Raw genomic sequence first — 54,943 nt, forward strand, 5'->3', positions numbered from 1 at the left:
GGTCGGCCGACGCTGATGCTGCCGGTGGATTACACCTGCGGCAACGTCTGCGATCCGATGCTGGCGATGTCCGGGGCGGCGCTGGCCGCGACGAGGCTCGTCGCCGGCCGCGACTACAGCCTGATCCTCGTCGGCATAGACCCGCGGGACGACGCGGCCGCCGCCCGGCACATGCTCGGCACCGAACTGGGCGACCCGGCGCTCGCGGCAAAGGCGGCCGCCCTGGTCGGCGACGCCGGGGCGGTGGACAGGCTGACCCGGGCGCTTGGCTACGACTTCGTCTACGACGCGGGTACCGACAGCTTCGCCCACCCCGCCGCCGCGATCCTGCTGACCGGGGACGGCCGCGTCGCCCGCGTCCTTTCGCCTCTGGCGTTGAACGGCGGCGATTTGCGGCTCGCTCTCGTCGAAGCCGGCGAGGGTCGCACGGGCAGCCTCGCCGACCGGCTCGTCCTGCTCTGCTACGGCTACGATGCCGCCACCGGCATCTACACGCCTATGATCCGTCGCATCCTCAGCATCGCTGCGGCTGCGACGATCCTCGCGATGGCGGGCGGCATCGTGTTCCTCGCCCGTCGTCCGCGGCAGGCCTGAGCGTACTCAGCGCTTGGTGGACGGGCCGGGCTTCTCGTCACTCGGAGGATCGCGCTTCACGCTGGCGTTCGGCTGCGGCGAGTCGATCGGCTCCTCGTGGGTCGTCAGCGTCGCGCTGCCCTCGTCCGCGGGCATGGGCGGAAGCGCCGTCGTTTTCGGCTTCGGCGCGGCCTCCGCCGAAGCCCGGGCCGCGGCGGACACCATCTCGCGATTCGTCATGCTCGAAAACACCTTGTTCGAAGCGGGCGGAGAATGCTCGCGCCCCGCGCCTTCTGTGTTCCAACGCCATCGCACCGGCGTGGTTGCGGCTAAGCTTGTCGCAGAAGCGTGAGAGGAACCTTCGGATACTGGCGAAGGTTGTGAAAGGGTGAAGAGAAGCCTGAGGAGGAGCTGATGGCATCCGGTAATTCGACCTCCAAGCGAGGTTTTGCGTCGATGGATCTTGAGCGCCAGCGCGAGATCGCCAGCAAGGGTGGCCGCAGTGTGCCGGCCGAGAAGCGGTCCTTCTCGCAGGATCGCGAGCTGGCCTCGTCTGCCGGTCGCAAGGGCGGCCAGGCGACCGGCACCGGACGCGACGGCGCCGAATAATCGATCGTCGTCGGCGATAGGCGGCGCCTGCCCTCCGAGGGCAGGCGCCTTTTTTTGGTGCTCGGTTTCGGTGACGGAAAACGCAAAGGCCCGCCCCAGGTGTTGGGGCAGGCCTTTGCGTTGGTCGGTCTCAGTGAAACGTACTAGCACGACGTATCGATTAGGAAATGCAGCGGCCCGGGATCATGCGGCGGGCCTCGGGGCCAACGAGGGAACTCAGGGCCGCTTCGCAACCCTCGCGCATCCGCATGCGCGGCTTCAGCGGCGGCTTCGTCCCGATCTCCTGTGCCGTCTCCATTGCGGCCGGCACGGCACGGTTCGGCCCGGCCTGGAGGCTCGCCACGCGGCTCGGCCGGATCGCAAGCGACACGGGGCGCAGGCCGGGCAACGGACGCGCCTCGAACGAGGCCGGAGCCACGATAGGCGTTGCCGGAACCCACTGGTCGGCGCCGGCCTGCACCATCGGGTGGACGAGCAACGTCAGGATGGCGGCCGGTGCGCTAACGCCGAGAAGGAAGCCTGACCGAAGCATCGTCGTGATCTCCGAGTGGGAGCTTGACAGGATGATTCGAAAACGCGTCTTCCGCGATCCGGTTCCGTCACTGCCGCGCTTTCGCCGGAATCAGTATTGAGGTCGGATTTTTCGAATCGCTGCAGCGATCCGCGCATCTTATCCACAGGCGGCCGTCGTGGCGTTAACGCCACACACGTCGAAAAAGCGCAGCGTATCGGAACTCACCGGGGTGGCGCTCGTTGATGATGCACCCGGCCACCTGGTCCTCCCCGCATTCCCCTTGTGCATCGGCCGGAACCTTATCGACGGGTCGGAGATTTCTCCGGCCCGTTTTTTTGTGCCCGGTCACCATCCGGGCGTTCGGGCAACAAAAAACCCCGGCGCGAGCCGGGGTTTCGTCGTTTTGGGGACCGAAGCGCAGGCGGCCGGGTCGCCGCCCGGATCTCAGGGGGACTTGGCTTCCCGCCGACGCGCCGTCTGCTGGAAGAACAGCGCCTGGCTGATGACGGCCGAGACGTTGGCGGGCTGGAACGGCTTGGCGATGAGGAAGGCCGGCTCGGGCCGCTCGCCGGTGAGGAAGCGCTCGGGATAGGCGGTGATGAAGATCACCGGAACCTCGAAGGTTTTCAGCAGGTCGTTCACCGCGTCGAGGCCGGACGAGCCGTCGGCGAGTTGGATGTCGGCGAGTATCAGGCCGGGGCGCTTGCTGTCGGAGGCGATCTTGACCGCCTCGGTGCGGGTGCGGGCGACGCCGATGACGTTGTGACCCAGCCCTTCGACCAACGCCTCGAGGTCCATGGCGATCAGCGGCTCGTCCTCGATGATGAGGATGTCGGTCGCCATGTCGGCGGCGAGCTCGCGGCCCGCCTCATCGACGAGGTCGCGGACTTGGCTGACATCGACGTCGAGGATGATCGCCGCGTCCTCCTCCGAGAATCCCTCGAGGCAGGAGAGCAGGAAGGCCTGGCGCGGCAGCGGCGTGATTTGACCGAGCCGGACCTCGGCGGGGAGGTCGTGCTGCACCTGCTCGCTGCGGCCGTTGACCGACAGGGAGTTCCAGATACGCGTGAACACGCGGAACAGGTCGGCCTTCACGTTCGTGCTGCGGCCGAGCGTATCCGGCTCGTTGACCAGCGTCTCCAAGGTCGCGGCGACGTAGGCGTCGCCCGCCACCTGGCTGCCCGTCAGCGCGCGCGCATAGCGCCGCAGGTAGGGCAGGTGCTGCACCACGAGTTGCGATGTCGACATACGATCCCCTGTGCCTTGTCGGCCTGCTATTCAACCTGCCGCCCCAACGCGGGGCATCCGACTCCGTTCCGGGCGGGTGCGGAACCGCCTCCGCCCGTCGGCGTTGCTGATGCAGCCATGGCGTATGTCGCGCTTCAAGACAATGCGGGCATGGCTCGTGACGAGATGCCGTGAACGGCACCAGGGGGCGCGAGGATGACCGACGCTGCGAAAGCCGAGAGGCCGATCGGCCGTGGCCGTGCGGGCGATGGCATCGCCGACGGCGGCGGGGTCTCTCAGACGATCGTTCCCGACTCTGCGGGTCGGCACCGCGGATCGTCCCGCCTCAGCGATCATGCCCAGGCTCGTATCGGAAGCACGCTGCGTTCCCTCTACGACGGCCTCGTCCAGCAACCCGTCCCGGATCGCTTCCGCGACCTCATCGAGCGCCTCGACGCGAAGGAACCGAAGTCACCCTGAGGCGCTCCGGCTCCTTCCTAGAAGATCCCGCGGCGCGTTGAGCGCCTGCGGGATCTTGTATCAGTCTTCGTCACCCAGCGCGTGTCAGAGCGTCGGCGAACGGCCGCGCATCAAGCCGATCACGGCGGAGATGGCGAACAGGACGATCGCGACGAAGAACACCAGCTTCGCGGCTTCCATCGCCGTTCCGGCGATGCCGCCGAAACCGAGCAGAGCGGCCACGAGGGCCACGACGAGGAACGTAACGGCCCATCCGAGCATCTGCGTTGTCCTTGAAAACATGGACGCGGGCTTGGCCGCGACCTTCTGACATCCCAAACGTCAAGTCGTTGTTTCGGTTCCGCGACTTCGAATGCCTGCACACACGAAAAATGAGAGTTGCGGTCCGGGTGCCGGTGATTCGCCGAATTCCTCGATCGACCCCTCGCGCCAGCGCGCATGTCACGCCATATTGTTGGAGTGGGCACGAGGCCGCAGCCGGAACGGATCGATCCGGCCCGGCGTTCCTCATCCCAGGTCCGAAACCAGAGAACAGCGATGAGAAACGCCTCCGCCCTCGTCCAGCGCCTCACGGATATCGTCAACTCCGCCGCCGGAGCCGCCGCACGCGGCGTCGAGGAAGTGTTGGGCGTCCTGGTCCCGCAGCCGGAGGCGCGCCTCGTTCCGGTGCGCGTTCGGAGCAACGGACCGGTGCGCCGGCCCTGATCGCACCCGAGCTCATCCTGCGTCTTTCTGCGAGCCGCCCTCCGGGGCGGCTTTTTCATGCGCTGTCCACCGGTTTTCCGTGACGGAGAAAGTTCGAGAGCCGTGCCATCCACCGCGCCGATCCCGCAAGGGTCGAGGACGACGATCTGGGTCCAGCAAGTCGAAACGGCTGTAACCTTAACGCCGATCGCTGGTTCGACCGGCCTATTCCTGCTCCTGATCGCAGCGATGTTGTGATCAACTCGGTTGTCTTACGCACTTGCCGCTCGGCTTAACCGGTCTTTAAGTCGGCGCCGACCGCCCCGCCCTCGCCGGGCCGGCGTGCCGGACTGATTGGGATCTGACGAAGCATGGCGTTCTTGGCGCGGTGGAGTGCGTTTTACGGCTCCGGAGGAACGCGGCGACAGATGATCGGCACTGCGGTTGCGGGTCTGATCCTCGGGCTCGGCAGCGTCACGATCGGCTCGAGCCTCGTGCAGGCGTCCGAGCGCGGCGGCTTGATCGACTTCTTCCAAGAGCTGTTCGCGCCGGCCCTGCCGCAGCCCGCGCCTCAGGTGCACCGGCCCGGACGCTACGCCAACCTGCCCGATGGCCGCCGCCTCGGCGTTCCGCGTCCGCTCTACCACACGCCGCGTCCCGTGGCCGACCTTGCGCTCGGCCGGTCGCGCCGGGCGCGGGCACGGGCTCGCTCGGAACGTGCGGCACCGGTCGCCGTGGCCGTCGCCTCCACCGGGCGGCGCACGGTCTGCGTGCGGATGTGCGACGGCTACCTCTTTCCCCTCGGCACCCTCGGAGCGCGGGCGGACATGCCGGTCCACGAGGCGGCCTGCGCCGCCGCCTGTCCTGGTGCGCCGACGAACGTCTACACCCTCGGCGCACGCGAAACCGAACTCGACCGCGCGATCAGCCCGCAGGGTTTGCCGTACCGTGCCTCGGCACTCGCCAACATCTACCGCCAGCGCCGCGTGGAGAACTGCTCCTGCCAGGCCGCGCCCGGCACTACCCCGCTGCCGGTCGCCAACGACTTGACGCTGCGCAAGGGCGACGTCGTCGCCACCCATGACAGCGCCGACGTGGTGACGCGCAGCCGTTCGGGCTCGGTTGCCCTCGTCGACTTTCGGCAAGCCGCGATCACGCGCGGCCAGAGCCGGCGGATCGAGGCCAAGGTCGGCGCGATCCGGCGTGACGCCGAAGCGCGCGTCTTCCGCAGGACGCTGCGCACCGCCGAGCGGGCGAGCCTCGTGCAGGTCGCCTCCGTCGGCGATGGCTTCCGTATCCCGGCCCGCGCCGTCGGCGGCCAGAACGAGATCCGCGTGGTCACGCCCTCCCCGTTCCGGTGACGGCGCGCCGCGATCGCGTACCGTCCCGCGCTCGATTGTCCACGATGCCGCGATCGCGTAGCCCCGGGTCGTTCGGGAGCGACAGGGGCCTACGATGGCGGAGACGAATGCGGGCGGTGACGCGCCGGACTTCGAGACGGCGATGCCTGCGAATGGCCGCCTTGAGACGCTGAGCCCTCTGGTCCGCCGTCGCGTTGCGCCCAATGGCGGTCCGTTCACGGCGAGCGGCACCTGCACCTACGTCGTCGGGCACGGGCAGGTCGCGGTGATCGATCCGGGGCCCGAGGATGCCGGCCACGTCGATGCGCTGCTGGCCGACCTCGGGTCCGAGACGGTCGCCGCAATCGTCGTTACCCATACCCATCGCGACCACTCGCCGGGCGCACGCCTGCTTCAGGCGCGCACCGGCGCGCCGATCGCCGGCTGCCTGCCGCATCGGGCGGCGCGCCCGCTCGCCGTCGGCGAGGTCGGCCATCTCGACGCCGCCGCCGACCGCGACCACGTCCCCGACCGGCCGATGCACGAGGGCGACACGCTCGACGGGTCGGGCTGGACGCTGGTCGCCGTCGAGACGCCGGGGCACACCATGAACCACCTCGCCTTCGCCCTGCCGGAGGAGGTGGCTCTGTTCTCCGGCGACCACGTGATGGCGTGGTCGACCAGCATCGTCGCGCCGCCCGACGGCTCGATGCGCGCCTACATGGATTCCCTCGACAAGCTCCGGGGCCGCGACGAAACCGTGTACTGGCCGGGACACGGGGGGCCGGTGCGCAACCCCCGTCGGTTCGTCCGGGGGCTCGCCAACCACCGCCGCCACCGCGAGGCCTCGATCCGTGCGCGGATCACTGCTGGCGACGACACGATCCCGGCGATCGTCACCGCTACCTACCAGAGCCTCGATCCGCGCCTGCGCGGCGCGGCGGCGCTGTCGGTTTTCGCCCACCTCGAGGACCTCGTCGCGCGCGGGCTCGTGGCCACGGACGGCCCGCCGCGGCTCGACGGCGTCTTCCGGCCGGTCACTCCGGCAGTCGGCTGAGGCGCCGGGCCGCAGGCCACTACTTCACCGCGAGCGCGAGGTTTGCGACCTCGTCGAGATAGGCTCGGATGCGGTCGGCGTTGACGCCGAGGTCGCGGGTGCCGAGCCGTGAGGCGGAGCGGACGTCGATGCGAGCGCCGTCGGCGCGCGGCCGGACGCGGATGGTGACGTCGTCGGGTAGGTTGAGGATGAGGCTGCGCGAGACGGCCTCGATCCGGCCGTTTCCGACCCGCCCGCCGGGGCGTATCGCCTCGACGATCTGCCACTTGCGGTTCACGGCGGCTTTGCGCGCCAGCTCGAACGCCTCGTCGGCGCCGATGTCTAGGGTCAGCGGCGCGATCTGCGGGTAGGCGGCGCGCTGCTTCTCGCGGGCCTGCGGACCGGGATCGGGCGGATAGCCTCCGTTGCGGGCGGCGAAGGCGGCGCGCGAGCGCGAGAAGGCTGGCGGGTTGTCGATGTCGGTGGTCACATCGGTCAGCGCGGGCAGCCGGAATCCGCGGAGCGCCGCGTAGGCCGGGTAGGCCAGGACCAGCATGGCGAGGACGAGGCCGGCGATCGCGGCGCCGAGGCCGCGGGCGCCCTCCCGCCAGACCCGGACGAAGGCGTACGCGGCGAGCGCCACGGCCACCAGCGCCACGCAAAGGCCGGCGGCGAGGGTCGCCAGCGCCGGCCCGGCCTCGGTACGGGGATCGCGCACCAGCACGATCGCGATCCCGGAGACCACGAGCGAGAACAGGGCGGTCCACCGTGCGAGCGGGCCGGCGCGGGTGACGGGTTCCTCGACGAGTAGGCGGCGCATGGCTCGTGTGGGGCTGCAGGGGATGCGAAGGCTATACCGGCCGCAGCGCAGCCGCGCCACTCGCGGGGACCGCCCGGTCTGCTATAGCCTCGTCCCCAATGCCGCGTTCCCTCCCAGCCCCCGATCCGGACCCCGCAGACGCCGCGGACCCCCTGCGCGTCTGGTTCCGCTTCATCCGTCTGAACCGGCGCGTGACCGCGGCGATGAGCGCGCGGCTGCGCGGCCTCGGCCTGTCGATCCCACAATTCGATGTGCTCTCCACATTGACCGAGCGCGAGGGCCTGACCCAGCAGGATCTCGCGGCCCGGCTCTACGTGACGAAGGGCAACGTCTCCGGCCTGATCGACCGCCTGGTCGAAGCTGGGCTCGTCGAGCGGCGGCCGATCCCCGGCGACCGGCGCTCGCACGCGCTCCACCTCACGCCGGTCGGGGCCGACCTCGCCGCGCAGGGGCTGGCGGCGCAGGCGGCCTATGTCGGGCAGACGCTGGGACGGCTCGGCGATGACGACCTCGCGGCTTTCGAGGCCTTGGTGCTGCGCTGGCGGGCGCTGGCCCGGGCGGAAGCCGAAAACCCTACCGACTGATACGGCTTCCGCTTGATCAAAGCGGAGGCCGTATCAGGCAAGCCCGCGCGGCGCCTGAGCGAAGCCTAAATCCGCCATCCCGAAGGGATCAACCGGATTTGGTATGACTGGGCCGGGCTCGGCGGATCAGGGTGCGTAGGCGCGCGCGGTGCCCGGGATCACGACCGAGGTCGGCACGTGCAGCGACGCCGGCCCTTCGTCGCGCCGCTCCGGCTCGGCCGCCTTCTGCGCGGCCCGGACGCGCACGGCATCCCACGGGCCGACGATCTCGAAGGCGAGCCCTGGGCGGCCGGGGTCGCCGCCGGCCTTCGGGCCGAGCTCCGCCCGAGCGCTGACGCTGCGCGCCGGCAGCGAGATCTGCCCGCGCAGGATGCCCGTGAGGCTCGCGGTCTTCAAAGTGCCCTCGCCGATCTCTCCGATGCCGTCGGCGAAGCGCAGGGCGATCGCGGCGCGCTCGAACGGCGTGCGGCCGTTGCGGCGGGCGAGCGCTCCGGGCGCGATCGCCCCGTTGCGGTGCAGGACGTCGACGAGGTCGATCCCGGCCAGCACGCCGCCGTCGATGGTGAAGCCCGCCCGCCCGGCGACGTGCGCCGCGAGGTCCGCGGTGTCGCGCCCGCTGCTCTCCAGGGTGAACTGGCCTTGCGTGCCGCCGAGCACCCAGCGCGCCTCCCCGAGGTCGAGGAGGAGCGATCCGAGGTCGAGCCGGTCGAACGCGCCCTGCGCTTTCACCTCGGTCTCGCCGCCGTCTGCGCCGGCGGCCGAGAGGGCGACCCGGCCCTTCAGGGTCGCGCCCTGCAGCCCGGCGCGGTTGAGCGCGACCTCGATCGAGCCCGGCCGCACCAGCACGCTCGCGGCGAGGTCGCTGAGGAGGACCGGGCCGATTCGGCTCTCGGCGGCCGAGATGCGCAGGTCGAGGTCGCCGCCGGTGAGCGGCGCCAGGGCCACCGGCCGGGCCGGCTCCGCGGTGCCGTCATCCGCCGGAGCGGTGCCGAAGACCTGCATCAGCCCGCCAAGCAGGGGCGCGAGGTTGAGGCTGTCGGCGGCGAGCGTTGCCTGGACCGCGGTGCGGGCCTCGCCGAAGCTCATCGAGCCCGCGCCTTCGAGCACGTCGTCGCCGAGGGTTGCGCGCAGGCTCGAGAACGACAGGGTCCGGCCGGCGGTCTCGAAGCGGCCGTCGAGCACGAGGGTCCGGATGAAGGGCGCCAGCGCCACGTCGCCGCCGATCCAGGCCATCGTCTCGGACAACGAGCGCGTCTCGACCCGTCCCCGCCCCTGCATCGCGAAGCCGCCCGCGGTGGTGGCGGTGCCGTCGGCCGACAGGCTCCCCGTGGGCCACGCGGCGTTCAGGGCGAAGGGCGACGCGGCTCCGGCCAGGAGGTCGCCCGCGCGCAGGCCGACGACCGCCACGCTGGTGCGCGCGCCGCGCCAGGTCAGGGTCGCGGCCGCGTCGAGGCTGGCGCTCCAGATCGGCCAGGCGAGGGTCAGGTCGACCGCCTGCGCGCCGGCTCCCGGATTCGCGGAATCGAGGGTGGTGCCACTCAAGGTGATCCGGCGCGGATGGTTGGTGCCGCCTTGGGCTAGGCGCGCGCCGATGCGGCGGGCGGGCTCGGCCCAGCGCGGGTCGTCGGCGCCGTCGGGCATGTGGATGGTAGCGCCGCCCAGCGCGACCGAGCCGAGGTCGGCCTGGCCCGAGAGCAGGGCGAGCGGATTGAGGTCGAGGTCGAGGCTGCCGCCCTCGATCAGGGCAGGTCCGCCGGCCTGCGCCCCGGTGATCCGGGTGCGGGTGAAGCTCAGGCGCGGAAGCGGGAGTAGCGTCATCGTCGTCGCGCCCTCCGCGGTGAGCGCGAGGCCGAACTCGCGCAGGCCGCGGCTGACGAAAGCCGCCGCTGTCGGGGTGCCGACCGGCCAGGGCAGGGTCGCCAAGCCCGCCACGAGGGCGGCCATCGACGCGAGGCCGACGGCGATGAGGGGGCGGCGCGGCGACATTGCACTCCGGGCGGGCACGTCGCGGGAGCGCCGAGGAGCGGCGTAGGCGCGACGGGGGACGACGAACGCGTCCGCGATGTCTCAGGCTCCCCCCAGCCGTCATGCATCGGACCGTTCGGGTGATTCCCTTAAAGCCTTCGATCGGCTTTGTCTGCCCGCGGCGCCCGGCCGTCCCCGCCGCCTTCGAACGCATGCCGGCGCTTTGATTCCCGGCACCGGGCGCCTTTACCGGCGCGTCGGAATCGGAGACAGCTTTCGCGGAAACGATTGTCGGCGCCGTCGCGCGCGGGCCTTGATAGGGTTCAACGTCCATGAAGAAGGTCTATGCGGATCCGACGACGGCGCTCGCGGGGCTGCTGAAGAACGACATGATGGTGATGTGCGGCGGCTTCGGCCTCTGCGGCATCCCCGACGAACTGATCGAGGCTGTGCGCGAATCGGGCGTGAAGGGCCTGACCATCGTCTCGAACAACGCCGGCATCGACGGCGTTGGTCTCGGCAAGCTGCTCGACACGCGGCAGGTCTCCAAGATGATCTCGTCCTATGTCGGCGAGAACAAGGAGTTCGCCCGGCAGTATCTCGGCGGCGAACTCGAGATCGAGTTCAACCCGCAGGGGACGCTCGCCGAGCGCATCCGCGCGGGCGGAGCCGGCATCCCGGCCTTCTTCACCAAGACCGGCGTCGGCACCAAGGTCGCCGAGGGCAAGGAGGTGCGTGAGTTCGACGGCGAGCACTTCGTGATGGAGCGCGGCCTGTTCGCGGACCTCGCGCTCATCCACGCCCACACCGGCGACACCGAGGGCAACCTCCGCTACCGGAAGACCGCCCGGAACTTCAACCCGATGATGGCCACCGCCGCGACCATGACGGTGGCGCAGGTCGAGCACCTGGTGAAGCCCGGCGAGATCGACGCCGACGACATCCACACGCCCGGCATCTTCGTGAAGCGCATCATCCACGTGCCGGGACGCGAGAAGCGGATCGAGCAGCGCACGGTGCGCAAGCGCGCCGAAGCCGCGCCCGCGGCGGCCGGCGGCGGCCAGATCTGATCAGGCAAGAGGGAACACGAAAATGGCCTGGACCCGCGAACAGATGGCGGCACGTGCCGCGAAGGAGCTGGAGGACGGCTTCTACGTCAACCTCGGGATCGGCATCCCGACCCTGGTTTCCAACTACATCCCCGACGGGATGTCGGTTCAGCTCCAGTCGGAGAACGGCATGCTCGGCATGGGCCCGTTCCCGCTCGAAGGCGAGGAGGACGCCGACCTGATCAACGCCGGCAAGCAGACGATCACGGCGCTGCCGACGACGAGCTACTTCTCCTCGTCCGATTCTTTCGGGATGATCCGCGGCGGGCACATCAACCTGTCGATCCTCGGCGCCATGCAGGTGGCCGGGAACGGCGACCTCGCCAACTGGATGATCCCCGGCAAGATGGTGAAGGGCATGGGCGGCGCCATGGACCTCGTGGCCGGCGTCAAGCGCGTCGTCGTCGTCATGGAGCACGTGGCGAAGAACAAGGACGGCACCGAGAGCCCCAAGCTGCTCAAGGAATGCGACCTGCCGCTCACCGGCACGCACGTGGTCGACCTCGTCATCACCGATCTCGGCGTGTTCACGATCGACAAGCACGGCGACGGCGGGATGCGGCTGATCGAGCTCGCGGACGGCGTCACCGAGGACGAGATCCGCGGCAAGACCGAGGCGGCCTACACGGTGGGGCTCGCCTGAGGTTCTACGACGTGGCTCGGCCGCCCCGCCGGGCGCCGAGCCACGTCGCGGCGCCGACCGCGAGGCCGACCGCGGCGATCAGGAGCGTCGAGGCGGCGTTGATCTCCGGATTCACCCCGAGGCGGACCTGGCTGTAGAGCCGCATCGGCAGGGTGGTCGCGCCCGGCCCGGAGACGAAGCTCGCGACCACGAGGTCGTCGAGCGACAGGGTGAAGGCCAGCAGGAACCCGGCGGCGATGCCGGGGGCCAGGAGCGGCAGCGTCACCGTGGCGAAGACCCGGAACGGCCCGGCCCCGAGGTCGGCCGCGGCCTCCTCCAGGTCGCGGTCGAGCCCGCGCAGGCGCGCGGCGACGACCACCGCGACGAAGCCGGTGCCCAGCGTCGCGTGGGCGACGACGATCGCCCCCATCCCGCGGTCGAGCCCGATCCCGACGAAGAGCAGCAGCAGCGACAGGCCGGTGATCACCTCCGGCATCACCATCGGCGCGGTGACGAGGCCGGTGAACAGCGTCCGCCCACTGAAGCGGCCGTGGCGGGCGAGCGCGAGGGCGGCGAGCGTGCCGAGCGCGGTGGCGATTGCGGCCGACAGGGTCGCGACCCGCAGCGACATCCAGGCGGATTCGAGCAACGGCCCGTCGGCCAGCAGCACGCCGTACCACCGGGTCGAGAACCCGCCCCACACCGTGACCAGCGCCGACGCGTTGAACGAGTAGGCGACGAGCACCAGGATCGGCGCGTAGAGGAAGCCGAACCCTGAGATCAGCACGGCACGGATCAGGACGGATCGGGTCAGCACGCTCATGGTGCGCCCTCTCTGCCCGGGATCTCTCTGCCCGAGCCCTCGCCGCTCGCGGCCTCGGCGGCGGCGTCGCGGAACAGCACCACCGGGCCGACCACGAGGACGACCAGCAGGATCGCCACCGCCGAGGCGAGCGGCCAATCGCGGTTGGAGAAGAACTCGCTCCACAGCACGCGCCCGAGCATCAGCGTCTCGGAGCCGCCGAGCAGGTCCGGGATCACGAACTCGCCGACCATGGGGATGAAGCAGAGCGCTGCGCCGGCCAGCAGGCCGGGGAGCGCGAGGGGCAGCGTCACCGTCCGGAACACCCGGGCCGGCGAGGCGCCGAGGTCGGCGGCCGCCTCGCGCAAAGCCGGATCGAGGCGGCTCAGCACGGCGTAGAGCGGCAGCACCATGAACGGCAGGTAGGCGTAGACGAGGCCGATGAGCACTGCGACGGGGGTATTCAGGATTTCTAGCGGCTGTCCGATCAGCCCCAGGCGCATCAGCCCGAGGTTGAGCAGGCCTTCCGGCTTCAGGATCGCGATCCAGGCGTAGACCCGGATCAGGAAGCTCGTCCAGAACGGCACCACGACGAGGGCGACGAGCAGCGGCTGACGCCCCGCCGGGCTCCGGGCGATGGCGTAGGCGAGCGGGGTGGCGATGCCCGCCAGGATGATCGTCGCCGCCAGCGCGTAGGCCACCGAGGCCAGGGCCGCGTCGCGATAGAGCGCGTCGGTGGCAAGCGTGACGTAGTTCTCGACGTTCAAGGCCTGGAGGAAGTCCGACCAATCCCCCGCCCCGCCCCGCCAGTCGAGCACCGGCAGGTACGGCGGCATCGCGGTGGCCGGCTCCGACAGGCTGATCTTCAAGGTGATGACGAACGGCACCAGGAAGAACGCGCCGAGCCAGAGCCAGACCGGCAGGCGAAGCAGGGCCTGTAGGCTTCGCGCGCGCGACAGGGGGATCATTTCGAGAACCTCACCCGAACCACAATCTCCGGGGCGACGACGTTCATACATTGCACATGCGAAGCCGCCACGCGTTCCCTCCCCACGCAAAGAAGGGAGGAAGATGCGCGTCGTGGTCGCGACACACCAAAACCACCCCGCGCGAACAAAAGTCCGCCGGCGGCATGGCCCGAACATCACGAAACAGGAGACGCGGGACGCCGCGGAACCCTGTGATGATGCGCGATTAGTCGGTTCCCCGGCGTCCCGCGGTGCCGGGCCCGGAACGCGGGCGTCGGCGCCGATTTGGCGTCGCGACTGGTTCGATCGTAGCTACACAACGCGGGGCAGGAGGCGTAAAACCTCGAACGCCTGTCACGCTTCCGCGTCCGCGTGAGCGGTCGGTCGCGCCTAAGCCTTCCCGCGCGAGCACGAGCCCAGCCCCGCGTTGCGGGTCCGGTCACTCCGGGCAACGGCACGCGGGTGAACCCGCCGCTCTGTGTCCCTGCCCCACGATGCCCGCGCCGCCGGCTGACCGACCGACGACCCGGGAGCCGCCACGCTGCCGACCGCCCCGTCGATCACCGGGCCGGCTCCTGACGGCGGCACCGGGACGAAACGCAGCCCCGGCGCCGTGCAGCGCGTGATGGGGTTATAGGCAGGTTGTAGGAATTTTGTCAAGATTGCCCCGAGCCCACCCCGATTTGGGCCGTTCCTGCATGCGATGATGAGCGACCGTCCGTTGGGTCAAGCAGCGACGGGGCGGTTTTGTCGGATGTCTCGGACTTGTGCGTCGAGCCGAGGTCGTCGTCCTTTCATCCGGCCAGTCGTCGCTTGGTGTGCACAGAGGCCTTCTTCTCGTCCCGGCCGACGATGTCGAGGGCGAGACGGCGCAGGAGGGCGAGGTCCCGAGCCGTCGGGGACAAGTCCTGCACTGCACGCATCGACCCCCTCCCGGCTTCTAATAGGCGTCGACGCACCACCCTCACCGCAGCGAGGGCTGGAAAAGCCATGTGCGATCGCTCTGCCCGCTTCAGGGGGAAGGCGGGTCGTCGTCGGAGATAGGCATGACGACGATCGTAGGGATCGCCGGTCCTCTCATGCCGGCAGGATCGTCGCGGCGTCGGGGGCGAAGCGGATCGCGACCGCTTCGCCCACGGCCGGTGCCCCCTCGCCCGGCGCGGCGGTCGCGCGCAGCAGGGTGCCGTCGGCGAGGCGGAGGACGCGGCGGATGCGGTCGCCGAGAAAGGTCTCCTCGATCAGCGTCGCGGGCGCGCCCTCCCCGCCGAGGCGCAGATCTTCGGGGCGCAGATCTTCGGGGCGGACTGCCAGGACGACGGCGGCGCCGGCCGCGACCGGCGCCTCGGGTGCGCGCCCGAGCCAGGTCCCGAATGCGGTCTCGACGGCGCGGTGCGGGCCGGGCGCGTCCGCCCCGAGGCGGCCGGGGATGAGGTTCACGTCGCCGAGCAGGCCCGCGACGAAGCGCGTGGCCGGCCGGCGGTAGAGGTCGGCGGGGCGTCCCACCTGAACCAGCCGGCCGCGATCCATCACGCCGACGCGGTCGGCGAGGGTCATCGCCTCGGCGGGGTCGTGGGTGACGACGACGAAGGCGGTGCCGAGCCGGCGCTGCAGGGCGCGCAGCTCCCCTTGCGTCTCCTCGCGCAAGCTCCGGTCGAGGGCCGCCATCGGCTCGTCCAGGAGCAGCACCCGCGGCTCGCGGGCGAGGGCGCGGGCGAGCGCCACGCGCTGGCGCTGGCCGCCCGAGAGCGTCGCCGGGGCGCGGTCGGCATAGCCGTCGAGGCGTACGAGGCGAAGCAGCGCCGCGACCCGCTCGGTCGTCGCCGCGCGGCCCGTGACGAGGCCCTTCAGCCCGTAGGCGACGTTGCGCCCGACGCTCATGTGCGGGAACAGCGCATAGGACTGGAACATCATGTTCACCGGCCGTCGGTGCGCCGGCAGCGCGGTAAGGTCCTCGTCCCCGAGGCGGATCGCGCCCGAATCGGGTGCCTCGAACCCGGCGACGAGGCGGAGCAACGTGCTCTTGCCGCAGCCCGAGGGGCCGAGCAGGCAGAAGAACTCGGACGCCGCCAGGTCGAGGGACACGGCGTCGACCGCGATCCCGCTTCCGAACCGCTTGGTCAGGGTCTCCAGTCGCAGCAGCGGCGCGGACAAGGCCTCAGCTGTCCTCGCGCAGGGCCTCGGCGACCCGGGCCTCCAGCAGGTCCGGCCGGCGGATCACCAGGGCGCCGCGGGTGCGGTCGACGAGGCCTTCGGCGGCCATCACCGTGAACTCGCGGGTCACCTGCTCGCGGCGGCAGCCGATGCGGGCTGCGAGCACGTGGTGGTAGGGCGGCGGCGTCACCACCCGTTCGTCGCCCCCGCCCGCCCGCGGCACCGAGAGCCGCAGCAGCTCGGCGTAGAGCCGGTGGCGCAGGTCGAGCAGCGCGTGCTCCATCAGGCGGGTGTTCAGCTCGCGCACGCGCTTGGTCAGCAGGCGGAACAGCCGGTCTGCGATGGGCTCGGAGGCGAACACCATCTGGCGGAACACCGAGGCCGGGACGACGCAGAGCTCGCCGCGGGTGAGCGCCGTGACGTTGGCCGAGCGGCCGACGCCGTCCAGCGCCGACAGCTCGCCGAAGAACGCGCCGCCGCGCATCTCGCCCAGGATCACTTCCTTGCCGGATTGCGTGCGGTTGAGGATCCGGACCTCGCCGGTGGCCAGGAAGTACACGTCGGTAGACACGTCGTCGAAGTCGACCAACACCTCGTTCTCGTCGAAGCGGCGCCAGTGGCAGCGCGTCTCGAAGGGCGCGAGCTCGATGCCCGGCTCCTTGAAGAACGGAATGGTGGAGAGCCGCGCCATCGAAAACCGGTCCCTTCGCGATGCGCCGGGACCGTCGCGCCGCGGACCGTCTAGAAGTCCGCGCAGCCGACCCGGAGCGTCGCGTCGTCGAATGTGTTGCAAGATCGTGACGACCGGGTCGTCACCGGTCAAGCCGACGGCGGCCGATGAGGGTGGATGGTGCCGCCCGAGACGGCACGAGGCCGTGATTTCCTGACCCTGCCGGATGACTTTAGGTATAAAGCCCGCATTCGGCCTGCGAGGGTGCCCGGAACCCGGAATGCAGCGTCAGCCGCCCCCCGACCCGATGCCTCCAGCCTTTCCCTCCGAACGATCCGCGCCGGACCTCGTCTCGACGCCGGGCGGCCCCTTCCGCGCGACGCTCGGCGCCGCGTTCTCCCTGTCGGGACGTGGGCTCCACACCGGGCGCCGCGCCACCGTCCGCGTCGGCCCTGCGCCGCCCGGCCACGGCGTCGTCTTCCGCCGAACGCTGCGCGACGGCCGCACGGTCGACGTGCCGGCTTCGTGGTCGCTGCGCGAGCGCCAGCCGCTGTGCACCGCGTTGCGGTCCCCGGAGGGACCGCTGATCCGCACCGTCGAGCACCTGCTCGCCGCGCTCTCGGCCGAGGGCGTCGACGAGGCGCTCGTCGAGATCGACGCCGAGGAGCTGCCGATCTTCGACGGCAGCGCCGTGCCCTGGTGCCGCGCGATCCGTGCCGCAGGGCGGATCGAGAACGGCGCGCCGCGCCGGACGATCCGGATGCTGCGCACGGTCCAGGTGGAGGATGGCCGGCGCACCTTGCGGATCGAGCCGCATGACGGGCTCCACGTCTCAGCCCACCTCGCGCTGGCGCATTTCGGCCCGCTCGACTGGTCCGGGACGATCACGCCGGACGTGTTCCTGTCCGAGATCGCGCCGGCGCGGAGCTTCGGCCGCTATTGGCGCGCCATGCTCGGGCGCGCCTACGGCTTCGTCACGCGAAAACCCTTCCTGCAGGGCTGCGGCGTCCGCTCGGCGGCGATGATCGTGCGCGGGCGCATCCTCGGCGGGATGCGGGTGGCCGACGAGCCTGTCCGCCACCGCGTCCTCGACCTCGTCGGCGACCTCGCGCTCGCCGGTCACCCGATCCGCGGGCGGCTGATCGCGGCCCATACCGGGCACGAGCTCAACCACGCCCTGGTGGCCCGGCTGTTGGCCGAGCCCGACGCCTGGGAGCTGGTCTGAGCGTTCGCCGCCGTCCGGCGCTTGCCACGGGGCGCCGGCCTCGCCAGAACGCCCCATGCTCCGCGTCAACGACCTCACCCTCCGCATCGGCGAGCGCCTGATCCTCGACGGCGCGAGCTTCTCCATCCCCGACCGCGCCCGCGTCGGCCTCGTCGGCCGCAACGGCGCCGGCAAGACCACGCTGTTCAAGGCGATCCTCGGCGAGTGGCCGGTGGATGCGAGCGCGGTCTCGATGCCCAGGGGCATGCGCATCGGCGCGGTGGCGCAGGAGGCGCCGGCCGGCCCCGAGACCCTGCACGCCGTCGTCCTCGCCGCCGACACCGAGCGGGCGCGGCTGATGGCCGAGGCGGAAGGCGCCGACGGCCTGCGCCGCGCCGAGATCGAGACGCGGCTCGTGGACATCGGCGCGCATTCGGCGCCGGCCCGCGCGGCGGCGATCCTGCACGGCCTCGGATTCGACGCGGCCGCGCAGGGGCGCCCGTGCTCGGACTTCTCCGGCGGCTGGCGGATGCGCGTGGCTTTGGCCGCGGTGCTGTTCTCCGAGCCCGACCTGCTGCTGCTCGACGAGCCGACCAACTACCTCGACATCGAGGGCACGATCTGGCTCTACGACTACCTCGAGCGCTATCCGCGCACCGCGATCATCATCTCCCACGACCGAGACCTGCTCGATGAGAGCGTCGACCACATCCTGCATCTCGACCGCGGCAAGCTGACGATCTACCGCGGCGGCTACACCTCCTTCGCCAAGCAGCTCTCCGAGAAGCGCATGCTGCAGGCCAAGGCCAAGGTGAAGCAGGATGCCGAGCGGGCGCACCTGCAGAGCTTCATCGACCGGTTCAAGGCCAAGGCGACCAAGGCGCGCCAGGCCCAGTCGCGCGTGAAGAAGCTCGCCAAGATGGTGCCGATCGCCGGGCTGATCGAGGACGACGTGCCGGTCATCCACCTGCCGAGCCCGGAAAAGCCGCTCTCGCCGCCGATCGTCGCGATGGAGCGGGTCGCCGCCGGCTACCCCGACCGCATCGTGCTCTCCGGGCTGAACCTCAGCCTCGCCCCGGACGACCGCGTCGCGCTGCTCGGCGCCAACGGCAACGGCAAGTCGACCTTCTGCAAGCTGATCGGCGGCCGGCTCGACGCGCTCTCGGGCGAGCTTCGCCGCTCCTCGAAGATGAAGGTCGCGTACTTCGCGCAGCACCAGCTCGACGAGCTGCGCCCGGCCGAGAACGCGGTGGCGCACCTGCGCACGCTGATGCCGGACGCGCCCGAGGCGCGGGTGCGCGCCGCCACCGCCCGGCTCGGGTTTCCCGCCAACAAGGCGGACACGCCGGTCTCGCAGCTCTCGGGCGGCGAGAAGGCCCGCCTGCTGATGGGGCTCGCGGCCTTCGAGGGGCCGCACCTGCTGATCCTCGACGAGCCGACCAACCACCTCGACATCGAGAGCCGGCAGGCGCTGGTCGAGGCGATCAACGACTACGAGGGCGCCGTCATCCTGGTCAGCCACGACCGCTTCCTGGTCGAGGCCTGCGCCGACCGCCTCTGGCTCGTCGCCGACGGCTCGGTGAAGGCCTTCGACGGCGACATGGACGACTATCGCCGCCTGGTGCTCGCCGGCCCCGAGCGCGACACCGCCCGCGACGAGGACGCGTCCGGCGGCAAGCAGGCCGAGGCCCGCCGCTCGGCGGTCGAGCGCCGCGCCGCCCTCGCCCCCTTGCGCAAGCGCCTCGAAGGCCTCGAGGCGCGCATGGAGAAGCTCACCGCCGCCATCGCCAAGATCGACGCGGCCTTGGGCGACGGCACCGCCTTCCTCCAGAACGCCGCCAAGGCCGGCGAGATCGCGAAGATGCGGGCGGATGCCGTGGCCGCGCTCGGGGTCGCCGAGGAAGAGTGGCTGACGGTGAGCGGGGAGATCGAGGCGGCGTGAGACACCACCGCGCTAGAATTCGGCTCGGCCCGCGATCGATCCCGCTCCCGCCGAGGCGCTTTCAGCCTGCGTACAGGCGCGGGCGGCGATGGAACCGCGACGCTCCGAGACACGAACCATCGCCATCCGGGAGCGCGTCGGCGATCGAGGATTGATGATGGCCGACACGGTCCAGCGCGATGCCACCCGGCCGACGTCGACCGCGGCTAGGTCACCCGATACCATCGTTGCCATCCCCGTGCGCAACGAGGCCGAGCGCATCGGCTTCTGCCTCGACGCGCTCGACGCTCAGGAAGGCCTCGCACCGGGCCGCCTCGGCCTGGTGCTGTTCCTCAACAACTGCACCGACGACACCGCCCGGATCGTGGCCGCGCGCGTGCCGGCCCTGTCCATGCCGGTCCGGGTGATCGAGGCGGAGTTCGCCGGCGCCCATGCCGGCTGGGCCCGGCGCAAGGCGATGGACGCGGCCGCCGAGTGGCTGGCCGAGGCCGGCACGATCCTCTCCACCGACGCCGACAGCCGCGTGCCGCCGGACTGGGTCTTCGCGAACCTGCGCGCGCTGGCGGCCGGCGCCGACGCGGTCGCGGGCCGCGTCGAGCTGATCGCCGAGGAGGCGGCCCTGCTGCCGCCCTCGCTTCCGGCCCGCGGGCGGCTGGAAGACGCCTACAGCGCGCTCTTGACCGAGGCCGAGGCGCGGATCGACCCCGATCCGAACGACCCCTGGCCGTGCCACCGCACCACCATCGGCGCGACGCTCGCGGTCAGCCGCGACGCCTACCTCCGGGTCGGCGGCATGCCGGAGATCGCGCTCGGCGAGGACGGCGCCTTCGTCGCCCGCCTTCTCGCCCATGGGTTCCGCGTTCGCCACGACCCGGCTGTGATGGTGTTCATCTCCGCCCGCCTCACCGGCCGGGCGCCGGGCGGGGTCGCCGACACCATCCGCTCCCGCTGCGAGGATCCGGGCGCGCTCTGCGACGCGCGCCTCGAGCCGGTGCCGAGGGCGCTGCACCGCTACCTCTGGCGCCGGCGACTCCGTCGCCTTCACGCCTCCGGCCGCCTCGGCACCTCGACGGCCTGGGCGCACCGCCTCGGCATCCAATCTCACGAGGCGGCGCGGATCGCCGCCCTGCCCCTCGTCGGGCAGGTCGTGGAGGAGGCCGAGCGGGCGAGCCCGAAGCTTCGTCACGCCCCGCTGAGCGTGCCGCAGCTGCCGGGCCAGATCAGGCTCGCGAAGGCGGTGCTGCCGCTCGTGCGGGCGTTCGCCTCGGTTCGGGATCGCTGGAAGGGGTCTGCCGCGGCCGCCACGCCGTCGCCGACGCCGTCGGTCACGCGGGCCATGCCTTGACCGGATCGGGAGCGGCTCCCCTCTCGTAGGACTCGGGATTTCTCGAAACGCGTTTTCGGACCCGCACCGTCATCCCGGGGCGGCGTAGGCGAGCCCGGGATCCAGAACCGCAGGTCGACCTTCAGGTCGGCTCCGTCGACGGCTCTGGATGCCGGGCTCTGCTGCGCAGCCCCGGGATGACGAGGTGGAGCGGGACCGACCGCGATCCATTCGGGGGGGCGTCAGGCCCGCGCCGCCGCGGTTGCCGGCGGTTTCGGCTTTCCCAGGCCGAGCACCAGCGCGCAGCCGGCGGCGGAGAGGATGGCCAGGGGGAGGAGGCCGAGCGGGTAGCTGCCGGTCGCGTCCTTGATCACGCCGAGCAGGTAGGTGCCCAGGAACCCGCCGATGTTGCCGATGGCGTTGATCTGGGCGATGCCGGCGGCGGCTGCGCCCGCCGAGAGCCACTCGGTCGAGAGCGCCCAGAACGGGCCCTTCACCATGTAGGTGCCGGTGACGGCCAGGCACAGGATCAGCATCGTCGGCCAGAGTTGGGTCGTCAGCACCGCGGCGCCGAGGCTGAGCGCAAGCAGCCCGAGCGGCAGCGCCGTATGCCAGGTGCGCTCGCGGCGCCGGTCGGACGAGCGTCCCCACAGGATCATCAGCACCGAGGCGATGCCGAAGGGCACCGCGTTCAGGAGCCCGGTCTCCAGGTTGGTGAGGCCGAAGGACTTGATGATCTGCGGCTGCCAGAGCGACAGGCACTGGCTCGCCCCCGAGGCGCCGGCATAGATCAGCGAGGCGGCAAGCACGTAGCGGTTGGTCATCACCTGCCGCAGCGAGAGGTGGCCGGCGGGCCGGGCCGCGCCCTCGACCACCGAGGCCCGCTCGTCGGCCAGGCGCCCCGTGAGCCAGGCGCGCTGCTGCGGCGTCAGCCAGTTGGCGCGGGCCGGGCCGTCCGGCAGCAGGAGGAAGGCGAGGATGCCGAGCACCACCGCCGGCACCGCCTCGATCAGGAACAGCCACTGCCAGCCGCGAAAGCCCAGCATCCCGTCGGTGCCGAGCAGCCACGCCGAGAGCGGCGAGCCGAGGAAGCTCGAGATCGGGATCGCGACCATGAAGATCGCCACGATCCGCCCGCGATAGGCGCGCGGGTACCAGTAGGTCAGGTAGAGGATCACGCCGGGGAAGAACCCGGCCTCGGCGGCTCCGAGCAGCAGCCGCACCGCGTAGAACGAGAACGGCCCGACGACGAAGGCCATCCCCGCCGAGACCAGCCCCCAGGTGATCATGATCCGCGCGATCCAGATCCGGGCGCCGAACCGCTCCATCGCGACGTTGCTCGGCACCTCGCAGAGCACGTAGGACACGTAGAACAACCCGCCGCCGAGGCCGAATTGCGCCGCCGACAGGCCGATGTCCTGGTTCATCTGCAGGGCGGCGAAGCCCGCGTTCACCCGGTCGACGAAGGCGACGAAGTAGGCGAGCATCAGGAACGGCAGGATGCGCCACGTCACCGTGCGCAGTGTGGCGCGCTCGATCGCGCCGATCTCCGTCTGAACCATGGCTTATCGTCCCCGCGCCGTCGGCGCACGCAGCGTTCGGCCATCCCGATCGCCCTTGGCCAGAGCCGATCACGACACCGCCGTCCATCCGTCGGCCGCCGCCCGACGCATGGCAACGTTCCGCCCGCCACCTCGTTGTCGCGACGACCGCTCAGCTCCAAGGACGCGCAAGGCGATGGCGACGAGCCTCGACGCATTAACCCCTGCCCTCCCCGGGCGCCGGGAGGTGATCGACACGGCGGCCGGCCGGGTCGGCTTCTACGCTTCGTCCGAGGCCGAGGGCGTGCCGCTGCTGCTGATCCACTCGATCAACGCCGCCGCCAACGCCTACGAGGTCCGCCCGCTCTACCTGCACGCGCAAGGCGCCCGCCCGGTCTACGCCCTCGACCTCCCGGGCTTCGGCTTCTCCGAGCGGTCGCGCCGCCTCTACGATCCGCGCCTGATGGTGGACGCGATCCACGCCGTCGCCGCCGAGATCGCCGGGCGGCACGGCGGCGTCCGCGTCGACGCGATCGCGGTGTCGCTCTCGGCCACCTACCTCGCCCGCGCCGTGGTCGAGCGGCCCGAGGTCTACCGCGCGATCGGCCTGATCAGCCCGACCGGGTTCGACCGGCGACTCGCCGGGCGCGGGCCGGCGGGCGGCGACCGCGGCAGCCCGCGCGTCCGCAGGATCGTCGACTCGGCCGTCCTCGGGCCGGCGTTGTTCGCCCTCCTCGTCAGCCGCCCGAGCATGCGCTTCTTCCTGCGCAAGACCTTCGGCTCGAAGCGGATCGACGAAGGGCTGTTCGCCTACGATCACCTGTCGGCCCACCAGCCGGGCGCGCGGCACGCACCGTACTGCTTCGTGGCCGGCTACCTGTTCCCCACCGACGCCACCACGCTCTACGAGGCGCTGACGCTCCCGGTGCTGATGCTGCACGGCAGCCGCGGCGACTTCGTCGACTTCCGCGACGCGCCGCGTTTCGCCGGCCGGCCGAACTGGACGATCCGCGCCCTGCCCACCGGCGCCTTCCCGCATTTCGAGGACCCGGCGACGGTGACGGGCGCCTTCGATGCGTTCTTCGCCGGCCTCGCTTGACCGGGCGCCTCGCTCAGCTGACCCGCCATCGCGATTCGAAGCCGGCGAGCCGCGCAGCACCGAGGGTGGCGCGCTCCACGCACTCGGCCGGGACCCGGCGCCACGCCGGGGGCCTGCGGAAGTCGAAACGGCACATGGTCTCGCGCATCAGGAGCGCGATCTGCGCTTCGGTCTCCGCCGGGATCGGCCGGCCGGCCCACTCATTCGGCGCCCGCGCGGGCGCCGCAGCGACGACCCGATCCCATGGCAGGCCCCAGGCCAGCTCGGCGAAGCGCGCGCAGGTGGCGGCGAAGCGGTCGGCGAGTTCCTCGGCAAGTTCCGGCGCGCCGCCGCGGAACGGCTCGGGATCGAGGCCGCGCGACCACGCCGCCTGATCGAGGACGTGACCAATGCGGCGCGGGTGGCCGTCCACCTGCCGGTGGACCCTGAGGCTCCGCAGCCGGCGCGAAGCCTCGACGGCGAGCGGCCCGGAACTGCGGTTGGTCACGGTGCCCAGGACCGCGGCGTCCATCATCGGCCCGAGCCGCCCGGCGAGGCCGAGGGCGGCGACGAACCGCTCGACCAGCGTCGCGTCGGAGCGCGCGTCGCGAAGCGGCACGGCGGTGACGGCGCCATCCGTCGCCCGCGCCCACGGGGCGATGAGCGCGCGGTAGTCGAGGCGCCCGGAGCGGCGATGCGCGCGGGCGTATTCGCGGAAGGTCCGCGGCTCCTTCACCAGCTGCGCGCGGTGGGCGTAGGCGGAGTTCAGGAACTCGAACGGCGGCTTCACCGCCATCACGACCTCCATCGCGAAGCCGCGCCGGGCGAACACCTCGGACAGCGTCCGCGGAACGCCGAAGCTCGGCCGCTGCACCGAGAAGTCCTCGTAGGAGAGGATCACGGTGTCGGCGTCGGTGTCGGCGAGCGCCCGATCGAGGCGCGCCAGCATCGTGCGGCGCTCCGCCTTCGGCCGCCGGCCGTCGAGCGCCTCGCCCAACACCTGGTGGTTGACGTCGGCCCCAGACCGGGCTCCCTCGGGCGCGAGGTTTGGGTAGAGCAGCCCGGCCTCCGCCAGCCTCGGACGCAGAGTGGCCAGCACCAGCTGCAGCGATGTGGACCCCGTCCGGGGCATTCCGATATGGATGATCGCGCGACGCATCGTCGATCGCCTCCTTGTCCTGATCCCTGGCCGTCGCGGACCGTCCGCCCCGGCTGTCCGTCCCCCCAATCCCCCGGTTCCGATGATCGACCTGACGCTCGAGTCCGCCCGCATCATCGTCGCGACCGCCTTGGAGACGGCCCGAACGCGCGGCCTGAAGCCGCTCGCCGTGGTCGTCTATGACGATCGAGGGTCTCTGAAATGTGTCCAGGTGGAGGACGGCGCCTCGCTCCGCCGCGCCGAGATCGCGATGGGCAAGGCCAACGGCGCCCTGGCGCTCGGCCTCGGCTCGCGGGCGATCCATGCCCGGGCGGAGGCCCAGCCCTACTTCGTCGCGGCGGTGAGCCACGTGGTCGGAGCCGCGGCCCTGGTGCCGGTGCCGGGCGGCGTGCTGATCCGCGCGGCGGACGGCCGTCTGCTCGGCGCCGTCGGCATCTCGGGCGACACGTCGGACAACGACGAGATCTGCGCGCTCGCCGGCATCGAGGCCGCCGGGCTGGTGCCAGAGACCGGCGCCTGAGCCGATGCGCCTGCCGCGCCGTGGCTGGCTTTCCGGCGCGGGCGCCATGCTGCTCGCGGGTACTGCCGGAGCGCGGGCGGCGCCGGACGGCACGTATCGGCGCGGCAACGACGCCGACCCCGAGACCCTCGACCCGCACCGGTCGTCGACCGTGGCCGAGGCGCACATCCTGCGCGACCTCTATGACGGGCTGCTCACCTACGACAACCGCGGCGCCATCATCCCCGGCGCCGCGCAATCCTGGCGCGTGTCGGACGACGGGCTGACCTACACCTTCACCCTGCGCGAGGGCGGGCGTTGGTCGAACGGCGACCCGGTCGAGGCGGAGGCCTTCGTCTACTCCCTGCGCCGCATCCTCGCGCCGGAGACTTCGGCAAAGTACGCCGAGGTGCTGTTCCCGATCCGCAACGCGGCGGCGATCAACCGCGGCGCGATGCCGGCGACGGCGCTCGGCGTCGCCGCGCCCGACCCCCGCACGGTGACGATCGCGCTGGAGGCGCCGACTCCCTACCTCCTCGAACTCCTGACGCACCAGACCGCGCTGCCGGTGCACCGTCCGTCCGTCGAACGCTTCGGCGAGAGCTTCACCCGGCCGGGCAACCTCGTCTCGAACGGACCCTACGCTCTGGTCGACTCGGTGCCGAACGACCGCATCGTGCTCAGGCGCAACCCGCATTTCCACGCGGCGGCCGAGATCGCGATCCCGCAGGTCGCCTTCGTGCCGACGCCGGACCTGTCGAGCGCGGTGCGGCGCTACGATGCGGGCGAGCTGGATTCGCTGGCCGACCTGCCCGGCGACCAGATGGCGTCGCTGCGCCGCCGCTTCGGCGACCAGGTCGTGCTCGGGCCTTCGCTCGGCCTCTACGCGCTGGCGGTGAACACGCGGAAGCCGCCCTTCGACGACGTCCGCGTTCGGCGCGCCCTGTCGTTGGCGCTCGACCGCGAATACCTCGCCGAGGCGTTGTGGGGCGGCACCATGAGCCCGGCCTACTCGCTCTGCCCGCCCGGGCTCGACAACTACCGGACGCCCCCGGAGACGGAGGGGCGCACCCGCCTCCCGATCGACAACGAGGAGACGGCCGCCCGCCTGCTCGCGGAGGCGGGCTTCGGGCCGGACCGGCCGCTGCGGGTCGAGTACCGTTTCAACACCAGCGACAACAACCGCAACACCGCCGTCGCGGTCGCCGAGATGTGGCGCGGCCTCGGGATCGAGACCCGGTTCGTCTACACCGACGCCAAGACCCACTTCGCGTATCTGCGCGACGGCGGCGACTTCGACGTCGCGCGGATGTCCTGGATCGCCGACTACTCCGACCCGCAGAACTTCCTGTTCCTGCTCACCACCGGCAACGACGGGATGAACCCCGGCCATTGGTCGAACGCCGAGTACGACGCCCTCCTGGCGAAGGCCGCGGCCGAACGCGACCTCACCGCACGCGCCGACCTTCTCTACCGCGCCGAGGCGCTGGTGATGCGCGACCCGCCGTGGATCCCGGTGATGCACACCCGCTCCAAGGCGCTGATCGCGCCGCGCCTGCACGGCTACGTGCCGAACCTGCGCAACGCCGCGCCGACGCGGTTCCTGCGGCTCGTCGGATGAGCGGGCGCTTGTCTCGCCTCGGCGCGCGACGGATACACTTCGGCACGACCGGCGGGGCATTTTATGAACGATGGAGTACGGCCGGCCTCGCCCGGGATGGGCATCCGGGCCGGATGTCCCGAGGCGCGGCCGGCGTGATCGCACCAGCAAGGCTCCATCGCCTTTACGTATCCCGTAGCGGGTCGGGAGAGGGGAGCGACGATGCCGGATACGGCGCTCCCCTCTCCCGACCCTCGCTGACGCGAGGCCCACCCTCCCCCGCAGAGGAGGGAGGGAGACGCGCCTTTTACGAATGCGGCGAGCCGTGTGCCAGGTGGGTTGCCCCAGCGTCCAAGCATCGGTCGTTTTGCGCATGACCGGCTACGTGCTGCGCCGGCTGCTGCAGGCGATCCCGACGCTGTTCGTGGTGATTGCGCTGAGCTTCTTCCTGATGCGGCTCGCGCCCGGCGGGCCGTTCGACCTGGAGCGGCCGTTGGCGCCTGCGGCCATGGACAACCTGCGCCGGGTCTACGGGCTCGACCAGCCGCTGGCGGTGCAGTTCGGGCGCTACCTCGCGGCCCTGGTCCGGGGCGATCTCGGGCCGTCCTTCTCCTTCCGCGACATGAGCGTCGCCGACCTGTTCGCCCGCGGCCTGCCGGTGTCGATGATCCTCGGCGGCTTGGCGCTTGCCGTCTCGCTCGCGCTCGGCGTCGGCCTCGGCGCGTGGGCGGCGTACCGTCGCGGCGGATGGGTCGACCGTTTGGTCGGGGCGGCCGCCTCGCTCGGCCTGTCGGTGCCGGGCTTCGTCGTCGCGCCGCTGCTGCAGATCGCCTTCGGCCTCTCGCTGCGCTGGCTGCCGGTGAGCGGCTGGGAGGGGGGCGCGCCCTCGCACCTGATCCTGCCGGTGATCACCCTGGCGCTGCCGCAGGCCGGAGGCATCGCCCGGCTCACCCGGGCGTCGATGGCGGAGGCGTTGCGCGCCCAGCACGTGCGGACCATGCGCAGCCTCGGCCTGCCGCCCTGGCGCATCGCCCGGCACGCCCTGCGCGGCGCGCTGCTGCCCGTCGTCGCGATCCTCGGGCCGCTCTCGGCCAGCCTGCTCACCGGCTCGGTGGTGGTCGAGACCATCTTCGGCCTGCCCGGGATCGGCCGCTACTTCGTCGAGGGGGCCTTGAACCGCGACTACACCCTGGTGATGGGGACGGTGGTGCTGGTGGCGGTGCTCGTCGTCGTCCTGAACCTCGTCGCCGACCTCGTCTCGGCGTGGCTCGACCCGCGCCTGCGGCTGCACGCGTGAGCGCGCCGCCCAAGTCGCCGACGCGCCGCGCGATCCTGCGCCTGTCGCGCGACCGTGGCGCGATGACGGCGCTCGCCGTGCTCGCTCTGATGACGCTCGCCTGCCTGGTCGGCCCGCTGCTCACCGGCCATGCGCCCGCGCGGACCTACCCGGACCTGCGCCAGCTTCCCCCCGGCCTCGCGGCCCAACCCGACGCGGATCGTCTGCGGCCCACGCTCGATCGCCTCGCCTTCCGTATCCGCGCGACGGTGGCGGAGGCCGAGAGGACGGGCGACACGCTCCGCCTCGTCCTGGCCTCGGACGCAACGATCGACCCGCGCGGCCTCGTCTACCTGCCGCGCTCAGACCTGTTCGGCGCCCCCCGCGTCGTCGCCAGCGAGGACGACGGGCGGCGCCTCACCGTCGCGGTGCCAGTGCGGAGGCTCCACTTCCTCCTCGGCACCGACGTGCATGGGCGCGACCTCCTCAGCCGCAGCCTCGTGGCCGGCCGCGTCTCGCTGCTGATCGGGCTCACCGCGACGCTGGTCGCGCTTGGCGTCGGCATCCTCTACGGCGCCGTCTCGGGGTTCGCCGGAGGGGCCGTCGACGCCGCGATGATGCGGGTGGTCGACATCCTCTACGCCCTGCCGTTCGTGTTCTTCGTGATCGTGCTGGTGGTGTTCTTCCGCGCGAGCCTCGCCCTGATCCTGGTGGCGATCGGCGCCGTGGAATGGCTCGACATGGCCCGCATCGTCCGCGCCCAGACCCTGGCGCTGCGCCGCCGCGACTTCGTCCGCGCCGCCGAGGCGCTCGGCCTGTCGTCCGCCGCGATCCTGCGGCGGCACATCGTGCCGAACACCCTCGGGCCGGTGACGGTCGCCGCCACCTTGCTGGTGCCGCGGGTGATCCTCCTGGAGAGCTTCCTGTCGTTCCTCGGCCTCGGCGTGCAGGAGCCGGCGACGAGCTGGGGCGTGCTGATCGCGGAAGGCGCGCGCAGCCTCGAATCCGCGCCGCACATGCTCGCCGGGCCGGCGGCGTTCCTGGTTGCGACCCTCGTGGCCCTCAACGTGCTCGGCGACGGGCTGGCCGCCGCGCTCGATCCGCGGGCGGAGGCCTGATCGCGCGGCCTGATTGCGAGGCGTGGCCTCACCGTATCTCGGTATAGGCCGGGTAGACCTGCCGAACCCGGCGCCGCTCCTCAGGGATCGGCATCGCCGGGCGCACCCGCGCCTGCGCCGCCGCCGGCAGGACGATGTTGGTCTCGGCCGGGCGCAGGCGCCAGCGGTCGGAGCCCGACATCGTCACCGGCTGCCGGTCCCGGGCCAGCGTCGCGTCGGCCCCGTGGGTCGGCACGACGGCGAGGCCGGCGAGCGCCGCCGTCGCCAGGATGCCCAGCCGCAGGCAGGGCCCGAGGCGGCGGGCCTGGGAGCGTGCATGAGAGCGGGGGTGGGACGGAGCACGGAACCGCGACGGGGAGCGGACTGTCTTGCGAACGTCGAGGCGAGGCTTCATGGGAGGCATCCACGGTGATGCCGTCATCAAAGCCCGCAACGATGAAAGCTCAGCCGAACCTTTCGCTGGTCTCCGCCGTTCTGAACAGGCGTCTCGAGTCAAGGTAAACACAGTCATGGCGACCAAAGTCGAGACCGCGTCGGGCAAGACGACGCCCGAGCGCGCCCCCATGGGCACGATCGTCGACACCGACATCTCCGCACGACTGGACCGCCTGCCCTGGGGCCGGTTCCACGTCCTCGTCATCGCGGCGCTCGGCATCACCTGGGTGCTCGACGGGCTGGAGGTGACGCTGGCCGGCGCGCTCGTCGGCGCGTTGCGCAAGGCGCCGATGAGCTTCACCGAGTTCGATGTGGGGCTGGCCGCCTCCTCCTACCTGGTCGGCGCGGTTACGGGGGCGCTCGGCTTCGGCTGGCTGACCGACCGCATCGGCCGCAAGAAGCTGTTCTTCATCACGCTGGCCCTCTACCTCGCGGCGACCGCGGCCACGGGCCTGTCGTGGAACGTCTACTCGTTCTGCATCTTCCGCTTCCTCACCGGCGCCGGCATCGGCGGCGAGTACACCGCGATCAACTCGACGATCCAGGAGCTCGTGCCGGCACGCGTCCGCGGCTGGACCGACCTCGTGATCAACGGGTCGTTCTGGATCGGCGCCGCGCTCGGCTCCTTCCTCTCGATCGTGCTCCTGAAGCCCGAGGTGATCGACCCGGCCTGGGGCTGGCGCGTCGCGTTCTTCACCGGCGGCGCCATCGGCCTCGTGATCCTGCTGCTCCGCACCTGGATCCCCGAGAGCCCGCGCTGGCTCGCGACCCACGGCTACACCGCCGAGGCCGACCGGGTGGTCTCCGGCATCGAGAAGCGCTTCACCGACGAGGGCCACACCCTGCCGCCGGTGGACGAGGGCAAGCGGATGAAGCTGCGCACCCGCGACCACACCCCGCTCTCGGAGGTGTTCGGGACGATGTTCGGCACCTCGCGCAAGCAGACCGTCGTCGGGCTCGCGCTGATGATCGCGCAGGCGTTCTTCTACAACGCGTTGTTCTTCACCTACGCCCTGGTGCTGGAGCGGTTCTACGGCGTGCCCGGCGGCAGCGTCGGCTGGTACCTGCTGCCGTTCGCCCTCGGCTCCTTCCTCGGGCCGCTGCTCCTCGGGCGCCTTTTCGACACGGTCGGCCGCCGGCCGATGATCGCCTTCACCTACGGCATCTCGGCGGTGCTGCTCGCGGGCGCCGGATACCTGTTCAAGATCGAGGTGTTCGGGGCCTGGGCGCAGACCGGCGTGTGGATGGTGGTGTTCTTCTTCGCCTCCGCCGCGGCGAGCGCCGCCTACCTCACCGTCGCCGAGACCTTCCCTCTGGAGATCCGGGCCCTGGCCATCGCCGGCTTCTACGCCATCGGCACCGGCATCGGCGGCGTCTCGGGGCCGCTCCTGTTCGGCTCGCTCGTGGAGACCGGCTCCCGCGAGGCGGTCTTCGGCGGCTATCTCGTCGGGGCCGCGCTGATGGCGGTCGCGGCCATCGTCGGCGGCCTCTTCGGCACGGCAGCCGAGGGACGCTCGCTGGAGGACGTGTCGAAGCCGCTCGCGGCGGCCTGACGGTCCTGTTGCGATGCCATCGCGCGTGGCGCTGGGGTCAGGCCCCCCGGCGCCACACCTGGCCGTGATAGACGAAGGTCTCGCCCTCGCTCGCCAAGGCCGCGAGGCCGGTGAAGGCGGGGTCGTGGACGGTGATGACGCTGGTCGGGATCGCCCGCATCATCGCGGAGAACGGCGCCTTGCGCTCGAACGCCGCGCGGAAGCCGCCTTGCTGCAGGAGCTTGACGATCCGCGGGGCGATGCCGCCGCCGACGTAGACGCCGCCGGTGGCCAGGAAGGTCAACGCGAGGTCGCCGCAGACCCGGCCGAGCAGGCGCCCGAACAGCTCCAACGCTTCCGCCGCATGCGGGTCGGAGGCGTCGAGGCCCGCCTGGGTCACCGCCGCCGGCTCGATCTTCTCCGCCGGCACGCCTGTCCGGACGTGGCGCACGGCGGCGTGCAGGCGGGCGAGGCCAGGGCCTGAGAGCACCGTCTCGACGGTGACCCGGTCCTCGACCCGCTCCAGGGCGTGCCAGACCTTCTCCTCGAAGGCGTCCGAGGGGCCGAGGTCGGTGTGGCCGGCCTCCGTGGAGACGATCGCGAGGCGGTCCGAATACGGGACCAGGGCCGCGGCGCCGAAGCCGGTGCCCGGCCCGAGCACCACGCGGGCGCCGCCCGGCTCGTGCCCGACCGGCCCCACCAGAGTGAGGTCGTGCGGCGCGATGCCCGCTGCGCCGGCCGCGACCGGCACGTAGTCGTTGACCACCACGGAGGTCTCGAGGTCGAAGTCGGCGCCGATCTTGGCGCCCTCGATCACCCAGTGGGCGTTGGTGAGCTGCACCTTCGGGCCGTCGACCCGGCCGGCGATGGCGAGGATCGCCGAGCGCGGCGCCGGCCCGCCCGCGTGCTTGCCCCCTTGCCCGTCCTTGGCCAGGGCCGCGCGGATGGCGCTCGACGGATCGGGGTGGCCCGCCGTCGCCTCGTGCGAGAGCAGGCGCGGCGCCGCGCCCTTCGACTCGACCACCCCGAAGCGGGCGTTCGTGCCGCCGATGTCGCCGACGAGGACCGGAAACGCGAACATGCGGTACCCTTTCCCGATCGACGCGGGGCCGTCCCGGCCGACGCGTCGCTGCCTATCCGAGGGAGTCGCCGGCGCGGCTCAGGCCGCCGGCAGCGCGTCCAGATCGATGGTCCCGCCCGCCGCCCAGCCGCCTAGCAAGGCCCGCACCGCGTCCGGGCCGGGCAGGCGCCGTTCTGCCGCGGTCTCGCCCGGTCCGATCCGGATGCCGAGGCCGCCATACGCCGCGACGCTGGCGAAGGCGATCTCGTCGGTGCGGTCGTCGCCGAGGAACACCGCGCGGCGGCCGGCATAGGGGGCGTTCTCGAGGAAGGCGCGGATCGCGTGCGCCTTGGTGGCCGAGGCCGGCACGATCTCGCCGACCGCCTTGCCGAGCTGGAGCCGGTAGCCGCCCGCCAGCTCGGCGGCGATCGCGGTGACCGCCTCCTCCGCCCGCTCGGCGTCCGCCGGCGTCGCCAGACGCCAGTGCACGGCGACCGAGGCGCCCTTGTCCTCGATCAGCACCGCGTCGAGGTCGGCGACCATGGCCCGGAGCCGGGGCATCCGCGCACGCAGCTCCGGATGGTCGTCCGGGCTGCCGCCGGTGAGGACGCCGTCGACCCGGCGCTCGACCCCGTGCAGGCCGGCGACGTCGAAGGCGGCGGGCGCGAGGAAGGCGTCGATCACCGAGACCGGGCGACCGGTGACGATCGCCAGCGCCCCGTCCAGCCGCGCATGGAGCGCCTGCAGCATCGGCACCAGGTCCGGCTCGACGCGAACGAGGTCGGGCCGTGGCGCGATCTCGACCAGCGTGCCGTCGAAATCGAGGAAGAGGGCGATCGGTGTGTCCAACGTCGGCGCTCCAATGTCCGTTCGGGGCTAGCATGTCGCGCGCCTGCGGCAAACGCATTGTCGCGCCGCCCTATCTCTCGGGGACGACGAACGGAGGACGACGCGATGCATCCGACCCCAGCCCCGACGAAGCCCGGCGAGGAGAGCGTTTGGGATTATCCCCGCCCGCCCCGGCTCGAACCGGTCGCCGCGACCCTGAAGGTCGTGCTGGCCGGCCGTACCATCGCCGAGACGCGGGCGGGCTTCCGCGTGCTGGAGACCAGCCATCCGCCGACCTACTACTTCCCGCCGGGCGACGTCGCCGCGGGCGTGCTCGGGCCGGCGCGCCGGGCCGGGATCTGCGAGTGGAAGGGACGCGCCGTGCTGTTCGACGTTCTGGCAGGCGGCGCGACGACCCCTGGCGCGACGACCCCTGGCGCGACGATCCCGGGAGCAGCTTGGGCCTATCCCGATCCGACGCCGGGCTTCCGTGCGATCGCGGGCTACGTCGCCTTCTATGCCGGCCCGATGGAGGCCTGCTTCGTCGGCGGCGTCCGCGCGGAGCCGCAGCCGGGCGGGTTCTACGGCGGTTGGATCACCCCCGGCGTCGTCGGCCCGTTCAAGGGCGGCCCGGGAAGCATGGGTTGGTGAGCCGTTGCAGCGGTCCTGAGAGCTGTACCGCCGCGCGGCGACCGCTACATCGGGCGTCGGGAGCCGAGGGGCGCATAAGGATTATGACATGAGCGATGCGATCGACGGCAGGCCGCATGAGGTGGGCGTGGACCCCGGCCGCCTGGAGCGGATCGACGGCTGGATGCGAGACCTCGTCGCGCAGGGCAAGCTCGCCGGGCTGTCGGTGAGCGTGGCGCGGCGCGGGCGCACGGTGTTCCGGCGCGCCCACGGCTTCGCCGACCTCGCCCGCAAGACGCCGTTCACCACGGATACTGTGACGCGCATCTACTCGATGACGAAGCCGCTGACCTCGGTCGCGGTGATGCAGCTCTACGAGGAGGGCCGCTTCCAGCTCGACGACCCGGTCTCGCGCTTCCTGCCGGAATTCTCCGAGATGCGGGTCGCGACCGGCGGCAACCGCGCCAAGCTCGAGACCGAGCCGGCCCGCCGCCCGATCACCATCCGCGACCTGCTCACCCATACCGGCGGCCTGACCTACGGCTTCATGGAATCGACCCTGGTCGACGCACTCTACCGCCAGCAGGGCGCCGACTTCCTGCGGCCGGATGCGAGCCTCGCCGAGGTGGTGGCCACCGTGGCGAAGCTCCCACTGCTGTCGCAGCCGGGGGAAGCCTGGAACTACAGCGTCTCGACGGACGTGCTCGGCCACCTCGTGGCCGTCGTCTCGGGGCGCGACTTCGCGGATTACCTGCGCGAGGCCGTGATCGCGCCGCTCGGCATGGTCGACACCGACTTCTTCGTGCGTCCCGAGAACCTCGGTCGGTTCGCGGCGAACTACGTCTACGATCGCAGCCGCACGCTCACGCTCTACGACGACGCGGTCGAGACCACCTTCGCCAAGCCGCCGGCGATCGCGGGCGGCGGCGGCGGCCTCGTCTCGACGGCGTCGGACTACATGCGCTTCTGCCGGTTCATCTTGAACAGGGGCGAACTCGACGGCGTGCGCCTGCTCGGACGCAAGACGGTCGAGCTGATGACCATGAACCACCTGCCCGGCGACCTCGCGGCAATCGGTACGCCGCGGTTCGCCGAATCGTCCTACCACGGTATCGGCTTCGGGCTCGGCTTCTCGGTGATGCTCGATCCGGCCAAGGCCCAGATCGTCGGCACGCCCGGCGAGGTCGCCTGGGGCGGCATGGCCTCGACCGCGTTCTGGATCGACCCGGCCGAGGACCTCGCCGTGGTGCTGCTGACGCAGCTCGTCCCGTCCTCGGCGCTGCCGATCCGCAAGGAACTGCGGGTGCTGACCTACGCCGCTTTGGTCGATTGAGACCTGATCACGTGATCCGCGGTCGCCTTCTATCCGATCGCGCCGCCGAGGCGCGATCGGTTTAGGCCATGGACTATTCGGCGGCGGGGGCGGCCGTGGTGCCGGCCGGGGCCGGCTTCGCGCCGGGCTTCGGCGCGGGGGGCTTGGCCGCGTTCGCGCCGGTCGCGGCGGGCTTGCCGGCCATGTATTCCGGATCGGTGCGCGGGCCGCCCGGGCCGTTGGTCGGCCCGGTCATCTGGCCGGCGACCACGTCGGTCACGCGGTTCCAGGTTTGCGACTTGCACAGGAACGCGATCAGGCAGCCGCGGACGGTGAGTTCCTCCGGCGTGTCGGACCAGATCGTCACGTCGTAGGACTTGCCGTCCTCGGAATTGTAGATCTTGCCCTCGTAGTGGGCGTCGGCGTTCGGCTTCAGCCCCATGATGAGCTGGTGGCCGAGCGAGGCGCGGGCCTGCTTGCTCGCGTCGGGGTTCTTGAAGTCGACCCGCGGCTGGCCCTTGTCGTTGAGCGGCACCTTCAGCCACACGACGTAGCCGCACAGGCTCTTGTTGCTCGGGCCGCACTTCTCCACCCGGATGCGGGCGCGCCCGTCCTCGGTGAGCCACGTGCCGCTCGGGTCCGCAGGCGTCGCCGCATGGGCGACGCCAGTCAGCATCGCCAGCGCCATCGCACGTCCGGCCCAGGCGCCGATTCCCGCGCCGATCCGTCGAACCGTCATACCCATTACTCCTTGCCGCGCGCCGGCTGCGTGGCCTTGGCCCGTCGGCGTGCACGATCTCTCAGGCCCGCCAATCCGCTCCGAACATGACGGGATCATGGCCGTGCGGCGGCTCGCAGGGGACGCGCGGCCGATGACGGGGGCGGCCCGGACGGCTAAGCCTGCCGTCCATGATCGTTCGCCCGCGCCCCAACCTCTTCGCCATCCTGTTCACCCTGCGTGGCTCGATCCTGCCGCGGGTGGCGCTGAAGGTCCTCGGGCTGACGGCCTTCGCCGCCCTGGTGGTCGCCGTCGAGCAGCGCGTCCCGGAGAAATTCCCGGTGACGGCGGGGATCGGGCCCTTCACCCTGATCGGGCTGGCGCTGTCGATCTTCCTGAGCTTCCGCAACAACGCCTGCTACGAGCGCTGGTGGGAGGCCCGGAAGGCCTGGGGGGCGCTCATCGTCGAGGTGCGCGGCTTGAGCCGGACCCTGGTCGCGCTGCTGCCCGGCGACGCGCGCGCCGGCCTTCGCCGGTCGAGCCTGCGCCGGGTCGTCGGCTTCGGCCACGGCCTGCACGCGCGGCTGCGCGGCCTCGACGAGGCGGCGGCCGTCGCGCCCTGGCTGCCGCCGGCCGAGGCTGCGCGGCTGCGCGCCTGCCCGAGCCCGACCGATGCGGTGCTGGCCGGCCTGACCCGCGACCTCGCGGACGCGTATCGCGACGGGCACCTCACCGACGTGCTGTTCGGCCTCCTCGAGCGCAAGGTCTCGGACCTGTCGGCGATCCACACCGCCTGCGAGCGCATCCACGGCACGCCCCTGCCCTTCGCCTACACGCTGCTGCTCTACCGCACGGCGTGGCTCTACTGCCTGCTGCTGCCGTTCGGCCTGTCGGCCTCGCTCGGCTGGGCGACGCCAGTCGCGACCATGCTGGTGGCCTACACCTTCTTCGGCCTCGACGCGCTCGGCGACGAACTCGAGGAGCCCTTCGGCCTCGAGGCGAACGACCTGCCCCTCGACGCGATGCTGCGCACGGCCGAGCGCACGGTGCTCGACGCCCTCGGCGAGCCGCTGCCGCCCGCGATGGAGCCGGTGCGCTACCGGCTGGACTGAGCGGGCGGGACCTTCGCACGCGGCGTTCGGCGTCCATTTTTTCGCGAAGTTGCGCGGTCACGCCCGCGTCGGGGCCGTGTCCGGTCCGGGGCCGAGCCGCCGCTGCATCAGCACGGTGCCGAGCCAGCGCCCGTGCTTGTGGCCGACGTTGTCCAGCACGCCGACATGCGCGAAGCCCAGGGCCACATGGAGGGCGGCCGACGTCTCCGAGCCCGGATCGGTGATCACCGCCACCATCGCCCGCGCGTCGATCGCCTCGCAGGCCGCGATCAGGGCCGTCAGGAGGGCGCGGCCGATCCCGAGCCCGCGCGCGGCCTCGGCGACGTAGACCGAATCCTCCACCGTCGAGCGGTAGGCCGCCCGCGCGCGGTACGGGCCGGCATAGGCGTATCCGCGAACGACGCCGTCCTGCTCGGCGGCGAGGTAGGGGAAGCCGTCCGCGACCAGCGCCGACCGGCGGCGCGCCATCTCGGCCTCCGTCGGCGGCTCGACCTCGAAGCTCGCCGTGCCGTTCAGGACGGCGTCGGCGTAGATCCGGGTGATCGCGGGAATGTCGGCCTCCACGGCCGGCCGTAGGTTCGGCGTCATCGCTCCGCTCACGCAAAGAAGGGGCCGGCGCGCATGCGCCGGCCCCTCTGCCGTTAACCGTGCGGCGGCCGATCGAGGACCGCCCGTGGCTTACTCGGCCGCGGTCATCTCGGCGGTGAAGTGGCCGCACCAATCCTGAGAGGCCACCACCGGCCACAGGCCCTTCGACTCGGGAGCCGGCTGGCTGACCGGCGGGTTGAAGCGGCACAGGCCCTGGTCGCCGGCGGCGGAGGCGCCGTTGGTCTTGTGGTCGTCGAAGAAGCGGCAGCTGTCGCAGGAGGCGTTGGTCGAGGTCATGGGGTCACTCCGGTTCTGGCGTCTGTCGCGAGCCTTGGAAACCGTCGCCGGCCCCGTTGCCCGTCCGCAGTTCTTAATTAGAACAGCTCCAATGAAGCGTCAACCGGTCGGCGGGCGCGTTGTTCCCGCGCTCGCTGCGATCTGCGGAAACCGATCGCGGCATGGCGCCTGCTGGCCGGTAACGGACTGAGCGCGGAAACGCCGGTCGTTGCGGCCCGCCTGTCACCCGCTGCCGGTCCGTGGGCGGCGAGCGTCATCGACTCGCCATGGGCCCTCCCCTAACGTCCGCGGCGGAACCGGCGCCGGTGCCGGTTGGGAGGGTCCCGCCCATGGTGCTGGAAACCGAATCGGCCCTGGAATCGGCCACTGCGCTGGCCACGAGCGAGGCGAAATCCGCCCGCACCGACCTCATCGAGGCGGCGGCCTCGGTCGTCGGCGGGCGCGGCGGCCCGGGCGGCTTCGTCCGCGACCTGTTCGGGCGGGTGCCGCCGGAGGATCTGGCGCCCTACCCGGCCGAGGCGCTGGCCGACCTCGCGATCGCCGCCCGCGACCATCTCGCGATGCCCCGCGCCACCGGGTCGGCGGCGAACCTGCGCCTCGTCGACGTGGCTTTGCCCGCCCTCGGGCGCACCCGCGAGCTGACCGTCGTCGAGGTCGTCAACGACAACCGGCCCTACCTGCTCGATTCGACCCTGGCCGAGCTGACCGAGCAGGGCCTGACGCCCCACCTCGTCGCCCACCCGATCCTCGGCGTCGAGCGGGATGGGGCGGGCGCCCTGCTCCGCGTCGTCGGCGAGACCACGGCGGACGCCCACGGCGCGCTGCTGCGCGAGAGCTTCATCCACATCCACCTCGACCGGCTCGATGCCGGCGAGGCGCGCGAACGCCTCGAAGCCGGCCTCGCTCAGGTCTTCCGGGACGTGGCCCTCGTCACGGACGACAACGACGCGATGCTGGCGCGGCTGGCGGAGCTCGCCGAGGGCTACGGCCGCAACCCCCCGCCCCTGCCGGAGGGCGAGGTCGCCGAGGCGCGGGCCTTCCTCGAATGGCTGCGCGACGGCCACTTCACCCTGCTCGGCATGCGCGAACACGCGCTGCCCGGCGAGGCCGCCACCGAGGCCGAGAGCCTCGGCATCCTGCGCGATCCCGGCCTCGCGGTGCTGCGCCGCGGCCGGGCGCTGGTCGACATGACGCCGGAGATCGTGGCCTTCCTCGAAGAGCCGCACGCGCTGATCATCACCAAGTCGAGCCTCAAGGCCCGCGTCCACCGGGCGGCGCATCTCGACTACGTCGCGGTGAAGCTCTTCTCCACCACCGGCAAGCTCACCGGCGAGGTCCGCATCGTCGGGCTGTTCACCGCGGCCGCCTACACCGCGCTCGCCCGCGAGGTGCCGTATCTCCGCGGCAAGGTTGCGGCCGTGGTGGAAAAGGCCGGCCTCGACCCGACGAGCCATGCGGGCCGAGCGCTGCTCGCGGTGCTCGAGACCTACCCGCGCGACGACCTGTTCCAGATCGACGTGGACCGGCTGTTCCGCTTCACCCTCGCCATCGCCAACCTCGCCGACCGGCCGCGCATCCGCGTCCTGTCCCGGACCGACCGGTTCGGGCGCTTCGTCTCGCTCCTCGTCTACGTGCCGAAGGACCGCTACGATTCGGTCGTGCGGGCCCGCATCGGCGCCTACCTGGCGCAGGAGCACGGCGGCCGGCTCTCGGCGACCTATCCCGATCTGCCCGAGGGGCCGCTGGCGCGCATCTACTACGTGGTCGGCTTCTCGGAGGCCGGCGCGCCGGAGCGCGACCCGTCGGCGCTCGAAGCCGGGATCGCCGCCTTGGTGCGGACCTGGGGCGACGCGCTCCGCGCCGCCCTCGGCGACGCCATGGGCGGCTCGGAGGCGCGGACGCTGGCCGCCCGCTACGGCGAGGGCTTCTCGGCGGCGTACCGCGAAAACTTCTCCGCCGAGGTCGCCATCGGCGACATCGCCATCCTCGAATCGCTCTCCGAGGAACGACCGCGCGCGGTCGCCATCGACCGCCGCGACACCGACCCGGCGGCGCAGGTGCGCCTCAAGGTGTTCTCGCGCGGGGCGTCGCTGCCGCTGTCGGACCGGGTGCCCGGCCTGGAGAACCTCGGCTTCCGCGTGATCAACGAGCGGACCTACAGCGTTTCGGCGGTCGGCGCCGACACCAGGGTCTGGCTGCACGACATGCTGCTGGAGCGCGCCACCGGCGCGGCGATCGAGATCGGCCCGCTCGAGGCGCCGCTGGAGGCGGCGATGCTCGCCATCGCCGCGGGCCAAGCCGAATCCGACGGCTACAACCGCCTCGTGCTGGAGGCCGGCCTCGCCTGGCGCGACGTGGCTTTGCTGCGGGCGCTCGGCCGCTACCTGCGCCAGCTCCGCGTGCGCTACGGCCAGGATTACCTCGCCGCGACCCTGAGCCAGCACCCCGGCATCGCCCGCCAGCTCGTCGCTTTGTTCTACGCCCGCTTCGACCCCGTCACCGAGGGCGACCGCCAAGCGAACGAGGCCGCCGTCCGCGAGGCCATCGAAACGGCGCTCGCCGACGTGACCAGCCTCGACGAGGACCGCATCCTGCGCCGCTTCGTCAACCTCGTGGAGGCCGCGGTCCGCACCAACTTCTTCCAGACGGCCGCCGACGGGCTCCCGCGCGAGACGATCGCCTTCAAGTTCGCCTGCGCCAAGGTGTCCGGGATGCCGCTGCCGCGGCCGTTCTTCGAGATCTTCGTCTACGCGCCCCGCGTCGAGGGCCTGCATCTGCGCTACGGCTATGTCGCCCGAGGGGGCCTGCGCTGGTCCGACCGGCCGGAGGATTTCCGCACCGAGATCCTGGGGCTGGTGAAGGCCCAGCAGGTGAAGAACGCGGTGATCGTGCCGGTGGGCGCCAAGGGCGGGTTCTTTCCCAAGCGCCTGCCGCCGGCTTCCGACCGCGCGGCGTGGCTCGCCGAAGGCACCGAGAGCTACCGCATCTTCATCCGCACGCTGCTCGAACTCACCGACAACTTCGTCAGCGAGGGCATCGCGCCGCCGGCCGACACCGTGCGGCACGATTCCGACGACGCCTACCTCGTGGTCGCCGCCGACAAGGGCACGGCGACCTTCTCCGACATCGCCAACGCGCTCTCGCTGGAGCGCGGTCACTGGCTCGGCGACGCCTTCGCCTCCGGCGGCAGCCAGGGCTACGACCACAAGGGCATGGGCATCACCGCGCGTGGCGCCTGGGAGGCGGTGAAGCGCCACTTCCGCGAGATCGACGTCGACACCCAATCCGATCCGGTGACGGTAGTCGGCGTCGGCGACATGTCGGGCGACGTGTTCGGCAACGGCATGCTGCTCTCGCGCACGCTGAAGCTGATCGCGGCCTTCGACCACCGCGACGTGTTCCTCGACCCGAACCCCGACATGGCCGGGAGCTTCGCCGAGCGGAAGCGGCTGTTCGACCTCGGCCGGTCGAGCTGGGCCGACTACGACAAGGGCCTGATCTCGGCCGGCGGCGGCGTGTTCTCGCGCGCGCTGAAGGCGATCCCGCTCTCGGCGGAGATCCAGGCGGCGCTGGGCTTCGACCGCGCCTCCGCCTCGCCGGCCGAGCTGATGCAGGCGATCCTCAAGGCGCCCGTGGACCTGCTGTGGTTCGGCGGCATCGGCACCTATGTCCGCGCCACCACCGAGACCGACGAGCAGGCCGGCGACCGGGCCAACGACGCGGTGCGCATCACCGGCCCGGAGATCCGCGCCAAGGCGGTGGGCGAAGGCGCCAACCTCGGGCTGACGCAGGCCGGGCGGATCGAGGCGGCGCGTGCCGGCGTGCGGCTCAACACCGACGCGATCGACAACTCGGCCGGCGTCAACACCTCCGACGTCGAGGTGAACATCAAGATCGCGCTGATGATCCCGGAGCGCGACGGCCGCCTCGACCCGGACGCCCGCAACGCGCTCCTCGTCGCCATGACAGACGAGGTCGCGCACCTCGTGCTGCGCAACAACGAGCTGCAGACCCTGGCCCTCACCCTCGCCCTGCACCGGGGCCTCGGCGAGACCGGTTTTGCGATGCGCACGATGCAGGGGCTGGAGGCGGAAGGCCGGCTCGACCGCGCCGTCGAGGTTCTGCCGGACGACGCGACCCTCACCGAGCGCATGCGCCGCGGCGAGGGTCTGACGCGGCCGGAATACGCGGTGCTGCTGGCCTACGCCAAGCTCTCGCTCTACGACTCGGTGCTGGCGAGCCCGGTGCCCGACGACCCGTACTTCGACCGCGAGTTGCAGCGCTACTTCCCCAAGGCGCTCCGCGAACGCTTCCCCGACGCTGTGAAGGGACACCGTCTGCGCCGCGAGATCATCGCCACCGCCCTGTCGAACATCATCGTCAACCGCGGCGGCATCTCGCTCGTCACCCGGCTGACCGACGAGACCGGGGCGGACGCGGCCACCATCGCGAAGGCCTACGCCGTGACCCGCGACGCCTTCGGCCTGATGGAGCTGAACGCGGCGATCGACGGGCTCGCCGGGCGCATCGGCGGGCAGGCGCAGGTCGGACTCTACGCCGAGGTGCAGGACCTGCTGGTCGACCGCATCGTCTGGTTCATCCGCAACCTCGACCTGACCGGCGGCATCGCTCCGCTCGTCGCGCGGTACCGCGACGGGATCGGCGCGGTGCTTGCGGCCCTTCCCGGCGTCCTCGGCGCGGACGCCAACGCCGCGATCGAGCGGCGGCGGGCGGAGCTCGTCGGGCAGGGCATGGACGACGAGCCGGCCCTGCGCCTCGCCTCGCTCCGCGCGCTGACCTCGGCGCCCGACATCGTCCGCGTCGCAGGCACCAGCGGGCGGCCGGTGGCGGAGATCGCGGCGACGCATTTCGCGCTGGAGCGGGAGTTTTCCCTGGATGCGCTGGCGGCCGCCGCCCGCGCCGCGCCGGTCTCCGACACCTTCGACCGGGTCGCCCTGGAACGGGCGGTGGCCGGCATCTCGAGCGCCCACCGCCAGCTCACGTCGGAGGTCGTGGACGACATCGGCCCTGGGCCGGAGGCGGTCGCCGCCTGGGGCAAGGCGCGCGGTCCGGCGCTGGCGCGTATCCGCGGGGCGGTCGACGCCATCGCGGCCTCGGGGCTGACGGTCTCGAAGGCCACCGTCGCCGCGAGCCTGCTCGGCGATCTCGCGCGACGCTGATCGGCCCGGTCGCAGACACGAAAAAGCCGGCCCGGCGCTTGAGCGGGACCGGCTTTTTAAGGGCCGACGGGTTGTGCGCGTAGGCTCAGAACGGGCCCATCCGCATGTCGAGCATGCGCTGGTTGTGCTCGAGCCAGAGGCGCAGCATCTGCGAGAACAGGCCGGGCTTCGGTGCAGGCTGGGTCATGGTTCGCACTCCGTAGGTGTGACGGTCGTAGGCGCCGTCCGTTCGCCCGGAAGATGCGCGTCATGGTGCATCGCAACAATGGCGTCCGTCGCACGTAACGGATGCGTCGATCGCATGGCAAGCGCTAAAAATTAACGATTTTGCGCCGGGGCATGCGAAAATTGCAGTATCTTGCAGCTCGGCTGCGAGCGTCGTTCTTCATGTCAGCCGGGATGGATCGGCGCCGGCAGCACCGACCGCGTCGGGCCCGACATCGCCGACAGCGCGAGGCCGAGCCCCAACGTCGACACCGCCGCCGCGATCAACGGCAGCTGCGCGTATCCGACGCCCGCGGTGAGTGCGACCCCGCCGAGCCAGGCGCCGGTGGCGTTGCCGAGGTTGAACGCGCCCTGGTTGAGCGTCGAGGCGAGGTTCGGCGCGTCGCTGGCGGCCTCCACCACCCAGATCTGCAGCGGCGAGACCAGGGCGAAGGCGAGCCCGCTCCACACCACCAGCGCCGCGAGCATCGCGAACTCGAAGCGGGCGACGCCGACCAGCAGCGTCAGCACGGCGATGAGGCCGAGGAAGCTTCCGATCACCGTGGCGGTGAGATTCCCGTCGGCGAGCCGTCCGCCGATCAGGTTGCCGGCGGTCAGCCCGATGCCGGCGACGAACAAGGCGCCGGTGACGCCGCGGGCGCTGAGTCCGGTCACCCCCATCAGCAACGGCGTGATGTAGGTGAAAACCGTGAAGAAGCTCACAGAGGACAAGGTCGAGACCAGCATCGGCCGAAGCACGGGCCAGCGCCCGAGCGCCCGGAACTCTCCCGCCAGCCCGCCGCGCGAGCCGGGGAGCCCGGCCGGCACGAACAGCTGGATCGCGAAGCCCGCCGCGACGCCGATCGCCACCACCGCCCAGAAGGTCGCGCGCCAGCCCGCCGCCTGGCCCAGCGCGGTGCCGAGCGGCACGCCGAGCACGTTGGCGAGCGTCAGCCCAGCGAACATCAGCGACACCGCCTGCGTCCGCTTCTCCCGCGGCACCAGGTCCCGCGCCACGATCGCGCCGATGCCGAAGAAGGCGCCGTGGGCGAAGGCGGTGGCGATGCGCGCGAGCATCAAGGTGGCGTAGGTCGGCGCGACGGCGCAGGCGACGTTGCCCATGAGGAACACCGCCATCAGGGCGAGCAGGGCGGTCTTGCGCGGCAGGCCCGCGGTGGCGATCGCCACGAGCGGCGCGCCGACCACCACGCCCATCGCGTAGCCGGAGACGAGGTAGCCGGCCTGCGGGATCGTGACGGAAAAGCTCTGCGCCACCTCCGGCAGCAAGCCCATGATCACGAATTCCGTGGTGCCGATGCCGAAGGAGGCGACGGCGAGGGCGAGGATCGGCAGCGAGGCCATTCGGAGGCTCCGTTGGCACGGGACCGGGGCGCGGGGGCCCGTCCCTCTTTGTGCGGTGCGGTATGCCCTCAACATGGCGGATCGCCCGCGGTTGCGAACCGTCGGTGATCGGGACGCAGCCCTGTCCCACGGACGGGGCTGCCAGGGGCGGCGTCGATCGGGCCGGGATAACTGCCCGGGTGCGTACACTGCCACCCCGTCGTCGTGCAGGCTGCTGATTACAGTCCTAGGCGCAACGCGCGGCGACCGGCCGTCGCGATCCTCAGAATTCGATTGGAGACGGCGTGATGAAGGCTCTTATCCTGGCAGGCGCGACGCTGGCCGCCGCCGTGGTCGCGGTTCCCGCAAGCGTCGAGGCCCGCCCGTATGGCGGTGGCTGGGGCGGCCATGGCGGGTTCCGCAGCGTCGGCTTCGCCGGCTCGCGTGGCGGCTACGGTGGGTATCATGGCGGCTACGGTGGATACCGGGGCGGCTATGCCGGCAATCGTGGCGGATACGGCTACCGCGGCGGCTACGGCCGGGGCGTCGGCTACGGCATCGCCGGCGCCGGGATCGGCCTGGGCCTCGGGCTCGCGGCCGGCGCCCTGTCGGGTGGCTTCGGCGGCTACGATGACGGCAGCAGCTACGGCGGCGGGTATGGCGGCTACGGCTACGCCCCCGCCTACGGCGCGAGCTACGCACCCGTCTACAACGGGAGCTACGGCGGCTACGCGCCGGCTGCCTACGGCTATGGCAGCGGTTGCACCTGCTCGGGCTACTGAGCCGAACGGCTGAGCCGCGCGGCGGCGGGCGATTCGGGCACCCGCCGCCCAGGTATCTCAAGTACAACCCGCCTCACGGCTCGGTCAGCGGCAGGCCGCGGCTCGGCGGGCTCCAATGCAGGTCCGGCGTCGCGGCATAGAGCCGGCGGTGGGCGAGCACGGCGTAGGTGTCGGTCATGCCGGCGATGTAGTCGGCGATCCGGCGCGCGATCCGGCCCGGCGGCGCCCCATCGAGCCCCGCGCTCCATTCCTCGGGCATCCGCGTCGGGTCGGCGGAGAACGCCGCGAACAGGTCCGCGACGATGGCGTTGGCCTTCTCGCGCACCGCCATCACCTCGGGATGCCGGTACATCCGCGCGTAGAGGAAGCGCTTGATGTCGGCGTCAGCGGCCGCGATCGCGGCCGAGAACGCGATCACCGGGGCGTCGGCCGCGCGGATGTCGGCGACGCTTGCCGGGGCCAGACGATCCAGCCGCCGCCGGCTCTCCGTGATCACGTCCTCGACGAACCGGGTGATCACCCGCCGCGCGAGTTCGTGGATGGTGCGCGACGCCTCCAGGCCGGGGTGCAGGGCGGCGATCTCGTCGAGCAAGCCGCGCAGGAACGGCACCTCGCCGAGGTCGGCGAGGTCGAACAGCCCGGCGCGCAGGCCGTCGTCGAGGTCGTGGCTGTCGTAGGCGATGTCGTCGGCGAGCGCCGCCGCCTGCGCCTCCGGGCCGGCGTGGCGGGCGAGCTCCAGCGGATGCAGGGCATCGTATTCGAGGATCGCTGCCGGGATGCCTTCGCGGGCGTAGCGCGGAGTCGGGCGCCCGTCCGGGCCGAGCAGCGGGCCGTTGTGCTTGACCAGGCCCTCCAAGGTCTCCCAGGCGAGATTCAGCCCGTCGAAGCCGGCGTAGCGCCGCTCCAGCCGGGTCACGATCCGCAGGGCCTGCGCGTTGTGGTCGAAGCAGCCATGGGACGCCATGCAGGCGTCGAGCGCGTCCTCGCCGGTATGGCCGAAGCAGGTATGGCCGAGGTCGTGGGACAGCGCCAACGCCTCCGCCAGGTCCTCGTCGAGGCCGAGCGCGCGGGCGAGCGCGCGGGCGATCTGGCTGACCTCCAGGGTATGGGTCAGCCGGGTGCGGTAATGGTCGCCCTCGTGGTGCACGAAGACCTGGGTCTTGTGCTTCAGCCGGCGGAACGCGGTGGAATGCACCACGCGGTCGCGGTCGCGCTGGAAGTCGCTACGCGTCGGCGAGGCCGGCTCTGGGATCAGCCGCCCCCGGGTCGCGCCCGGGTCGGTGGCGTAGGGCGCGCGCCAGCGCTCACCGTTGGCGCGCACGGGTCCCGCCCATCTGTTCGCGATGTCCTGCCCGCATGGTCCCCTCGCGGTTCGGCGACGCACGCGTTGCGGCGCGCCGTCCTACCTCATATCTTGGTTCGATCACGCGGCAGGCAATCGCCCGCCGCGCCCAGACCCCGACGACAGCGCCGATGGCTTCCCCGATGGCCGAGATCACCCTGACCCCCCGCGCCGCCAAGCGCATCAACGAGATCATGGTCGCCGAGCCGCCGGGCGCGGCGCTCCGCGTCAGCGTGAACGGCGGCGGCTGCTCGGGCTTCTCCTACGCCTTCGACATCACCCGCGAACAGGCGGCGCAGGACGTCGCCATCGAGCGCGACGGCGCCACCGTGATCGTCGACCCGGTCTCGCTCGAGTACATGGCCGGCTCGACTATCGATTTCGTCAACGACCTGATCGGCCAATCCTTCAAGATCGAGAACCCGCAGGCCACCTCGTCCTGCGGTTGCGGCACCTCGTTCTCGCTCTGACCCCACCCGACCTCCCAACGCCGGCACCGTTGTGCCGGGACGAAAGGTGCGGGCCGGCGAGGCTTGCGACAGGGTTTGCGACGTGGCGCACCGATTGCCTCGCGCGCCGAAATGCGGGACGACGGCGCCGTCTTCTCGGTCTGGCAATCCCGGCAGCGGTCCGCACACGATGATCCCTCACCGAACGGTCCGCGCCAGCCTGCTCCGGGCGGCTCGACTCTGCTTCTGTGCCGGCCTCGTCCTCGGGGGCGCCGGTCTTGCGGCCGTCCCGGCCACGGCGCAGGAGGCGGCCTCCGCCGTCCAGGACGTCGTGCTCGTCGATGTGGCGCTGCCGCTCGGCGATACGCTGTTCAAGGCCGCCCGCGTCACGGTGAGCGGTACCCGGCTGTCGCGCGGCGACCTGACGGCGATCCTGGCACCGGACTCGGCCGAGCCGTGGGCGCCGCGCCTCGCGCGCCTGGAAGCGGCGAGCATCTCGATCCCGGTCCTCGTCTCCGAACATCCCGGTCCCGGCGGATCGCTGCAGACCGTGACCTACCGCGAGGTCACGGCGCGCGACGTGCGCGCCGGCCGCATCGCCGAGCTGACCATGGCGGGCGCCGGCGTCGCGGTCTCCGGCGCGCAAAAGGGATCGGGCACTTACGGCCGGATCGTCGCGAGCGACCTCGACCTCGCCGCGCTCGTGCGGCTCTCCTCGGAACCGGGTGACGGGAAGGGGCCGGTGCAGCGGGTCTACGCCGCGATCCGCGTCGCCGACGTGACCTACACAGAGGATTCGGGCGTCGCGATCCGGATCGCCGGGCTCGAAGGCCGCGACTTCGGCGGCCGCCAGATCCCCGGCGGGTGGAACGGCGCGATGGCCGCCCTCACCCGGGGGCTCGACGCGGTCGATCCCGAGATGAAGGCCGACGCGCGCGGCCGGCTCGCCGCCACCGCGGCGGATCTTGCCGACGCGGTCTCCTTCGGCAGCCTCGAACTGCACGGCCTCGCCATCAGCCGGACCGGGGCCGGCGCGCCGATGCTGGTCGAGGTCGGGCGCCTGGCGCATGTCGGCACCGGCGCCGAGGCCGGCACGACGCTCGAGGCGATCGCCTTCGCCCAGGGCGGGGTGAAGGCCCGGCTCGCGCGGGCGGCCCTCACCGGCGTCTCGCTCAGCCCCACCATCGTGGCCCTGCGCCGCCTCGCCGACCCGAACGCCGCCGTCACCGACGAGGCTTTGCGCCGCCTCGCCCCGGCCATCGGCGGCCTGACCTTGCAGGATTTCAGCGTCGAGTTGCCGGCCGATCCGGCTGCGGAAGCCAGGCAGACCAGCCGCAGCGCCGGTAAGCCGCCCGCCGTCGCCGGCGACCCGCTCGGCGTTCCGGCCTCGCAGGGCGCCGCGCCGATGCGACTTGTCCTGCGCAGCGGCGCCCTGACCTTCGGGCCGCTGCGCGACGGGGTGCCGACCGCAAGCCGCCTCGACCTGTCGGGCGTGACCTTCCCGGCGACGATAGTCGCCGGCGTGCCGGTGCTCGGCGCCCTGCCGGATTACGGCTATGCCGACCTCGATTTCAACCTTGTGATCGACTCGGCCTGGGACGAGGACAAGCGCGAGGTGGCGTTGCGCGAGATGACCCTGTCGGGACGCGACATCGGCTCGCTGCGGCTCGCCGGCACGATCGGCGGCATGGGGCCGGAGCTGTTCGCCTCGCACATCCCGGCGGCCAGCCTGCTGATGCTCACGGCCACCGCTAAGGCCCTCGACCTCACCGTCCAGAACACCGGCCTGTTCGAGCGCTTCCTTGCCGCCCAAGCGAAGGCCCTGAGCCTCAAGCCGGAGGAATTGCGCCAGGAATACGTGGCGGCGACCCAGTTCGGCGTGCCGGCGATGCTCGGCAACTCGCCGGCCGCCCGGGCGATCGGCAGCGCGCTCGGCCAGTTCGTGACGAAGCCCGGACGCCTGACGCTGAACGCCAAGGCGAAGAACGCGGCCGGCCTGGGCTTCGCCGATTTCGGCCTCGCCCGCACGCCGGGTGCGGTGCTCGACAAGCTCGACGTAGATGCACGAGTGGAGTGAGGTCGGGCCTTCCGGCCAGACGAAGCCTTGCTTTGGTGAAACGTCACTCGGCGATGACGCCGGGGTAGCGCCGCGCCAGGTCCTGCCGGGTTGCGTCGGCCCAGGCGCGGTCGCGGCTCGTCCGCGGGCGATCGAGCGGCACCGTGGCGACCAGGCTCGCCGGGCGCGGCGACAGCAGCAGCAGCCGGTCGGCGACGGCGATCGCCTCAGCGACGTTGTGAGTCACCATCAGCACGCTCATGCCGAGCCGGTCGACGGTGTCGACCACCAGGCCCCGCAGGGAGGCGGCGGCCGCGTCGTCGAGCGACACGAACGGCTCGTCGAGCACCAAGAGGCGCGGATCGTTCGCGAGCGCGCGGGCGAGCGCCACGCGGCGCTGCATCCCCAGCGACAGCGCGCCGGGAAACCGGTCCCGCCACGGGGTCAGCCCGAGATGCGCGAACAGCCCGTCGAGGTCGCGCGCGCGCTGCGGCCGCGGCATCGCCAGGCGCACGTTCTGCTCCACCGTCCGCCACGGCAGCAGACGCGGCTCCTGGAAGACCATGCCCGGCCCGTTCTCGGATGCGCGCGGGTCCGGCACGATGGTTCCGTCGTAGTCGGCGTCGAGCCCGAGCAGGATGCGCAGGGTCGTGGTCTTGCCCGCCCCCGACGGCCCGATCAGGCAGGCGATCTCGCCCGGCCGGATCGCGAAGGCGAGGTCGCGCACCGCCTCCACCGGCTCGACCGAATCCGGATGGTAGACCTTCCGCGCGATCGCGACCGTGAGGACCGCGTCCTCGCCGTCGCCGACGGCGGACATCTTATCGCCAGCGGCGGACATGCGCTTCGAGCCGCTGCAGGAGGAGGATGTCGATGGCGATCATCACGCTCATGAACACGATGCTGTAGCCGAGGATCGCGGCCACGTCGGTGCTCTGGACGAAGTAGTAGTTGATCGCGAAGCCCACGCCGTTGGGACGCCCGAGCAGCTCGATCACCAGCACGATCTTCCAGGCCAGCGACAGGCCGGAGCGTGCCGCGGCGACCGCGTAGGGCTGCAGCTGCGGCACGAGCACGTGGGCGACCCAGGAGCGCCGGTCGAGCCGGTAGGTCCGCGCCATCTCCTCCAGGCCGGGGTCGAGGTCGCGCGCGCCCTCCCGCAGGATGACGGCGACGTTGGGCAGCTTGTTCAGCACCACGGCGAGGATCGCGGCCGTTTCGTTCAAGCCGACCCAAACGTAGGCCAGCACGGTGATCACCAGGGCCGGCGTGTTCAGCATCGCCAGGAGCGGCGTGTCGAGGAGGGTGTTCAGGCGCTTCGAGCGCCCGAGCGCCACGCCGAGCAGGACGCCGAGCACCATCGCGAGCACGAACGAGACGCCGACCCGCGCCAGCGTGATACCCACATTGGTCCACAGGTCGCCGCGCGCCGATTCCCGGGCGATGAACGTCGCCACCGCGAGCGGCGTCGGCAGCATCCGCGAGCCGGCGACCTGCGCCGCCGCCTGCCATGCGGCGAGCAGCACCAGCATGGAGGCGAGACGGGTGAGGACGGCCCGGCGGTTCGAGTCGCTGGCGCGGATCAACCGGTCGTCCCGTCGTAGTACAGGCCCGGCGGCAGGCCGGTGCCGGTGCCGACGAGGCGCTCGCCCCCGAGCCGCGACATCACCGAGAACAGCCGCTCGCCGTCGCTGCGCTCCTCGGCCACGGGCCGGCGCGGGATGCCGGCGAGGTATTCCCGCTTCAACGCCTCGAAGATCGCGTCGTCGTCGGCCGCCATCAGCGGGCGCACGATCGTCCAGGCGGAGGGGTCGCCGGCCAGCATGTCCTTGGCCGCGCGCACGGCGCGGACGAAGCCTGCCATCGCCTCGGGCTTGTCGGTGACGGTCTTCGCCTCGAACAGGTAACCGATCAGTGCGAACGCGCCCTTCGCACCGAGCGCCCGCATCATGTCGTCGGCGCCGATCAGCCGGCGGAAGCCCTTGGCTTCGAGGCGCGCGCAGTAGGTCCAGTAGGTCAGCGCCGCATCGAGCGAGCCTTGCTCGAGCTTCAGCGCGATCAGGGGCGGCGCGCCGTAGGCGATCTCGCTCTTGGCCTCGATGTCGAAGCCGGCGGCGTCCTGCGCCTGGGCCTTGAGCAGCAGCCAGTTCTTGTCGAGGGGGCCGCCGCCGACGCCGAGGCGCTTGCCTTCGAGGTCCTTGAGGGTCTTCACCGGGCTTGCCGCGGGCACCATCACGGCGCCCTCCGAGGTCGAGGCCGGCACGTATCGCATCGCGCGGCCCTCGTTGCCGAGGCGGGCCGCCCAGAGCAGGTCGCCGACGATCACGTCGACCTGGCCGCCCATGAAGGCGATGCGCGCCGCGTCGTTGCCGGCGAGCTTCACGAGGTCGAGGTTGAAGCCGTTGGCGGCGTCGAGCCCGCGCGCCTTGATCAGCGCGGCTTCCCACGCGACCGTGCCGAAGGGCAGGCTGCCGAGGCGTACGCTCGGCGCCGCCAGCGCCCGATGCGACAGCATCGGCAGGCCGGCGAGCGCGGCGGCGAGCAATCCGCGCCGTGACAGCATCGCGCCTTCTCCCTAGAGATCGTCTCGGCCGATCTTGGCCTTGTGCCGTTCTCGGCCGGAACCGTGAGGCACCGGCGCCCGCGGAACCATTGTGCAGAGGTCTTAGGGCGCGGGGGGCGGCCCGTCCACATCCGCCTTGCGCGGTCGCGGCCGCCGGGGCAGGCTCGGGCGGGGAAAACCGATCGGGAGAGACGACCATGGCCGAACCGCGCGAAGGCGCCCTCGACGACGCGACCATCGCCGCACGGATCGCCGCCGAGATACCGGCCTGGCGTTACGAGGACGGGTGGATTCGCCGCACCTACAAGACTGCCAGCTGGAAGAGCACGCTGATGGTGATCAACACCGTCGGCCACCTCGCCGAGGCGGCGTGGCACCACCCCGACCTCACCGCCTCCTACGCCTGGGTCGAGGTGCGGCTGATGAACCATGCCGCCAAGGGCATCACCGACAAGGACTTTGCGCTGGCCCGCAAGATCGAGGAGGTCGTCTCCTGGCAGCCGGGCCTCGAAGGCGCCGGCCTGGAGGGCACGCCGACGGACCCGCGCTTCGCCTACGTGAAGTACGACAAGTAGGGCGTTCCCTAACGACACCCTCACGGCGTCGTGCGGCCTGACCGCTCGATTCCTCACGGTCGCGGGCCGATCTTGGCGGTGCGGTCCCATCCCGGGACCGCGCCAGCCCCGCGTGAGACCATGCCGAACCTCTCGACCGCCGTCGTCCCGTCGCCCGCCCGCCCGGCCGCCGCAAGACCCGGTCTCAGCTTCACCATCGGGCAGGATGTGAGCGGCTGCTGGGTCGCGCTGGAGAGCCACGGCATCGCCGGCGGGCTGTTCCGGAACCGCGACGACGCGATCCATTATGCCGGGGTCGAGATTCGCAATGGCGCCGGCGAGATCCGCTTCGCCACCGGGCCGGTCGCCTTCACGGCCGGCCGCTGAGGAGCGGCGGTCACGGGGCGTTCTTCACCCGGCGGCACTCGGTCTTGAGGTAGGAGGTCTTGCCGATCTCGTCGCGCAAATCCGTGCGGGCGATGATCTCCTGCCAGCCGTTGGTGCAGCCGAGCTCGTTCGCGACGCGGACCTTGCGCACCTCCAAGGCCTTGTCGTCGGTGCAGGCTTCCTGCGCGATCGCGTTGGCGCAGACGAGGACGACGGCGAGGAAGGTGTTCACGGACGAGGTTCTCCCGCGGAAGGACGTGGCAGCCTTACGCGCGAACCGCGCACGAGGTTTCGCGCCGGGCGCGCCGTCCGCGGTCGTCGCTCAGGCCGGGCTTCGCGCCAGCGTGACGACGCGGTCGGCGGCGTAGGTCGCGCCCTCGACCGGGTTCGCCACCCAGCGGCAGCGGCCGATCGCCATGTCGTGCCCCGCATGGAAATGACCGGACACCCACAGGTCGGGTCGCGCCGCGTCGTCGAGGTCGTCGAGCACCGTCGTCGCGTAGAAGGCCGGCACCCACCACGGCACCCCCGGTGCGTCGCGGAAGGCGTCGGCCGCACGCGGGCTCGGCGGATGGTGCGTCACCGCCACCGTCGGCCCGTGGAAGGGCTGCGCCAGGGTCGCCAGCAACTCGGCCCGCTCCGCCGCGTGCGCCGCCATCGCGTCGGCGGGAAGCCAGACCGTGCCGTCCGCCTTGCGGATCGAGCCGCGATACTCCCGTGAGCCGGTGATCGGGTCGGTCATGCGGTCGGCCGCGTAGGCCATCGGGTCGGCCGGGCGGTCGGGGGCGTCCGGCCCGAGCCAGCGCCCCGCCAGCGACCAGTCGCTCCACAGGGTCGCGCCGACGAACCGGACCCCGTCGAGGAGGCAGGCGGCGCCGTGCCGAAGCAGGTGGATGCGGGCGCCGCCTTCGTTCAGGCGCGCGACCTCGGCCGCGAGCGCGGCGAGGAGCTCGGGCGCGGTGCGCCCGTCGCCGGTCGGCGCGTAATGCTCGTGGTTGCCCGGCACGAGGACGACCGGCCTGCCTCCGGCCAGCGCCAGCACGGCGGCGAGCCCGCGCTCGGGGTGTCCTTCGTACAGGTCGCCGGCGCAGACCATGACGTCGAACGGCCCGCTCGGCGGGGCGATCAGGTCGAGGCGGCGGCGCTCGAGGTGGAGGTCGGAGATCGGGAAGATTCTCACGGGGTCCGTCCTGCGTCGTGCGCGGCGCGGCGCTCGGCGGCGGCTGCGCGAAGGATGTCGCCGGCCGAATCCGCGTTGAGGATGGCGATGCCGGCCGCCGCGATCAGGTCGGGCCAGGGCGAGGGCTGGAACGCGGTGACGAGGCCGGCGGCGATGATCGCGAGGTTGGCGTAGGCGTCGTTCCGGGCGGACAGCCAGGCGGCACGCGTCAGGCTGCCTGCGCCGTCGCGGTGGCGCGACAGCATCAGGGCGCAGGTGAGGTTCACCGCGAGCGCCCCGAGCCCGGTCAGCGTCAGCGGAAGCGGCGCCGGCGCGCTCATGTCCGAGACCTTCTCGTAAGCCGCGTAGGCGGTGGCCAGCGCCGGCACCATCAGGATGCCGGCCATCGCCGTGCCGAGGCGCGCGCGGTTGGCCGCGCTCCAGCCGAGGCCTGCGAAGATCAGCAGGTTGATCGCCGCATCCTCCAGGAAGTCGAGGCTGTCGGCGATCAGCGCCACCGAGCCGATCGCCAGCGCCACCGCGATCTCGATGCCGAAATAGCCGAGGTTCAAGCCCGCAACGCGCAGGACGACGGTGCGGAGCGGGGGAAAGGCGGCGGATTCCACGCGGGCGACGGTGTCCGTTACGGGGCGGGCCGCCTCTTCGCCCACCCGGTGCCTGCTGTCGAGCCGCCCTTACGCGTTTCGTCCGGCTGGATTCGGAGGCCGTCCTGTGCGAGGCGGGTCGGCCATCGGACCGAATCCGTTCGGCCGGAACGAGGAGTCTCAGATGTTGCCCGAATTGCGCGTTCTCTACTTCGAGGACCTCGAAGTCGGGCTCTCGGAGACCCTCTCGAAGACGATCGCCTCCTCCGACGTGGTCGGGTTCGCCGAGATCACCGGCGACCGCAACCCGATCCACCTGTCCGAGCACTTCGCCGCGCGCACGCCGTTCGGCACCCGCATCGCCCACGGCCTCTACACCGCCGGGCTGATCTCGGCGGTGCTCGGCACCCGCCTCCCCGGCCCCGGCGCGGTCTACATCAGCCAGACCTTGAACTTCCGCGCGCCCGTGCGCATCGGCGACACCGTCGACGTCACCGTCGAGGTGGCCGAGCTGGTGCCCGAGCGGCGCCGCGCCCGCCTCAAGTGCACCTGCGCGGTGGCCGGCGAGGTCGTGCTCGACGGCGAGGCCCTGGTGAAGGTGCCGACCAAGGCCGAGGCCGACCCGCTGGCGGTCCGCATGGGCGGCCGCCCGCCGGCGTGAGCGGTTCCCGGTGCCCGGGGGCATGATGTCTCCTTGCGATCGTGACCTTCCGGCATGATCCAGATCTCCGACCCGTCCGATCCGCGCCTCGCCCCCTACGCGGCGATGCGCGAGCGCGACCTCGTCGGGCGAGCCGGGCGCTTCATCGTGGAGGGCGAGGTGACGCTTCGGCTGATGCTGTCGCCCCGCGCCCGCTTCCGCACCGAATCGATCCTGCTGCTGCCCGAGCGCGTCGCCGGGCTCGCGGCCGCGA

At 71.8% G+C, this 54,943-nt stretch carries 56 protein-coding genes (2 of these 56 running past the window's edge); 30 read left to right on the top strand and 26 right to left on the bottom strand.

Features of this window, described 5'->3' with window-relative positions:
• From FV234_RS03285 to FV234_RS03295, 3 genes are all read left to right on the top strand, one after another.
• Positions 1-594, top strand: the 3' portion of a protein-coding gene (locus tag FV234_RS03285) for an electron transporter (protein ID WP_147828072.1). 216 nt of this gene lie to the left of the window's left edge; 594 of the gene's 810 nt are visible here — the last part of the coding sequence; its start codon lies off the left edge, out of view; it ends in the stop codon at positions 592-594.
• A gap of 13 nt (positions 595-607) precedes the next feature.
• Positions 608-925, top strand: coding sequence for a hypothetical protein (locus FV234_RS27045; protein ID WP_187273564.1), 318 nt, complete (start codon positions 608-610; stop codon positions 923-925).
• A 62-nt stretch (positions 926-987) separates the two neighbouring features.
• Positions 988-1,182, top strand: coding sequence for a KGG domain-containing protein (locus tag FV234_RS03295; protein WP_147753119.1), 195 nt, complete (start codon positions 988-990; stop codon positions 1,180-1,182).
• Between the two features lie 160 nt (positions 1,183-1,342).
• Here the strand turns inward: FV234_RS03295 and FV234_RS03300 are convergent, their stop codons facing one another.
• A complete protein-coding gene (locus FV234_RS03300; RefSeq protein ID WP_147828074.1) occupies positions 1,343-1,714 on the bottom strand; it encodes a hypothetical protein in 372 nt (123 codons plus the stop codon).
• 426 nt (positions 1,715-2,140) lie between these two features.
• Positions 2,141-2,944: a response regulator gene (locus FV234_RS03305; protein WP_147828075.1), complete on the bottom strand. Its 804-nt coding sequence runs from the start codon at positions 2,942-2,944 to the stop codon at positions 2,141-2,143.
• Positions 2,945-3,139: 195 nt separating this feature from the next.
• Here FV234_RS03305 and FV234_RS03310 point away from each other — a divergent pair, with 195 nt between their 5' ends.
• Positions 3,140-3,403, top strand: a complete 264-nt coding sequence (locus tag FV234_RS03310) for a NepR family anti-sigma factor (RefSeq protein ID WP_147828076.1) — start codon at positions 3,140-3,142, stop codon at positions 3,401-3,403.
• 84 nt (positions 3,404-3,487) lie between these two features.
• Here FV234_RS03310 and FV234_RS03315 read toward each other — a convergent pair whose 3' ends face one another.
• Entirely contained in the window at positions 3,488-3,664 is a 177-nt protein-coding gene (locus tag FV234_RS03315) for a DUF1328 domain-containing protein (protein WP_003599466.1), read from the bottom strand.
• Between the two features lie 276 nt (positions 3,665-3,940).
• On the opposite strand from FV234_RS03315, the gene FV234_RS26045 reads away from it, so the two are divergent.
• The 3 genes from FV234_RS26045 to FV234_RS03325 all read left to right on the top strand — a co-directional run bounded on the left by FV234_RS26045 (position 3,941) and on the right by FV234_RS03325 (position 6,484).
• Positions 3,941-4,108 carry a hypothetical protein gene (locus FV234_RS26045; RefSeq protein ID WP_187273565.1) on the top strand — a complete coding sequence of 56 codons (168 nt, stop codon included), beginning with the start codon at positions 3,941-3,943 and terminating at the stop codon, positions 4,106-4,108.
• A 407-nt stretch (positions 4,109-4,515) separates the two neighbouring features.
• Positions 4,516-5,448, top strand: coding sequence for a DUF2865 domain-containing protein (locus tag FV234_RS03320; protein ID WP_187273566.1), 933 nt, complete (start codon positions 4,516-4,518; stop codon positions 5,446-5,448).
• 94 nt (positions 5,449-5,542) lie between these two features.
• The gene (locus tag FV234_RS03325) at positions 5,543-6,484 is read left to right on the top strand and encodes an MBL fold metallo-hydrolase (protein ID WP_147828078.1); all 942 of its coding nucleotides are present in this window, start codon (positions 5,543-5,545) and stop codon (positions 6,482-6,484) included.
• A gap of 19 nt (positions 6,485-6,503) precedes the next feature.
• On the opposite strand, the gene FV234_RS03330 is transcribed toward FV234_RS03325, so the two are convergent.
• Positions 6,504-7,283, bottom strand: coding sequence for a DUF1499 domain-containing protein (locus FV234_RS03330; protein WP_147828079.1), 780 nt, complete (start codon positions 7,281-7,283; stop codon positions 6,504-6,506).
• A 98-nt stretch (positions 7,284-7,381) separates the two neighbouring features.
• Between FV234_RS03330 and FV234_RS03335 the strand changes: the two genes are divergently transcribed.
• A complete protein-coding gene (locus FV234_RS03335) occupies positions 7,382-7,867 on the top strand; it encodes a MarR family transcriptional regulator (protein ID WP_147815814.1) in 486 nt (161 codons plus the stop codon).
• A 126-nt stretch (positions 7,868-7,993) separates the two neighbouring features.
• Here FV234_RS03335 and FV234_RS03340 read toward each other — a convergent pair whose 3' ends face one another.
• A complete protein-coding gene (locus FV234_RS03340) occupies positions 7,994-9,853 on the bottom strand; it encodes an AsmA family protein (protein ID WP_147752223.1) in 1,860 nt (619 codons plus the stop codon).
• Positions 9,854-10,164: 311 nt separating this feature from the next.
• Between FV234_RS03340 and FV234_RS03345 the strand changes: the two genes are divergently transcribed.
• Positions 10,165-10,902, top strand: coding sequence for a CoA transferase subunit A (locus tag FV234_RS03345; RefSeq protein ID WP_147752224.1), 738 nt, complete (start codon positions 10,165-10,167; stop codon positions 10,900-10,902).
• A 22-nt stretch (positions 10,903-10,924) separates the two neighbouring features.
• Positions 10,925-11,584, top strand: a complete 660-nt coding sequence (locus FV234_RS03350) for a 3-oxoacid CoA-transferase subunit B (RefSeq protein ID WP_147752225.1) — start codon at positions 10,925-10,927, stop codon at positions 11,582-11,584.
• 4 nt (positions 11,585-11,588) lie between these two features.
• Here FV234_RS03350 and FV234_RS03355 read toward each other — a convergent pair whose 3' ends face one another.
• The 5 genes from FV234_RS03355 to FV234_RS03370 all read right to left on the bottom strand — a co-directional run bounded on the left by FV234_RS03355 (position 11,589) and on the right by FV234_RS03370 (position 16,175).
• Positions 11,589-12,386: an ABC transporter permease subunit gene (locus tag FV234_RS03355; protein WP_147828080.1), complete on the bottom strand. Its 798-nt coding sequence runs from the start codon at positions 12,384-12,386 to the stop codon at positions 11,589-11,591.
• Positions 12,383-13,333 (bottom strand): ABC transporter permease subunit, encoded by a 951-nt coding sequence (locus FV234_RS03360; protein WP_238272205.1) that lies wholly within the window; start codon positions 13,331-13,333, stop codon positions 12,383-12,385. Before FV234_RS03360 ends, FV234_RS03355 begins: the two co-directional genes overlap by 4 nt.
• A gap of 794 nt (positions 13,334-14,127) precedes the next feature.
• A complete protein-coding gene (locus tag FV234_RS26900; RefSeq protein WP_281407946.1) occupies positions 14,128-14,256 on the bottom strand; it encodes a hypothetical protein in 129 nt (42 codons plus the stop codon).
• 154 nt (positions 14,257-14,410) lie between these two features.
• A complete protein-coding gene (locus FV234_RS03365) occupies positions 14,411-15,484 on the bottom strand; it encodes an ABC transporter ATP-binding protein (RefSeq protein ID WP_246686106.1) in 1,074 nt (357 codons plus the stop codon).
• Between the two features lie 4 nt (positions 15,485-15,488).
• Positions 15,489-16,175, bottom strand: a complete 687-nt coding sequence (locus FV234_RS03370; RefSeq protein ID WP_147752229.1) for a Crp/Fnr family transcriptional regulator — start codon at positions 16,173-16,175, stop codon at positions 15,489-15,491.
• Between the two features lie 286 nt (positions 16,176-16,461).
• On the opposite strand from FV234_RS03370, the gene FV234_RS03375 reads away from it, so the two are divergent.
• From FV234_RS03375 to FV234_RS03385, 3 genes are all read left to right on the top strand, one after another.
• Complete coding sequence (locus FV234_RS03375) at positions 16,462-17,379, top strand: UDP-3-O-acyl-N-acetylglucosamine deacetylase (protein WP_147828127.1); 918 nt, start codon at positions 16,462-16,464, stop codon at positions 17,377-17,379.
• Positions 17,380-17,434: 55 nt separating this feature from the next.
• Positions 17,435-19,300 (top strand): ABC-F family ATP-binding cassette domain-containing protein, encoded by a 1,866-nt coding sequence (locus FV234_RS03380; RefSeq protein WP_147828082.1) that lies wholly within the window; start codon positions 17,435-17,437, stop codon positions 19,298-19,300.
• Between the two features lie 157 nt (positions 19,301-19,457).
• Positions 19,458-20,645, top strand: a complete 1,188-nt coding sequence (locus FV234_RS03385) for a glycosyltransferase (protein ID WP_147828083.1) — start codon at positions 19,458-19,460, stop codon at positions 20,643-20,645.
• 221 nt (positions 20,646-20,866) lie between these two features.
• Here the strand turns inward: FV234_RS03385 and FV234_RS03390 are convergent, their stop codons facing one another.
• Positions 20,867-22,186 (bottom strand): MFS transporter, encoded by a 1,320-nt coding sequence (locus FV234_RS03390; protein WP_147828084.1) that lies wholly within the window; start codon positions 22,184-22,186, stop codon positions 20,867-20,869.
• 175 nt (positions 22,187-22,361) lie between these two features.
• Here FV234_RS03390 and FV234_RS03395 point away from each other — a divergent pair, with 175 nt between their 5' ends.
• Positions 22,362-23,264 carry an alpha/beta hydrolase gene (locus FV234_RS03395; RefSeq protein ID WP_238272208.1) on the top strand — a complete coding sequence of 301 codons (903 nt, stop codon included), beginning with the start codon at positions 22,362-22,364 and terminating at the stop codon, positions 23,262-23,264.
• Positions 23,265-23,277: 13 nt separating this feature from the next.
• Here FV234_RS03395 and FV234_RS03400 read toward each other — a convergent pair whose 3' ends face one another.
• Entirely contained in the window at positions 23,278-24,402 is a 1,125-nt protein-coding gene (locus FV234_RS03400) for a hypothetical protein (protein ID WP_147828086.1), read from the bottom strand.
• An 82-nt stretch (positions 24,403-24,484) separates the two neighbouring features.
• On the opposite strand from FV234_RS03400, the gene FV234_RS03405 reads away from it, so the two are divergent.
• From FV234_RS03405 to FV234_RS03420, 4 genes are all read left to right on the top strand, one after another.
• A complete protein-coding gene (locus FV234_RS03405; protein ID WP_147828087.1) occupies positions 24,485-24,922 on the top strand; it encodes a heme-binding protein in 438 nt (145 codons plus the stop codon).
• Between the two features lie 4 nt (positions 24,923-24,926).
• Complete coding sequence (locus FV234_RS03410) at positions 24,927-26,522, top strand: peptide ABC transporter substrate-binding protein (RefSeq protein WP_147828088.1); 1,596 nt, start codon at positions 24,927-24,929, stop codon at positions 26,520-26,522.
• A 352-nt stretch (positions 26,523-26,874) separates the two neighbouring features.
• The gene (locus tag FV234_RS03415; RefSeq protein ID WP_147828089.1) at positions 26,875-27,798 is read left to right on the top strand and encodes an ABC transporter permease; all 924 of its coding nucleotides are present in this window, start codon (positions 26,875-26,877) and stop codon (positions 27,796-27,798) included.
• Positions 27,795-28,895, top strand: a complete 1,101-nt coding sequence (locus FV234_RS03420; RefSeq protein WP_147828090.1) for an ABC transporter permease — start codon at positions 27,795-27,797, stop codon at positions 28,893-28,895. The genes FV234_RS03415 and FV234_RS03420 overlap by 4 nt, the downstream gene beginning before the upstream one ends.
• Before the next feature lie 28 nt (positions 28,896-28,923).
• Here the strand turns inward: FV234_RS03420 and FV234_RS03425 are convergent, their stop codons facing one another.
• Entirely contained in the window at positions 28,924-29,289 is a 366-nt protein-coding gene (locus FV234_RS03425) for a hypothetical protein (RefSeq protein WP_238272211.1), read from the bottom strand.
• 115 nt (positions 29,290-29,404) lie between these two features.
• Here FV234_RS03425 and FV234_RS03430 point away from each other — a divergent pair, with 115 nt between their 5' ends.
• Positions 29,405-30,883, top strand: a complete 1,479-nt coding sequence (locus tag FV234_RS03430; protein ID WP_147828091.1) for an MFS transporter — start codon at positions 29,405-29,407, stop codon at positions 30,881-30,883.
• A 37-nt stretch (positions 30,884-30,920) separates the two neighbouring features.
• On the opposite strand, the gene FV234_RS03435 is transcribed toward FV234_RS03430, so the two are convergent.
• Both FV234_RS03435 and otsB read right to left on the bottom strand, forming a co-directional pair.
• On the bottom strand, positions 30,921-31,943 hold the full coding sequence (locus tag FV234_RS03435) for a glucokinase (protein WP_147828092.1): 1,023 nt from the start codon (positions 31,941-31,943) through the stop codon (positions 30,921-30,923).
• Between the two features lie 78 nt (positions 31,944-32,021).
• Positions 32,022-32,771, bottom strand: a complete 750-nt coding sequence (otsB, locus tag FV234_RS03440; protein WP_147828093.1) for a trehalose-phosphatase — start codon at positions 32,769-32,771, stop codon at positions 32,022-32,024.
• A gap of 105 nt (positions 32,772-32,876) precedes the next feature.
• Between otsB and FV234_RS03445 the strand changes: the two genes are divergently transcribed.
• Together FV234_RS03445 and FV234_RS03450 are read left to right on the top strand one after the other, a co-directional pair.
• Entirely contained in the window at positions 32,877-33,401 is a 525-nt protein-coding gene (locus tag FV234_RS03445) for a DUF427 domain-containing protein (RefSeq protein WP_147762065.1), read from the top strand.
• Between the two features lie 88 nt (positions 33,402-33,489).
• Positions 33,490-34,713, top strand: a complete 1,224-nt coding sequence (locus FV234_RS03450) for a serine hydrolase domain-containing protein (protein WP_147828094.1) — start codon at positions 33,490-33,492, stop codon at positions 34,711-34,713.
• A 73-nt stretch (positions 34,714-34,786) separates the two neighbouring features.
• Here FV234_RS03450 and FV234_RS03455 read toward each other — a convergent pair whose 3' ends face one another.
• Positions 34,787-35,431: a DUF2147 domain-containing protein gene (locus tag FV234_RS03455; protein ID WP_147752244.1), complete on the bottom strand. Its 645-nt coding sequence runs from the start codon at positions 35,429-35,431 to the stop codon at positions 34,787-34,789.
• A 170-nt stretch (positions 35,432-35,601) separates the two neighbouring features.
• Between FV234_RS03455 and FV234_RS03460 the strand changes: the two genes are divergently transcribed.
• Positions 35,602-36,522: a bestrophin family protein gene (locus FV234_RS03460; protein WP_147828095.1), complete on the top strand. Its 921-nt coding sequence runs from the start codon at positions 35,602-35,604 to the stop codon at positions 36,520-36,522.
• Between the two features lie 57 nt (positions 36,523-36,579).
• Here FV234_RS03460 and FV234_RS03465 read toward each other — a convergent pair whose 3' ends face one another.
• Positions 36,580-37,110: a GNAT family N-acetyltransferase gene (locus tag FV234_RS03465; protein WP_147828096.1), complete on the bottom strand. Its 531-nt coding sequence runs from the start codon at positions 37,108-37,110 to the stop codon at positions 36,580-36,582.
• Between the two features lie 90 nt (positions 37,111-37,200).
• Positions 37,201-37,407 (bottom strand): hypothetical protein, encoded by a 207-nt coding sequence (locus tag FV234_RS03470; RefSeq protein ID WP_147751923.1) that lies wholly within the window; start codon positions 37,405-37,407, stop codon positions 37,201-37,203.
• 329 nt (positions 37,408-37,736) lie between these two features.
• Between FV234_RS03470 and FV234_RS03475 the strand changes: the two genes are divergently transcribed.
• Positions 37,737-42,587 (top strand): NAD-glutamate dehydrogenase, encoded by a 4,851-nt coding sequence (locus FV234_RS03475; RefSeq protein ID WP_147828097.1) that lies wholly within the window; start codon positions 37,737-37,739, stop codon positions 42,585-42,587.
• A gap of 390 nt (positions 42,588-42,977) precedes the next feature.
• On the opposite strand, the gene FV234_RS03480 is transcribed toward FV234_RS03475, so the two are convergent.
• Entirely contained in the window at positions 42,978-44,153 is a 1,176-nt protein-coding gene (locus FV234_RS03480; RefSeq protein WP_147828098.1) for an MFS transporter, read from the bottom strand.
• Positions 44,154-44,440: 287 nt separating this feature from the next.
• Between FV234_RS03480 and FV234_RS03485 the strand changes: the two genes are divergently transcribed.
• Positions 44,441-44,914: a hypothetical protein gene (locus FV234_RS03485; protein WP_147828099.1), complete on the top strand. Its 474-nt coding sequence runs from the start codon at positions 44,441-44,443 to the stop codon at positions 44,912-44,914.
• Between the two features lie 73 nt (positions 44,915-44,987).
• Here FV234_RS03485 and FV234_RS03490 read toward each other — a convergent pair whose 3' ends face one another.
• Positions 44,988-46,235, bottom strand: coding sequence for a deoxyguanosinetriphosphate triphosphohydrolase (locus tag FV234_RS03490; RefSeq protein ID WP_147828100.1), 1,248 nt, complete (start codon positions 46,233-46,235; stop codon positions 44,988-44,990).
• A 164-nt stretch (positions 46,236-46,399) separates the two neighbouring features.
• On the opposite strand from FV234_RS03490, the gene FV234_RS03495 reads away from it, so the two are divergent.
• Together FV234_RS03495 and FV234_RS03500 are read left to right on the top strand one after the other, a co-directional pair.
• Positions 46,400-46,726: an iron-sulfur cluster assembly accessory protein gene (locus FV234_RS03495; protein ID WP_147828129.1), complete on the top strand. Its 327-nt coding sequence runs from the start codon at positions 46,400-46,402 to the stop codon at positions 46,724-46,726.
• A gap of 169 nt (positions 46,727-46,895) precedes the next feature.
• A complete protein-coding gene (locus FV234_RS03500; protein WP_147828101.1) occupies positions 46,896-48,782 on the top strand; it encodes a hypothetical protein in 1,887 nt (628 codons plus the stop codon).
• Positions 48,783-48,825: 43 nt separating this feature from the next.
• Here the strand turns inward: FV234_RS03500 and FV234_RS03505 are convergent, their stop codons facing one another.
• Genes FV234_RS03505 through FV234_RS03515 form a run of 3 tightly spaced genes read right to left on the bottom strand, consistent with a single transcriptional unit; the run spans position 48,826 to position 51,324 of the window.
• The gene (locus FV234_RS03505; protein ID WP_187273568.1) at positions 48,826-49,602 is read right to left on the bottom strand and encodes an ATP-binding cassette domain-containing protein; all 777 of its coding nucleotides are present in this window, start codon (positions 49,600-49,602) and stop codon (positions 48,826-48,828) included.
• On the bottom strand, positions 49,583-50,293 hold the full coding sequence (locus tag FV234_RS03510) for an ABC transporter permease subunit (protein ID WP_147828130.1): 711 nt from the start codon (positions 50,291-50,293) through the stop codon (positions 49,583-49,585). Before FV234_RS03510 ends, FV234_RS03505 begins: the two co-directional genes overlap by 20 nt.
• Positions 50,294-50,343: 50 nt before the next feature.
• On the bottom strand, positions 50,344-51,324 hold the full coding sequence (locus FV234_RS03515) for an ABC transporter substrate-binding protein (RefSeq protein ID WP_147751917.1): 981 nt from the start codon (positions 51,322-51,324) through the stop codon (positions 50,344-50,346).
• A gap of 197 nt (positions 51,325-51,521) precedes the next feature.
• On the opposite strand from FV234_RS03515, the gene FV234_RS03520 reads away from it, so the two are divergent.
• The gene (locus FV234_RS03520) at positions 51,522-51,899 is read left to right on the top strand and encodes a 4a-hydroxytetrahydrobiopterin dehydratase (protein ID WP_147762074.1); all 378 of its coding nucleotides are present in this window, start codon (positions 51,522-51,524) and stop codon (positions 51,897-51,899) included.
• Positions 51,900-52,019: 120 nt separating this feature from the next.
• On the top strand, positions 52,020-52,265 hold the full coding sequence (locus FV234_RS03525; RefSeq protein ID WP_147828103.1) for an RAG2 PHD domain containing protein: 246 nt from the start codon (positions 52,020-52,022) through the stop codon (positions 52,263-52,265).
• 10 nt (positions 52,266-52,275) lie between these two features.
• On the opposite strand, the gene FV234_RS03530 is transcribed toward FV234_RS03525, so the two are convergent.
• The 3 genes from FV234_RS03530 to FV234_RS03540 all read right to left on the bottom strand — a co-directional run bounded on the left by FV234_RS03530 (position 52,276) and on the right by FV234_RS03540 (position 54,050).
• A complete protein-coding gene (locus FV234_RS03530; protein ID WP_147815206.1) occupies positions 52,276-52,497 on the bottom strand; it encodes a hypothetical protein in 222 nt (73 codons plus the stop codon).
• Positions 52,498-52,587: 90 nt separating this feature from the next.
• A complete protein-coding gene (locus FV234_RS03535) occupies positions 52,588-53,445 on the bottom strand; it encodes a metallophosphoesterase (RefSeq protein WP_147828104.1) in 858 nt (285 codons plus the stop codon).
• On the bottom strand, positions 53,442-54,050 hold the full coding sequence (locus FV234_RS03540; RefSeq protein WP_147828105.1) for a cation transporter: 609 nt from the start codon (positions 54,048-54,050) through the stop codon (positions 53,442-53,444). The genes FV234_RS03535 and FV234_RS03540 overlap by 4 nt, the downstream gene beginning before the upstream one ends.
• Before the next feature lie 163 nt (positions 54,051-54,213).
• Here FV234_RS03540 and croR point away from each other — a divergent pair, with 163 nt between their 5' ends.
• Both croR and FV234_RS03550 read left to right on the top strand, forming a co-directional pair.
• Entirely contained in the window at positions 54,214-54,690 is a 477-nt protein-coding gene (croR, locus tag FV234_RS03545) for a 3-hydroxybutyryl-CoA dehydratase (protein ID WP_147751911.1), read from the top strand.
• 54 nt (positions 54,691-54,744) lie between these two features.
• Positions 54,745-54,943, top strand: partial view of an RNA methyltransferase gene (locus tag FV234_RS03550; protein ID WP_147828106.1) — the start only. 632 nt of this gene lie beyond the right edge of the window; 199 of the gene's 831 nt are visible here — the first part of the coding sequence; the start codon lies at positions 54,745-54,747; the stop codon falls past the right edge of the window.

Origin of the sequence: Methylobacterium sp. WL8, assembly GCF_008040045.1 — a bacterium.
GTDB lineage: Bacteria > Pseudomonadota > Alphaproteobacteria > Rhizobiales > Beijerinckiaceae > Methylobacterium > Methylobacterium cerastii.

Excerpts from the sequence above, each read along its gene's own strand:
- FV234_RS03295 (WP_147753119.1), top strand. The coding sequence starts at position 988 with ATGGCATCCGGTAATTCGACCTCCAAGCGAGGTTTTGCGTCGATGGAT.
- FV234_RS03300 (WP_147828074.1), bottom strand. The coding sequence starts at position 1,714 with ATGCTTCGGTCAGGCTTCCTTCTCGGCGTTAGCGCACCGGCCGCCATC.
- FV234_RS03305 (WP_147828075.1), bottom strand. The coding sequence starts at position 2,944 with ATGTCGACATCGCAACTCGTGGTGCAGCACCTGCCCTACCTGCGGCGC.
- FV234_RS03310 (WP_147828076.1), top strand. The coding sequence starts at position 3,140 with ATGACCGACGCTGCGAAAGCCGAGAGGCCGATCGGCCGTGGCCGTGCG.
- FV234_RS03315 (WP_003599466.1), bottom strand. The coding sequence starts at position 3,664 with ATGCTCGGATGGGCCGTTACGTTCCTCGTCGTGGCCCTCGTGGCCGCT.
- FV234_RS26045 (WP_187273565.1), top strand. The coding sequence starts at position 3,941 with ATGAGAAACGCCTCCGCCCTCGTCCAGCGCCTCACGGATATCGTCAAC.
- FV234_RS03320 (WP_187273566.1), top strand. The coding sequence starts at position 4,516 with ATGATCGGCACTGCGGTTGCGGGTCTGATCCTCGGGCTCGGCAGCGTC.
- FV234_RS03325 (WP_147828078.1), top strand. The coding sequence starts at position 5,543 with ATGGCGGAGACGAATGCGGGCGGTGACGCGCCGGACTTCGAGACGGCG.
- FV234_RS03330 (WP_147828079.1), bottom strand. The coding sequence starts at position 7,283 with ATGCGCCGCCTACTCGTCGAGGAACCCGTCACCCGCGCCGGCCCGCTC.
- FV234_RS03335 (WP_147815814.1), top strand. The coding sequence starts at position 7,382 with ATGCCGCGTTCCCTCCCAGCCCCCGATCCGGACCCCGCAGACGCCGCG.
- FV234_RS03340 (WP_147752223.1), bottom strand. The coding sequence starts at position 9,853 with ATGTCGCCGCGCCGCCCCCTCATCGCCGTCGGCCTCGCGTCGATGGCC.
- FV234_RS03345 (WP_147752224.1), top strand. The coding sequence starts at position 10,165 with ATGAAGAAGGTCTATGCGGATCCGACGACGGCGCTCGCGGGGCTGCTG.
- FV234_RS03350 (WP_147752225.1), top strand. The coding sequence starts at position 10,925 with ATGGCCTGGACCCGCGAACAGATGGCGGCACGTGCCGCGAAGGAGCTG.
- FV234_RS03355 (WP_147828080.1), bottom strand. The coding sequence starts at position 12,386 with ATGAGCGTGCTGACCCGATCCGTCCTGATCCGTGCCGTGCTGATCTCA.
- FV234_RS03360 (WP_238272205.1), bottom strand. The coding sequence starts at position 13,333 with ATGATCCCCCTGTCGCGCGCGCGAAGCCTACAGGCCCTGCTTCGCCTG.
- FV234_RS26900 (WP_281407946.1), bottom strand. The coding sequence starts at position 14,256 with ATGCGTGCAGTGCAGGACTTGTCCCCGACGGCTCGGGACCTCGCCCTC.
- FV234_RS03370 (WP_147752229.1), bottom strand. The coding sequence starts at position 16,175 with ATGGCGCGGCTCTCCACCATTCCGTTCTTCAAGGAGCCGGGCATCGAG.
- FV234_RS03375 (WP_147828127.1), top strand. The coding sequence starts at position 16,462 with ATGCCTCCAGCCTTTCCCTCCGAACGATCCGCGCCGGACCTCGTCTCG.
- FV234_RS03380 (WP_147828082.1), top strand. The coding sequence starts at position 17,435 with ATGCTCCGCGTCAACGACCTCACCCTCCGCATCGGCGAGCGCCTGATC.
- FV234_RS03385 (WP_147828083.1), top strand. The coding sequence starts at position 19,458 with ATGGCCGACACGGTCCAGCGCGATGCCACCCGGCCGACGTCGACCGCG.
- FV234_RS03390 (WP_147828084.1), bottom strand. The coding sequence starts at position 22,186 with ATGGTTCAGACGGAGATCGGCGCGATCGAGCGCGCCACACTGCGCACG.
- FV234_RS03395 (WP_238272208.1), top strand. The coding sequence starts at position 22,362 with ATGGCGACGAGCCTCGACGCATTAACCCCTGCCCTCCCCGGGCGCCGG.
- FV234_RS03400 (WP_147828086.1), bottom strand. The coding sequence starts at position 24,402 with ATGCGTCGCGCGATCATCCATATCGGAATGCCCCGGACGGGGTCCACA.
- FV234_RS03405 (WP_147828087.1), top strand. The coding sequence starts at position 24,485 with ATGATCGACCTGACGCTCGAGTCCGCCCGCATCATCGTCGCGACCGCC.
- FV234_RS03410 (WP_147828088.1), top strand. The coding sequence starts at position 24,927 with ATGCGCCTGCCGCGCCGTGGCTGGCTTTCCGGCGCGGGCGCCATGCTG.
- FV234_RS03415 (WP_147828089.1), top strand. The coding sequence starts at position 26,875 with ATGACCGGCTACGTGCTGCGCCGGCTGCTGCAGGCGATCCCGACGCTG.
- FV234_RS03425 (WP_238272211.1), bottom strand. The coding sequence starts at position 29,289 with ATGAAGCCTCGCCTCGACGTTCGCAAGACAGTCCGCTCCCCGTCGCGG.
- FV234_RS03430 (WP_147828091.1), top strand. The coding sequence starts at position 29,405 with ATGGCGACCAAAGTCGAGACCGCGTCGGGCAAGACGACGCCCGAGCGC.
- FV234_RS03435 (WP_147828092.1), bottom strand. The coding sequence starts at position 31,943 with ATGTTCGCGTTTCCGGTCCTCGTCGGCGACATCGGCGGCACGAACGCC.
- FV234_RS03445 (WP_147762065.1), top strand. The coding sequence starts at position 32,877 with ATGCATCCGACCCCAGCCCCGACGAAGCCCGGCGAGGAGAGCGTTTGG.
- FV234_RS03450 (WP_147828094.1), top strand. The coding sequence starts at position 33,490 with ATGAGCGATGCGATCGACGGCAGGCCGCATGAGGTGGGCGTGGACCCC.
- FV234_RS03455 (WP_147752244.1), bottom strand. The coding sequence starts at position 35,431 with ATGACGGTTCGACGGATCGGCGCGGGAATCGGCGCCTGGGCCGGACGT.
- FV234_RS03460 (WP_147828095.1), top strand. The coding sequence starts at position 35,602 with ATGATCGTTCGCCCGCGCCCCAACCTCTTCGCCATCCTGTTCACCCTG.
- FV234_RS03465 (WP_147828096.1), bottom strand. The coding sequence starts at position 37,110 with ATGACGCCGAACCTACGGCCGGCCGTGGAGGCCGACATTCCCGCGATC.
- FV234_RS03470 (WP_147751923.1), bottom strand. The coding sequence starts at position 37,407 with ATGACCTCGACCAACGCCTCCTGCGACAGCTGCCGCTTCTTCGACGAC.
- FV234_RS03475 (WP_147828097.1), top strand. The coding sequence starts at position 37,737 with ATGGTGCTGGAAACCGAATCGGCCCTGGAATCGGCCACTGCGCTGGCC.
- FV234_RS03480 (WP_147828098.1), bottom strand. The coding sequence starts at position 44,153 with ATGGCCTCGCTGCCGATCCTCGCCCTCGCCGTCGCCTCCTTCGGCATC.
- FV234_RS03485 (WP_147828099.1), top strand. The coding sequence starts at position 44,441 with ATGAAGGCTCTTATCCTGGCAGGCGCGACGCTGGCCGCCGCCGTGGTC.
- FV234_RS03495 (WP_147828129.1), top strand. The coding sequence starts at position 46,400 with ATGGCCGAGATCACCCTGACCCCCCGCGCCGCCAAGCGCATCAACGAG.
- FV234_RS03500 (WP_147828101.1), top strand. The coding sequence starts at position 46,896 with ATGATCCCTCACCGAACGGTCCGCGCCAGCCTGCTCCGGGCGGCTCGA.
- FV234_RS03505 (WP_187273568.1), bottom strand. The coding sequence starts at position 49,602 with ATGTCCGCCGCTGGCGATAAGATGTCCGCCGTCGGCGACGGCGAGGAC.
- FV234_RS03510 (WP_147828130.1), bottom strand. The coding sequence starts at position 50,293 with ATGCTGGTGCTGCTCGCCGCATGGCAGGCGGCGGCGCAGGTCGCCGGC.
- FV234_RS03515 (WP_147751917.1), bottom strand. The coding sequence starts at position 51,324 with ATGCTGTCACGGCGCGGATTGCTCGCCGCCGCGCTCGCCGGCCTGCCG.
- FV234_RS03520 (WP_147762074.1), top strand. The coding sequence starts at position 51,522 with ATGGCCGAACCGCGCGAAGGCGCCCTCGACGACGCGACCATCGCCGCA.
- FV234_RS03525 (WP_147828103.1), top strand. The coding sequence starts at position 52,020 with ATGCCGAACCTCTCGACCGCCGTCGTCCCGTCGCCCGCCCGCCCGGCC.
- croR (WP_147751911.1), top strand. The coding sequence starts at position 54,214 with ATGTTGCCCGAATTGCGCGTTCTCTACTTCGAGGACCTCGAAGTCGGG.